Origin of the sequence: Mesorhizobium sp. M0296 (genome assembly GCF_040321675.1) — a bacterium.
In the GTDB taxonomy this organism is placed as follows: domain Bacteria; phylum Pseudomonadota; class Alphaproteobacteria; order Rhizobiales; family Rhizobiaceae; genus Mesorhizobium.
The window spans coordinates 1-56994 of sequence record NZ_JAMYRZ010000014.1; the positions used below are offsets into that span (position 1 = coordinate 1).

The following is a 56994-nucleotide window of genomic DNA, read 5'->3' on the forward strand; positions in this document are numbered from 1 at the left end:
TGGGCCCACCCCCGTCGCGCCTCCGCCGGGGGGGCAGCCCCCCCACCCCACCCCCCGGGGGTCCCCCCCCCCCGCGCGCGGGGGGAGGGGGGGCCGCCCCGCGCCCGGAGAGGGGGCTTTCGTAGAGTGCTCCCCCTCTCCGTCTCGGCTTCGCCGAGCCACCTCTCCCCCACTTTCGTGGGGGCGAGGAACCCAAGCTGGAACGAAGCCGCGAAACCTCGCCGTCCCGCTGCACCGGGTTCAACCACCCATCGCCTGCTGATAAAACTCCGGCTTGAAGCCAACCAGTATGCGATCGCCAAGTTCCAGCACCGGACGCTTGATCATCGTCGGTTTGGCCAGCATCAGCGCCTTGGCCTTGTTCTCGTCCAAGCCCAGTCTGTCCTCGTCCGACAGTTCACGGAACGTTGTGCTCGCCTTGTTGAGCAGGATTTCCCAGCCGACCTTGCCTGACCAGCCGTCCAGCCGATCCGCTTCAAGCCCGTCTGCCCTGTAGTCGTGAAAGCGATAGGCAACATCGTGGCTCGCCAGCCAGGAACGCGCCTTCTTGACCGTATCGCAATTGGTGATGCCGTACATGGTGATCGTCAAAACGCGTCCTCGGACCAGTCGAATCTGACGGCACCCTAAAACCGCGCCTCTCGGTTTTCCAGCGGCCTCGCCGGCCGTCTGCGATTTTCGCGCTTGCCAATAGTAAGGAATCTTCCTAACTATTTCCCGAGCTAATTTGAGGCAAGGAAACGACCATGACGGGCCTGCAGACCGAAAGCCCCCCGCCCATTGACGGCATTTTCCGGGCGCTCGCCGATCCGACCCGGCGACGCGTGGTCGAGCGACTGAACCGAAGCCCCGCCTCGGTCAGCGAGCTTGCCCAGCCGTTCGAGATGGCCCTGCCATCCTTCATCGAGCACCTCAGGGTTCTGGAAGGCAGCGGGCTGGTGCATTCGGAAAAGGCCGGCCGCGTCAGGACCTACCGGCTCGCGCCGGAGCCGTTGAAGCTCGCGGAAAACTGGTTGGCCGAGCAGCGTGCGCTGTGGGAGCGCCGTCTCGACCAGTTCGACGATTACGTGCTGAAACTCAAGGAGACAGACAGATGAATATGGTGCCGTTGTTCCAACCCGATCCGAAGCTCGACCTCGTGCTCGAACGGACGATCGAGGCGCCGCGAGAACTGCTGTGGATGGCCCTGACGAGACCCGAGCATGTCAGCCAATGGTTCACGCCGAAGCCGTGGATCATCACCGATTGCGAGATCGACCTGCGGCCCGGCGGCCTGTTCCGCACCCGCATGCAGTCGCCCGACGGCAAGGAGGTCAACGATAGGCGTTGCTGCTACCTCGATATCGTCCAGGACGAGCGGCTGGTGTGGACCGATGCGCTGCTGCCAGGCTACCGGCCGTCAGGCGACCCATTCATCACAGCCGTCATATCGCTGCAATCGCATGGCGAGACGACGCGCTACACCGCCACCGCCATCCACCGCGACGAAGCCACGCGCAACAGCCACGAGGAGATGGGCTTCCACGACGGCTGGGGCACGGTGGCGGATCAGTTGGCCGGCTATCTCAAGACGATCTGAGGCGACCCTGCTTCGCACTCACATTGCGGCCATGGAGCCGTCGTGGCCGTTCAACCGAACGCCGATGCCGAGGCACCAACGCTCGCAACAAACTTGACGGTTGGCGTAATGCCAATGTTGAACGCTCAGGCGCCGTAGCCGATGATGCCCTTGATCTCGAGGAAATCGTGGATGGCCCAGTCGGCATATTCGCGGCCGTTGCCGGACTGCTTGTAGCCGCCGAAGGGCGCAAACGTATCCCATTCCGGATAGTTGATCGACACCTGCCCGGCACGCAGGCGGCTGGCAATCTTGCGGGCGTGGTCGATATCCCCGGACTGGACATAGGCAGCCAGGCCATAGACGGTGTCGTTGGCGATCTTCACCGCATCATCATCGTCATCGTAGGAGATGACCGACAGGACCGGCCCGAAAATCTCCTCCTTCTCGATGGTCATGCCAGGCCTGACGTGGCCGAAAACGGTCGGTCGCACATAATAGCCACGGTTGAGGTGTTCAGGCCGGCCGGGGCCGCCGGTGACCAGCGTCGCACCCTCGGCGATACCGGCCTCGATCAACCGCTGGATCTTGTCGAACTGGACGTTGCTGACCACCGGCCCGAGCTTGGTCTCCTCCGAGCGCGGGTCGCCGACCTTGTGCCGTTCGGCGGCCTTCCTGGCGATCGTCAGCGCCTCGTCGTGACGGGCGGCCGGTACCAGCATGCGGGTCGGTGCATCGCAAGACTGGCCGCTATTGCCGAAGCAGGCGTTGACACCCTTGCGCACCGCCGTCTCGAAGTCAGCGTCGGGCAGCACGATGTTGGCCGATTTGCCGCCCAGCTCCTGCGCGACGCGCTTTACCGTCTCGGCCGCCGTCTTGGCGACGATGATGCCGGCCCGGGTCGATCCGGTGAACGAGACCATGTCGACATCGGGATGGCCAGCCATGACCTGGCCGACATCCGGACCGGTGCCATTCACCATATTGTAGACGCCCTTCGGCGTGCCGGCGGCGTCCATCACCTCGGAAAAGATGATGCCGCTGATCGGCGCGATTTCGGAAGGCTTTAAAACGACGGTGCAGCCGGCGGCGATGGCCGGCGCCACCTTGCAGACTATCTGGTTGAGCGGCCAGTTCCACGGTGTAATCAGCGCGCAGACGCCGATCGGCTCCTTGACCACCATGGTGGTGCCGCGCTTCTCGCTGAATTCGTAATCCTCCAGCGCCTTGATAGTGGCTTCCATGTGCGCCCTGCCCGCCCAGGCCTGCGCCTCGCGCGCCCACCTGATCGGCGCACCCATTTCCTGGCTGACCGCCTGGGCGATGTCCTCGTAGCGCTCATTGTAGACTTCGAGGATACGCTTCAGCAGCTTCAGGCGCTCGGCCTTGGTCGTTTGCGAAAAGGCCGGGAATGCCGCCTTGGCTGCAGCCACGGCCTTGTCGACATCGGCTTTCGAGCCGACCGAGATTTTGGTGTAGGCCTCTTCAGTGGACGGATCGATCACATCCAGCGTTGCCGGAACCACGGGGCCGACCCATTTGCCGCCGATGAAAAAATTGAGATGATTGCTCATGGGCCGTGCTCCGGTTTTCTGGAAATGAGTGAGACTAGCTAGGCAGCATAGGGCAGTTGGCACCACGGCGCAGGCTGATATGCGCCACGTCGCCGACGCTGAATTGAAAACCCTCTGTCCGGCGCGGCGCGTCGATCACCACCTGTGTCCCCTGCCCCAACTCTGCATGAAGGCGCAAGGTGCGGCCGTGAAAGACGATGCTGTTCACCCGCACCGGTGCAGTACCGGCCGCCGCCTCGGTCGTGGCCAAAAGGTCCTCCGGACGCACGCCAATGGTGCGCACCGTGCCCTCGCCAGGCAGCTCGCCTTTATCCGAAATCGCTTCCAGCGGCAGAGCGCCGGCGATGAACCGCAAGCGCTCGCCGTCACGGCCGACAAAGCGCGACTGCAGAAGGTTCATGGTGCCGATGAAGCTGGCGACGAATTTGGTGGCGGGGCGGTCGTAAAGGGTCGCCGGCGGCGCAATCTGCTCTATGCGGCCCTTGTTCATGACGACAATGCGGTCTGAGATCGACAGCGCCTCGGTCTGGTCGTGCGTGACCATGACGAAAGTGGTGCCAAGCCGCGACTGCAGCCGCTTCAGTTCGACCTGCATCTGCTCGCGCAGATGCGCGTCGAGCGCCGACAGCGGCTCGTCGAGCAGCAGCACACGCGGCTCGCAGACGATGGCGCGGGCAAGCGCGACGCGCTGGCGCTGGCCACCCGACAATTCGGACACGCGGGCGCCGAGCTTCTCGGCAAGGTCGACCATGGCGAGCGCTGCGCCGACGCGCTTTGCCTGTTCGGCACCGGAGAGCTTGCGCAGCGACAGGCCGAAGCCGACATTTTCGGCAACGTTCATGTGTGGGAACAGCGCGTAGTCCTGGAACACGGTATTGACAGGACGGTCGAAGGGCCTGAGCGCCGTGATGTCGCGGCCTTCGAGCAGGACCTTGCCGTTCGACGGGCTCTCGAATCCGGCGATGACCCGCAGGCTGGTGGTCTTGCCGCAGCCGGACGGTCCGAGCAGGGTCAGGAACTCGCCGCGCGAAATATCGAGATCGACGGCGTCGAGCCCGATGATGCCGCCGGGGAAAATCTTGGAGACCTTGTCCAGCCGGACGAGCGGATCAGGCGCCATCGCGAACCTCGGACGGTTTGGTGGTGTTGACCCACAGGATCTGGCAGCGCTCGCTGCCCGGATTGCGGAAGGCATGCAGCAACGTGCTCTTGAAGGCGAAGCTGTCGCCGGCCTTCAGCCCATATCTGGTCGAATCGACCACCAGCTCGACCTCACCGGACAGGACGAAGCCGAATTCATGGCCGGCATGAGCGTAGGCTTCGGCGGTGCCACCACCGGCTTCCACGGTCACCAGCATGCCGGTCAGCGTGGCGGCCGGCGGCGACAGCAGCGCCTTGGCGATGCCTTCCGACTTGACCGGGATCTGCCGCCGGCTGTTGGCGCGCACACAATAAAGATCGTTGCCGACATCATTGCCGTCGGCGATCAGCGCCGATGGCTCGATGTCGAGGGCGGCGGCAAGCGGCCAGATCACGCGGACCCGCAATGACGACATGCCGCGCTCGATCTGGCTTAGCGCACCTATCGAGACACCGGCTTTGGCGGCAAGTTCGGCCAGCGAGAGATTGCGTTCTAGCCTGAGCGCCCGCACGCGCCGGCCGACCCTGACGTCGGCGTCGTCCTTCGGCTTCTCAGCCGCTTCGTCCAGCATGTCCATTCGTTCGTCCTTGTTACAGTATTTTTGGCCGGCGCCGCGTGGTCTTCCCTTCTCCCCCTTGTGGGAGAAGGTGGCCGAGCGAAGCTCGGTCGGATGAGGGGTGTTCCAGAAAACACCAACGCCTCATTCCTTCCAACACCCCTCAACCGTCTTGGCGCTGCGCGCCAATCCACCTTCTCCCACAAGGGGAGAAGGAAGAGCGAACTCAGCCGCCTGCCTTGACCTTCTCGAACATCTTGGCGAGTTCGTCATTCTGTTTCATCGGCCCGGTGAAGATCGTGGTCTTCAGCATCACCTCGGGATCGGAAGGCAGCTGCAGTTTCTCCAACTCCTCCTTTGGCACGGCGGCGAAAGCCGAGCTGGTCGAGCTGCCATAGCCGTAGGCCTGGATCAGATACTTTCCGGAATCCGTTTCCAGCCGGCTGTTGATGAAATCATAAGCAAGATCGACGTTCTTGGCGTCCTTGAGCATGACGAAGCCGCAAGCCCAGGTCAGCATGCCTTCCTTCGGCTTCATGAACTCTACAGGCACGCCCTGCTTCTTCAGCGAGGTGGCCGAGGCGTTCCAGGTCATGGCCGCGACCAGCTGGCCGCTCGCCAGTGCCTGTTCGACCGAGGTCATGTCGGTGGTGTAGTTCGAGAGCAGCGGGCGCTGCTCGCGCAGTTTTTCCGCCACCTTGTCCATCTGTTCCGGTGTCATGTCGAATGGATTGACGCCGGCCAGAAGGGCCGCCACCACCGGTGTGTCGTGGACGGCATCGATGGTCGCCATGCGCCCGGCATATTGCTTGTCCCAGAGCAGGTTCCAGCTGGCTTCCGGGTTCTTCACCAGATCGGTGCGGTAGAGGATCGAGGTATTGCCCCAGTCCCACGGCACCATCCAGACCTTGCCGTCGCCGGCCTGCAGGTCGGGCAGGTTCTTGAAGACCGGGAAGATCGAATCCCAGTTCTTGATGCGCTTGGTGTCGATCGGCTGCAGCAGGCCTTCCTTGTTCCAGCGCGCCACCTTGTCATAGCAAGGGTGCGCGATATCGGGGCGGAAGCCGGCCTTGACCTTGGTGAAGGCGTCATCGTCGTCGCCAAACATCGAGGCTTCGACGCCATCAGGGTGCGCGGCGAGGAAGCTCTTGTTGAAGTCGGGCAGCTCGTAACCCGACCAGGTGAAATATTGCAGCTTGTCGCCGGCAAAGGCGACAGTCGATGCAAGCGCCAGCGCGAAGGCGGCCAATCCGGTTTTCGCTGTCTTTGTCGTTATCGATTTCAAGTCGAATGCCATTGCAGTTCTCCTCTTTCGGTTTCTTCTGGTTTTGACAGGCTGGCGGGCGCTGGCCGCCGGGTGGCGGCAAGCCCGCGATGGCGCAGGATTTCGGCGAGTGCGGCGATGACGAACGACACGGCCAGGATCGCCGTGCCGAGCGCCATGACGGTCGGCAGCGATTTCGGGGAGCGCAGCTGGCTCCAGATATAAAGCGGCAGCGTCGGCTCGGTGCCCGCGAGGAAGAAGGCGACGATGAACTCGTCGAACGAGGTCAGGAAGGCCAGCATGAACGCCGAAATAATGGCGGGCAGGCTGAGCGGCAGCATCACCCGTCTGAAGGTCGTCCAGTCCGAGGCGCCGAGGTCGAGCGCTGCCTCGCGGATGGTCTTCGGGATGGCGGCGAAGCGGCTGCGCATGACCACCACCGTCGTCGGCAGCGCCACCAATACATGGCCGAGCACAATGGCAATGCGCGACGGCCCGAAACCGGCGAGATTGACCAGGATCAACAGCGAGATGCCGACGATGACGCCGGGGATCAGGATCGGCAGCCGCGCAATGGCACTGATCGTGGCGGCCAGCGGCGAGCGGCCGTAGAGGTCCATATAGGACACGGTGATGCCGCAGAGTGTTGCGCCGGTGGCGGCAATGGCGCCGATGACGAGGCTGGTGGCAAGCGCACCGGACAGCGCCGAATTGCCGACCAGCGTGCCATACCACTCCAGCGTGAAGCCTTGCAGCGGAAATGCCGCCTGGATCGAATTGTTGAATGAAAACAGCGGGATCAGCAATATCGGCAGATACAGGAACACCAGATAGGCAAGGACGTAGGCTCCGAGCCAGCCGCCGCCTTGCTTTGCGTCCAGGCGCGCCGTGTTCATGTGCGGCTGCCGTATCGGCGGTCGGCGAAGCGCACCACCAGCACCACGGCGAGAATGACCAGCATGACGGCGACGGCGAGTGCGGCGCCGAACGGCCAGTCATTGGCCTTGCCGAACTCGGCCTGGATCAGTGTGCCGATCATTGTACTGGCAGGGCCGCCGACCAGCGCCGGCGTCACATAATCGCCGACGGTCGGCACGAAGACGACGAGAGCGGCCGCCAGCACGCCCGGCATCGAATTGGGCAGCACGATGCGGCGGAAACTGGTGAATGGTTTTGCGCCGAGATCGGAAGCGGCCTCGAGCAGCGATTTCGGGATGGTCTCCAGCGCCACATAGATGGGCAGGATGGCGAACGGCGCATAAGCGTGGGCGAGCGTGACGACGACCGCTGCCGGCGTATTAAGGAAGGCCAATGTCGGCTCCGACCAGATGCCGCTTTCGATCAGCGCCGAGTTCAGCACGCCATTATAGGCAAGCACGATCTTCCAGGCGAAGACGCGCAGCAGATAGCTGGTCCAGAACGGCAGGGTCAGCAGGAACAGCAGCAGCCCGCGCCGCCGCCCGGCATGGAAAGCCAGATAGTAGGCAACGGGATAGGCGGTGACGACGGTTGCCAGCGTCACCAGGCCGGCGATGCCCAGCGAGCGCAGCGTCACCGTCCAGTACAGCGGATCGGTGGCCACAGTGACGAAATTCGCAAGGGTGAAACCAGCCCCCAGCAGCGAGCCGTCATTGCCGCGAAAGGCGAGAAAGAACACCAGGCCAAGGGCGAAAAGGATCAGCAAGAAGGTGACCAGCCCGCCGGGCAGTAGCATGGCGAAGCGGAAGGCCGGCGAAGACCGGGTTTCCGGCAGCGACTGCGTTACGACGATGGTCGACATCGGCTGTCCATCGAAATTTGAAATCGATTAAGCATTTTTCATATTTGTGAAATTGTCAAGCTGTTTCATGCTTGGGAATGAACGTCAGCGTTCGAACGCGTCCAGCATCCGGTACCAGGCGATCGTCGCGGCGACGCCGACCTGCCGAAACGCATGAAACGGAATCGGCCGGATCGGCGAGACCGGGAACGGCAATTGCCTGGTGTCGCCGCTCGACAGGTAGGAGGCTATGCGCTCGCCAAGCGCGGTCATCAGGCCGATGCCGCGGCCCTGGCAACCGACGACCGCCAGCAGACCCTTCTCTGGCTCGTGGATATGCGGGAGATGGTCCGGCGTCATTGCCACCCGGCCGAACCAGCGCTTTTCAATGGCCACATCGGACAGCGCCGGGTAGAGCCGCAGCAGCGCGCGCTCCAGATGCGCCCAGTCGGCCGGGCCGTTCGGCAAAGCCATGCGGCCGCGCCCGCCGAGCACCAGCCGGCCGTCGGCACTCTTGCGGTAATAGACGAGGATGCGGCGCGAATCCGACACTGCCTGCCCTTCCGGCAGGATAGCCGCCGCGAGATTGGACGTTAGCGGTGCTGTCGCGATCTGGAAGGAATGCAGCGGGACGATCGTCTCGGTGAGGCCGGGAAGCAGGCCGCCGGTATAGGCGTTGGTCGCCAGGACAATCGCCTTGGCCTTGAGTTCGGCGCCGCTTTCCGTAGAAACGTGCCAAATGCCAGCATTCTTGCTGATCTGCATCACGTTCTGGCGCTCGGCGATCTTTACGCCCGCCGCTGCAGCGACGCGCGCCAGTTCCGACGTGTAGGCGAGCGGATCGATGACACCGGCGCGCCGATCGAGCCAGCCGCCGAGATAGCCTTGCGCGCCGGTCATCGTCGCGATCTCAGTCCCGCTCAGCAGCCGGACATCGGCGCCGCGGGCACGCCACTGCCGATCCCGGTTCGCCGCCGCTTTCAGCGCGGTCTCGGTATGCGCGGCCTGGATCCAGCCATTGCGGACGAACGGCACCGCCAGTCTTTCGTCGCGGATCAATTCGAAGACGGTGTCAGCGGTCGAGGCGGCAAAGTTGACGAGCGCTTCGCCGCGTTCGAGACCAAAATGCTCCAGCAGCCAATCCGGATCGTATTTCAGGCCGGGAATGACCTGACCGCCGTTCAGGCCGGATGCGCCATTGCCAATTTCGCCGGCCTCCAGCACCTGGACAGCAAGGCCGAACCGGGCAGCGTGCAAGGCTGTCGACAGCCCCATGATACCGCCGCCGACGATAACGACATCGACGCATTGGCCGGCGGGAAAAAGCGACTGGAACGCGGTGGCTGTCCGCGGCTTCTGCCAGATTGGATCGGAAAACCGTACGGGCAAGCGTCACCTGGAGATTTCAGTAGGTGAAAACCCTAGCGACGGTTTCATTATTTTGAAAGAGCGTTTTCCGTCGCCGTTGGCGCACGTCAGGCTCGATCAAGGTCCAGCGATGCGAAGACCGCTTGAAAGAATTGACAAAGCTCGCCCTGCAAGCGGGATAGACCTTTGGCGGGAATTTGTTGAAAGTGCCGCGGCCGAAGGACTAGACAACAGGAAATGTAAGCCATGACGAACGCCACACATTTGCCCGCCGAAGGCCTCTTCGTGGGCCGCGCCCGGGCGAGCGATGCTTCCCATCCGCTGGTGGTCACGGTGCGTGACGGCACGGTCTTCGACATCACGTCAAATGTGGCGCCGACCGTGCGCGACGTTTGCGAATTGCCGGATCCGGCGGGGCACGTCCGCTCGGCCAAGGGGCGGCCGATCGGCCCGCTCGATGCCATTGCCGCTAACAGTTTCGAGACAGCGCGCGATCCGGGGAAACCGTATCTGCTGTCCCCCGTCGACCTGCAGGCGATCAAGGCATCTGGCGTCACCTTTGTCGTCAGCCTGCTCGAACGGGTGATCGAGGAGCAGGCGCGCGGTTCGGCGGAAAAGGCCGACGCCATTCGCGCCGACATCGCCGGGCTGATCGGCCACGATCTGTCGAAGCTCAAGCCCGGCTCGCCGGAAGCGATGGAGATCAAGGCCAAGCTGATTGCGCGCGGCGCCTGGTCGCAATATCTGGAAGTCGGCATCGGCCCCGATGCCGAGATCTTCACCAAGTGCCAGCCGATGGCCTCGGTCGGCTTCGGCGCCGATGTCGGCCTGCATCCGGTTTCGACATGGAACAATCCGGAGCCGGAGATCGCCATGATTGCCGCCAGCAGCGGCAGGATTGTCGGGGCGACGATCGGCAACGACGTCAATCTGCGCGACGTCGAGGGGCGCTCGGCGCTGCTGCTCGGCAAAGCCAAGGACAACAACGCTTCGGCAGCACTTGGCCCCTTTATCCGGCTGTTCGATGAGACGTTTTCCATCGGCGACGTGAAGCAGGCGATCGTACGGTTGAAAGTCGAAGGCGAGGATGGGTTCTCGCTGGAGGGCGCAAGTTCGATGGCCGAGATCAGCCGCTCGCCGGAAGAGTTGGTCGCCGCCGCCATGGGGCCACATCACCAATACCCGGACGGGCTGGCGCTCTATCTCGGCACGATGTTCGTGCCGTCGAAGGATCGGGGCGAAACAGGCAAGGGCTTTACCCACAAGGTCGGCGACATCGTCACCATATCGTCGGAGAAATTCGGCGCCTTGGTCAACCGCGTGCGGCTGTCGCCCGACTGCCCACACTGGACCTACGGCGCCAGCCACCTGATGCGCGACCTCGCCAGGGCCGACCTCATCTAGTCCCCCAGCCTAACATCCGATAGATTCTAGAATTCTCTGGTTGGAAATTACCTGCTCGTCGGCATTCGGGAGAGTCCATTGATCGTCGCTCTTGAGGGCAAGACCCTTGTCGTTACCGGCGGAACGCAAGGGCTTGGCGAGACCATCGTCCGGCTGGCCTCAGCCGACGGCGGCGAAGGGATCGCCATTGTCGGCCGCAATGCCGAGCGTGGCAGACGCATCGCCGAAGAGCTTTCACGACCAAGCCGGCCCGTCGTCTTCATCCAGGCCGACCTTGGAGATCCGGCCGCGCCTGCAGCTGTCATGGCGGAAGCGATCAAAAGACTCGGCCGCATCGATTGTCTGGTGAACGCCGCGGCCCTCACCGACCGGGCCTCTCTGGAAACTGGCACAATCGACGACTGGGACAGGTTGTTTTCCGTCAATGCGCGCGCGCCGTTCTTCCTCATGCAGGGGGCCGTAGCCGACATGAAGACACGGCGGGCGGCGGGCGCCATCGTCAACATACTGTCGGTGAATGCGCATTGCGGTGCGCCGGACCTTGCCATCTATTCCGCAACCAAGGGCGCGCTTTCGACGCTGACCAGAAACATTGCCAACGCGCATCTTTCCGATCGCATCCGCGTCAACGGCATCAACATGGGCTGGGTAGCGACGCCGGCCGAACAAGAGATGCAGGCGAGCACGCTGGGCAAGGGCGAAAACTGGGCAAAGATCGCCGCCGCCGGCCTGCCGCTTGGTCGATTGCTGACCATGGACGAAGTCGCCCAGCTAACGCTGTTCCTGCTCAGCGACGCCTCCGGGCTGATGACCGGGACGCTTATCGACCTAGAGCAATCCGTGCTCGGCGCGCCGCCGCGCAGCATTGCATGACGGTCGCAAGGCCGATCGTCGGCCGCCTGGAAAATATCAGCCAAACTGATGCAATCTGATGGGATTGCTGATGGCGCGGTGCCTTGCGCCAACGTCCATTGGCAATCGAGGCTTGCCATCGATCGAAAAAGGGAATGCTCTAATGCGCCCAGGTCGACGCTGGCAAAATGCGACCACCGTTTTGGCCGCGCACGGCTTTTCGCGGTGATCGTCGTCGGAGGAGGAGTTCGGTTCAAATGGGAGGAAATCAAATGCTGACGAGGCTAAGACTGCTTGTACTTGGCTTGATGGTGGCGCTGGCCATTCCGGCCGCGGCACAGGCCAAGACGTTCTACTGGATTTCGCATGGCGGCCCGGCCGATCCGGTCTGGACATACTTCCTTGCCGGCGCCAAGCAATGGGCGGCGGACACCGGCAACACCGTCAACACGTCGTTCCACAATGGCGACGTGGCGTCGCAGCAGGAGGCTGTTCGCGCCGCAATCGCCGCCAAGGCCGACGGCATCACCACGACCAGCCCCGATCCGGGCAGCCTTGTCGAGATCGTCAAGGAAGCGCGGGCGGCGAACATCCCGATCATCAACTTCAACACGCCCGACCCAAAGGCGGACTTCAACGCCTATGTCGGCGGCGACAACGTCACCTTCGGCAAGCATTGGGCTCAGTATTTGGTCGACAAGGGCCTGGTGAAGAAGGGCGACTTCGTCTGGATGCCGGTCGAAATTCCCGGCGCCACCTATGGCGTCCAGGAAGAGGAAGGCATCAAGAGCGTGTTCGAGCCGCTCGGCATCACCTACGAAATCACCGAAGCGACGCTCGACCAGGCCGAAGTGATCAACCGCATGGTCGATTACCTCACCGCCAACAGAGCCAAGGTCAAGGCGGTTATCGGCCTCGGCGACCTTGTAACCGGTTCGATCAAGCGGGTGTTCGACCAGGTCGGCGTCAAGCCGGGCGAAATCCCAGTCGTCGGCTGGGGCAACTCGCTCGACACCACCCAGGAAGTGCTGAACGGCTACGTCAATGCCGGCCAGTGGCAGGATCCGCAGGCGACCAGCTACGTCGCGCTCTCGCTCGCCAACATGGCGGCGAGCGGTATTCCGCCCGGCTTCGACGTGATCACCGGCGCGCTCTACGAGAAGGACACCGCGGCAGTCTACGACAAGATCCTGTCCGGCAAATAAATCCGCGATCGAGTTGGTCACGGCCGCTTCGGCGGCCGTGACTGTCTCATCATTCCGCCGAAGCCGGTTGCGCTCTCGGCCAAATCCAATCCTATCGCGGGTCCAAGGTGGAAAATCGTTCTCTTATCCAACGCTCGATCGCGCGGCCCGAGTTCGGGCCGTTCGTGCTGCTCGTCGTCGAGATCGCTGTGTTCTGGGGCATCAACCACGACTTCCTGTCGCCGCAGAACATCTCGAACACGCTGGCCTTCACGGTTGAGCTCGGGCTGATCGCGCTGGCGATGACGCTGTTGATGACATCAGGCGAATTCGACCTCTCGGTCGGCTCGGTGTTCGGCTTCTCGCCGGTCCTGATGTGGACGTTATTCAACAGCGGCGTCGTCTCGCTCGAAGCCGCCTTCGTCATCGCGCTGGTGGTCGCTGCGTTTATCGGGCTGGTCAATGGCTGGTTCGTGACGCAGCTCAAGATCCCGTCCTTCCTGGTGACGCTGGGCATGCTGCTGGTGGTGCGCGGCACCGCTTTGTTCGTCACCAACGGGTTTCCGCAGCGGACCTGGAGCGCCGAGGGCAGCTGGCTGGCGGAAGCGCTGGTCGGCGATTTCTTCATCTGGCCGTTCCGGATCTATATGTCGCTGTTCTGGTTCATCGCCGCCGCAATCGCGCTCGGCTACGTGCTGACGCAGAGCCGGACCGGCAACTGGATCCAGGCGGCCGGCGGCAACCCGAGTGCTGCAAGGGCGCGCGGCGTCAACGTCAGCGGCGTCAAGATCGGCCTGTTCATCCTGTCGTCGATCCTGGCCTCGCTTGCCGGCGTCATCTCCTCGCTGCGCACCTCGGCGGCCAACCCCAACAGCGGCACCGGCTACGAACTCGAAGTCATCGCCATGGTGGTGATCGGCGGCACGGCGCTGACCGGCGGGCGCGGCACAATCATCGGCACGGTGCTCGGTATCCTGATCCTGCGCGTGATGCGCAACGGCATCGTGCTGATCGGTGTGCCGGGCCTTGCCTATAATATTTTCATCGGCGCCATCATCCTCGGCATGATGGCGCTCCATTCATGGCTGGAACGCCGGCATCAGGCAGGGACTTGAACCATGGCCGAACCGCTTGTCCGCATGGAAAATATCCGCAAGTCCTATGGCCGCGTGCAGGCGCTGGTTGATGCCAATTTCCATGTCAACGAAAGGGAGATCGTCGGCCTGCTCGGCGACAACGGCGCCGGCAAGTCGACGCTGATCAAAGTGCTGTCGGGCGCGGTCCCGCTGACCAGCGGCGACATCTTCATCCGCGGCAAGAAGGTGAATTTGCGCAGTACCAGCGACGCCATCGCGCATGGCATCGAGACGATCTACCAGGACTCGGCGCTGGTGACGCAGCTGTCGATCGCCCGCAACCTGTTTCTCGGGCGCGAGCCGATCAAGCCGCCGCGCTTCCTCAATCGGATGGACCAGGAGGCGATGAACGTGGTTGCCCGCGACCTGCTCAAGCAGGTCGGCATCTCGAAGAACATCCCGCCGACGACGCCGATCGGCTCGCTCTCAGGTGGCGAGCGGCAGGCGGTGGCGATTGCGCGCGCCATGCATTTCGACAGCGACCTCATCATCCTCGACGAGCCGACCAACAATCTCGGCGTCGCCGAAACGCAAGGCGTGCTGAGCTTCGTGCGCAGCGCCCGCGATTCCGGCCATTCGTGCATCTTCATCGCCCACAACATCCATCATGTCTTCCAGGTGGTCGACCGCATCGTCGTCATGCGCCGCGGCAAGGTGGTCGCCGACGATATCGACCCGAAGAAGACCAGCGTCGCCGAAGTCGAACGCGTCATCACCGGCATGTCGGACAAGGAGATCCATGACGCGCTGGTCGAGGGCACGCAACGGCCCGGCTGAGCAGCCGGGGGTCGGCCTGATCGTCAAGGCACTGGATCGCATCGCCACATGGTTGCGACATGAAAGCCACCGTTTCGGATATTGCCAGGAGCTGCGGCCTGTCGACCGCGACGGTCGACCGCGCGCTCAACAACCGGCCGGGGGCCAGTGCCGCCAACCGGCAGCGCGTTATGGAGGCGGCCAAGCAGCTCGGCTATCTGCCGGTCGTCGACCAGGTCGCGTTGCCGTCGCGGCCGGCGCATCTCGAATTCTTCCTGCCGATCGGCAGCAATGCCTTCATGGCCGATCTGGCCAGGCACATCGAGGATTATGCGGCGCGCCTGCCGCTGGTCGCCTCCTGCCGCATCCACAAGCTCGCCGGCATCTCGCCGAGCGCCTTGCAGGCGGCCGTCGAAAACCTCTCGCTCAAGGCGAACGGCGTCGGCGTCATCGCCATCGATCATCCGAGAACGCGCAACATCTTGCGCGAGATCGTCGAGGCCGGCATCCGCCTGGTCACGCTGGTGTCCGATGTTCCGGGTGCGCCCCGCTCGGCCTATGTCGGCATCGACAACCGGGTGGCCGGCCGCACCGCGGCGCTGCTGATGGGACGGTTCCTCGGCGGCCGCCAGGGCCATCTGGCGATGGTCGTCGGCTCACGCTCCTATCGCGGCCATGAGGAACGCGAGATGGGCTTTCGCTCCGTGCTCGGCGAGGAGTTCCCCAACCTAACCGTCACCAGCGCCGTCGAGATCAACGACGAGCCGGAGGCCAGTTATACCGCGACCATGAAGGCGCTGCACAACGAGCCGGAGCTGCTCGGCATCTACTGTATCGGCGCCGGGCGCTCGGGCGTGGCAAAAGCATTGCTCGAAGTCAGGCCGCAGACGAAGCCGGTGTTCATCTGCCATGATCTGACGCGCGAGACGCGCGGCTATCTCGTCGACGATCTGCTCGACGTCGTCATCGACCAGAATGCGCGGCTGATCGCCGAACAGTCGGTCATTCGCCTGCTCGGCTCGATCGCCTCGTCGGCGCCCTATCTGACGCGGAAATTCATCGAGCCGCGTCTGATCTTCAAGGAAAATGTCCCGGTGCAGTGATGCCACGCGAGGGCGATGGTCGCTCGGGCCTCGATCGTTAAAATTCGGTTGATACCGCAAATCTGCACATCACCTATGCAACTTTTGTGGTTGCCGAATCATTGGGCAATCGATAGTTTTGCAGGTGTCGGCCATCTACTCCTCCCAGATGCGATGCCGACGCTGAGTGCGGTACACCTCCTCCCGTGCCGTATTCGAAATCGAGCCCGCTGCCACCTCCTCCCGGCAGCGGGCTTTTTTTGTTCCGGCTCCGGGATAGCGGGCGATGCTGGGATCGTGACTGGCACCGGACACGATTGCTGATCCGCGGATCGATGAGCTTCGCTGCGACCGCCGCGGCTTGTCGGGCAGAATCCTGTCACACTTGTCACTCTCACCGGTTCGCCGGCGGCCCTATCCTGCCTCACGACCAGCAATCAACGCCGCGCCGGCCATGGTGCGGAGGATCGGCACAGGAGACGCGAGATGGCACATCGCGATGGGACGAGACATCACCCGGCGGCGCGGCCCGCAATCGAAACGCCACGTATCGTTTCGCCGCTTGTGAGACTATCTGGCCCTGAAAGACGTGATCAGGCCTTCCGCCATGCGGACGAACTGCGCGCTCGGGCCCTCGGCGCCGACGCTTTGCAGGCTGACGCGGGCGCCCTCGAGCAACAGCGACAGCGTGTCCGCAAGAAGCTCGGCCTGTCCGATGCCGGCATCGCGACACAGCGAGACCAGCCGCTCGCGCTGGGCTTCCTTGAGTTCCTTGATCACTTGCCTTGCCGGATGATCCGCCTCGCTCAGCTCGATGGCGGCGTTGGCCATGTCGCAACCGCGGCGATCCGACATCAGGCAATCGGCCGCCATCCGGACCCAGGCGTGCAGCTGCGCCAGCTTGTCGCCCGGATTCTCGGCCTCGAACTTTTCCCACATCGCGTTGGCGCTGCAGGCGGTCGCCCGCAGACATTCGATGATCAGGTCGTCCTTGGACTCGAAATGCCGGTAGAGCGTCATCTTGTTGGTGCCGGCGGCCTCAGTGATGGCGTCGATGCCGACGCCGCGAATGCCATGCTTGTGAAACATGTCCCGTGCCGTCTCCAGGATCCTGTCCCGGGGGCGAACACGCTCCACAACACCGTCTGTCATCAAAACCTCCGTGATCGCGTTTCCCGAAATTCCCTCGGTGCACCTCTTGACTAGGGTGTTACCGGTCTGTAACGTTAGAGATGTTACTTACCTGTAACACCCGCATTGCATCATGTCAAACTCGCAAGTGCCGGCCATCAGCCCCGCCCCGATCGGCAAGGGGACGAACCGCACCTTACGGCCTCGGCCGGCGAGCAAGAAAACACCCGATCCGCGGCTTACCGCGGATCACCAAAAACCAGGAGCCGCTTCGATGTCGCAGCGCAATGATCTGACGATCGATGAAGTCGTGAAGGATCCGATGATCCGCATGCTGATGAAGGCCGACCGCGTCGACCCGCGGTCCTTCGAGGCGATGCTGCGTGCGCTGGCGGACGAACAGGCCGAGCGCCGCAATGCGCCGCGCCGCCTTGAAGATTTCGGCTTTCTCGAAGATTCCGGCTCAACACGCAGCCGGCGGCTTTCCAGGGTGGCCAGGGCCTTTGGCCGGGCCAGAGCATCGGGCGAGGCGTGCATATCATGGTAAACTTCTTCATTCATCGTCCGATCTTTGCGTCGGCGATCGCCATCATCATGGTGCTCGCCGGAGGGATCTGTTATTTCCTCCTGCCCGTCTCGCAGTTTCCCGACATCACGCCGCCCCAGGTCGTGGTCAGCGCCCACTACCCGGGCGCCAGCGCGCAGGTCGTCGCCGACACGGTGACGACGCCGCTCGAACAGCAGATCAACGGCGTCCAGGGGATGACCTATATGTCGTCGTCGAGCTCCAATGACGGCTCCTCGACGATCACCATCACCTTCGACGTCGGCTACGATCTGAGCACGGCGGCCGTCGACGTCCAGAACCGCGTTTCGCAGGCGGCTTCCTCGTTGCCGGCCATCGTCAATCAGGGCGGCGTGACGATCAAGAAGCAGAACCCGAACTTCGTCCTGATCGTCGACCTCACCTCGCCGGACGGTTCCGTCAACCCGGTCGCGCTGAGCAACCTCGCCTATCTGCAGGTGGTCGATCCGCTGAAGCGCCTGCCCGGCGTCGGCGACGTGCAGATCTTCGGCGAGCGGCGCTATTCGATGCGCATCTGGCTCGACCCCGACAAGCTCGCCAATCTCGGCATTACTGCCGTCGACGTGCAGAACGCCGTCGCCGAGCAGAACGTCCAGGTGGCGGCCGGCAAGATCGGGCAGTCGCCGGCTCCGGCCGGCACCGCCTTCGAGATGCAGGTCAACGCCGTCGGCAGGCTGAGCGATCCCAAGGAGTTCGGCGACATCGTCGTGCGGGCCAATACCGCCAACGGCTCGCTGGTCAGGCTGCGCGATGTTGCGCGCATCGAGCTCGGCGCGCTGCAATATTCGTCGTCGGCCTTCTTCGGCAAGGACCCGACGGTGGTGCTCGCGGTCTACCAGATGCCGGGCTCCAACGCGCTCGATCTGCAGCAGCGCGTCAAGGACAAGATGCAGGAGCTGTCGGCCCGTTTCCCGAAGGGCGTCAGCTACGCCATGCATTACGATACGACACGTTTCGTTTCGGCCTCGATGCACGACGTGCTGATCACGCTCGGCGAGGCGCTGGTCCTGGTCGTCGCCGTGGTGTTCATCTTCCTGCAAAGCTGGCGCACCACGATCATCCCGACGATCGCAATTCCGGTGTCGCTGGTGGCGACGCTGGCCGTCATGCATATGCTTGGCTTCTCGCTGAACATGCTCAGCCTGCTCGGCATGGTGCTGGCGATCGGCCTCGTCGTCGACGACGCCATCGTCGTCGTCGAGAATGTCGAACGCCAACTTGAGGCCGGCCTCAAACCGCTGGCTGCCACGCGTACCGCGATGGCGGAGGTTACCGGCCCGATCATCGCCACGACCGCCGTGCTGATGGCTGTGTTCGTGCCGGTTGCCTTCATTCCCGGCGTGTCCGGCCGGCTCTACAACCAGTTCGCCCTGACTGTGGCGATCTCCTTCGGCATCTCGGCCTTCGTCTCGCTGACGCTTACCCCGTCGCTCAGCGCCGCCTTCCTGCGCCACCGGCCGGAAACACAGTTCGTGCTGTTCCGCTGGTTCAACATGGGCTTCGAACGGCTGGCGCATGCCTATGCGAATGGTGTGCGCATTCTCATCCGCCTGCGCTGGATCATGCTTGGCGTGTTCGCGGCCGGACTTGTCGCGACCTATTTCGTCTGGCAGCGCCTGCCCTCGACCTTCCTTCCGGTCGAGGACCAGGGCTATTTCTTCGTCGTCATCCAGCTCCCCGACGGGGCCTCGCTGGAACGCACCGACGCGGTGGCGCAAAAGGCACGCGACATCCTGCAGAACACGCCCGGCGTCGACATCGTCGGCTCGATCAGCGGCTTGAACTTCCTGACCAGTGCCGCGCAGTCGAATTCGGCGGTCGAATTCGCTATCCTGAAGCCATGGGACGAACGCGGCCCCGATCAGAGCGCGTCTAAGCTCGTCGCCGACGTGCGCAACAAGCTGCTGCAAATTCCAGAGGCTTTTGCGCTGAGCTTCGACCCGCCGTCGATCCCGGGCATTGGCACCACCGGGGGCTTCGAGTTCCAGGTCGAGGACCTGACCGGCCGCGGCAGCGTGGCGCTCAACGATGCGACGCAAGCCGTGATTGCCGAGGCGCGCAAGCAGCCGGAGCTCAACCCACAGCAATTGTTCTCGTCGTTCTCGACCTCCACGCCGCAGTTCAACTACGATCTCGATCGCGCCAAGGCGAAGCTGCTCGGGCTCAACCTGCCGGACGTGTTCAATACGCTGCAGATCTATCTCGGCTCGCTCTATGTGAACGATTTCAACCTGTTCGGCCGCACCTTCCGGGTGACCATCCAGGCCGACAAGGATTCTCGCGCCGGTCCGGCCGACATTTCGCGGCTCTATGTCCGCAATGCGTCGGGTGGCATGGTGCCGCTGAGCACGCTGGGCAAGCTTGTGCCCGTCGTCGGCCCCGAGACCGTGCCACATTACAACAACAATGCGTCGGCCCTGATCAATGGCGGCGCCGCGCCCGGCTTTTCGTCCGGCCAGGCGGTGGCGGCAATGGAACGTGCCGCTGCCACGGCATTGCCGAGAGATTTCGGCTACGAATGGACCGGCATCACCTATCAGGAGCTCAAGGCGGGATCGATCGCATCCGTCGTCTTTGGTCTCGCGATCGTCTTCGTCTTCCTGATCCTCGCCGCGCAATATGAGAGCTGGGCGATGCCGTTCATGGTGCTGCTGGCGGTGCCGCTCGCACTGTTCGGTGCATTCGTCGTGCTGTGGCTGCGCGGCATGCAGATCGACGTCTATTCGCAGATAGGCTTCGTCATGCTGATCGGACTGGCGGCCAAGAACGCGATTCTGATCGTCGAGTTTGCCCGGCGCCGGCGCGAAGAAGGCCTCAGCATCGTCGACGCCGCGATGGAAGCGGCGCGGCTTCGGCTGCGACCGATCCTGATGACCGCCTTCGCCTTCATCCTCGGCGTGCTGCCGCTGATGTTCGCTACAGGTGCAGGTGCGGCGAGCCGGCAGTCGATCGGCACCACCGTCTTTGGCGGCATGGTCGCGGCGACGATCCTGTCGCTGGTGTTCGTGCCGGTCTTCTATGCGGTGATCGAGCAGCTGCGCGAGCGCCGCAGCGAGAGCGAACCGGTTTCCGAAGCGACCGAACAACCAACTGCCGAACCCGCCTTCGAGCCATTGGCCGAAGCGGCTGAATAGGACTGGAGAATTGATCATGCGTAAATGGAAAATCGCGCTGGGAACGGCCGTCGCCCTTGGGGCCATTTCGGTGGCGAGCGTTCACCTGCTCGACATGGGCAGCCTCAGCCTCAACGCCGGCACAGCCGGGGCGGCAACCCCCAAGCCGGAAGCCTTTGTCATGCCGGTGCCGGTGGTGAGCGTCGTCAAGAAGACGATCCCGATCTATCTCGACTACGCCGCCCGGGTGGAGCCGATCCGCAGCATCACGCTGCAGGCGCGCGTGCCGGGCTATCTGCAGGAGCAGGTCGCCACCGACGGCAGCGACGTTGCGAAGGGCGACCTTCTCTACAAGATCGCGCCGGAGGATTTCCAGGCTGCCCTCGAGCAGGCGAAGGCGCTTATCCAGCGCGACACGGCAACACTCGACTATGCGCGCTCCAATCTCGGGCGCGGCAGCGAGCTCGCCAAGAGCGGCTATCTCGCCAAGGACGTGTTCGACCAGCGCACCAGCACCTTGCGTGAGGCTCAGGCCTCGCTCGCCGTGAACCAGGCCACCTTGCGGACCGCCGAGCTCAATTTGAGCTACACCGAAATCCGTGCCCCGTTTGCGGGACGTATCGGTCGCAGCCAGGCTTCCGTTGGAACGCTGGTCAGCGTTGCCGGCACGGTGCTCAATTCGCTGGTGCAGCTCGATCCGATCTACGTCACCTTCAATCCGAGCGAAACGGACCTGACACAGATCGAGGAAGCCCGCGCCGCGGGACCGATCAGTGTCGACGTCCTGCTTCCCGGTGAAACGGAACCGCGCCAGAAGGGCAATCTTACCTTCATGGACAACACGATCGATCGATCGACCGGCACGATCACGGCACGGGCGACGGTCGGCAACGGCAAGTTCACGCTGCTGCCCGGCCAATATGTCCGCGTCCGGCTGCACGTCAAAGAGCAGCCCGATGCGCTGATGGTACCGCAGACGGCACTCGGCTCAGGCCAGCTCGGCAAATACCTCTATGTCGTCGGCAAGGACAACACGGTCGACCAGCGTATCGTTTCGCTCGGACCGACCAATGGCGATCAGGTCGCCATCTTGAGCGGTGTGGCCGAAGGCGACCGGGTGATTACCGGGAATCTGCAGAAGATCGGCCCGGGAATGCCGATCTCGCCGCTGCCCGAGAAACCGGCCACCTGATAACCCCCATCAGGTCCGGTCCCGCGGCGCCCTCGGCTCCCACGCCAAGGGCGCCGTTTTTGCTGATGTTTTCGACACGGCCGATTCAAGCCGTAGTGCGAACGGCGGCTCTGGCGACGATGGCAGCATAGAGGCGCTCTCCAACTGTGAAGGCAGTTTGTGGATCAGCAAACGAGGCATTCATCCAGCCGACGGCTTGTCGCGGCTACACGTATCACTCGCGCGAACGCCCGCTTCGACCTGGATGGATGGACTGCTGGATTTAGGCGGCATAAGGCACCGTCTTCCAGGTCAAATCCTGGCGCAACGGTTTCGCCGGTCAGGCCGCCTGCAGGATCCGGATCCCGTGGCGTCCGGTAAGCTCGATCACGCGGTTAATCATGCCAGCGGTCGGCGGGCCGGAGGGCGCGTCCTTGGATGCAGCCTCTTCGAAGAATGCGATCATCTCGTCGTCGACGATCGCCATGAAAATAACCGGCACGGGACCAGCATTGCGATAGCCATGGGGCGCGTTGCCCGGAATGGTGACGACATCACCGGGTTCCACCTCATATTCTTGCGCGACCCCATCGATCATTGTCCATATCGTGAGGGTGCCCTCGAGAATGCGGAAAATTTCCGCGGAAGGATGCGTGTGGGGCGGCGTGCCGCTTCCAGGAGGTACCGTGACGTCGATCACGTTGAGTGCCGTCCCAGCGAGCTTTGCCCGGACAGCGACCTGATCGCCCATCACCCAGAAGCCTTGAACCGAATCGGCCGGATGGACCGTCGCTTTGGTCTTATGCCAAGTCACTTGCTTTTTCCTTTCGAACAGCGCCTTGCTGCGATTTTGCCGCATTGAGCAAGGCGCGAATTGCCCAGGCGGCTGCCTCTCCGGCCTCACGGCCGGTAAGACCCCAGTAGTCTTTCATCGTCTGCCAGGCAGTGGCGCTGAACAGGAGCTGGATCACGGCCTCAAGCTGGCGCGCCGCCTTCGGGTCCATTCCGTTTGCGACTTGCGAAAGGCTGCTCTGAAAGGCACGTTGCCGCTCACCATTGGCTTGCAGGCGCATCTCGCGCCCGGTAGCGCTCGCATGCGAGGCTCTGACTACGCCTTCGATTGCGTCCAACGAGGCGAAAAGGTCGGGAGGAAGATCGATCAGATCCTGCGCCCGCTCAGGCCAGAACCGCACTCCCAGCGAGGCATTGGTGCTGGCCCAAAAGGCTTCCAAAAGCGCTTCCTTCGTCGGGAAATGGCGGAAGATGGTCCGTCGGTTTACGCCCGAAACCTCGGCAACCTCATCGAAGCCAAGGAGGCTGTACGGATTTTGCTCCAGAATCGTTCGAATGGACGCGAGGATGCGCTCGCGCGTGGCCTGCGCCTGCTCTGCCCGCAGCGGGCTCTCGTATTTCTGAGTCATCGTTTGTGAATTCATGTCACTGCTAGTGACACAAACCTTCCCAGTCGTCAATGGACATTGCGAAGGCTACGCACCGGGCCGTTTCCCGCTGCGAGAAGCCAGCTGACGCTCAGCGGCCGGGACCTGGTCGGCTTGCATGGTCAGGCTGGCTGAGGCCGGAAGGGCGCCAATGTCTCCAGGATCGAGAATCCAGCTCTTGTTAGATTGTCGACAATCTGCTTGTCTTGCTTTCGGTTCCCTGGAGCAGCCGAATGGCAAAGCTGGATTTCAGTCCGATCGCGGATACGACACGCAGGGCCGAGATCGTGGGGCTGCTCCGGCGGGCGATCCTGACCGGCCGGTTGGAACCGGGGCAGAAGCTCAACGAACTCAGGATTTCCGAGCAGATGCGGGTGAGCCGCGCGCCGCTGCGCGAGGCGATGCGCGAATTGGTGCAGGAAGGCATCCTGACCAGCATCCCCTACGCCTGAACCTTCGTCATCAACGTCACCGCCAAGGACATCGATGATGCCTATTCGCTCAACAAGGTACTCGACGAATTCGCCATCGCGCGGACCTGGCCGCTTCGCGACCAGCGCTTCTTCGACGAACTCGACCGGCGCCATGCGTCGGTGAAGCAGGCGACGCGCGAACTGGACACCACGCGGCAGATCGAAACGGCGCTGCAACTGCATGGCCTGATCCACGAATGGGCCGACAATTCGGTGCTGCTTGAAACCTGGCAACGGCTGACCAGCCGGCTGCAGATGTATTTCGCCCTGCACCAGCGGGCGCGCAACGAGCCGGTGCCTGCCGAAGACGCCCACGAGACCTATGTGCGGCTGCTCAAGGGCACCGACATGCCCGCCGCCCAGCGCCATGCCAAGGAGCATATCGATTTGGATTTCGAGGAACTGCTCGCCTATGCGCGCGGGCTGGAACAGCGCGGCTCAAAGGGCGCCGGCGCCGATCGTGCCGGCCGACCTAAAGGCGGCTGAGCCCGACAAATTTGACGGACATCCCGGAACACAGACAACGGACAGAAAACGTGCAGATCAAAACCATCAAGGCCTACCATGTCGTGCAGCCCTTCGTGGACGGGCCCTACCGCATGTCGAAGGGGCGTGTCGCCGATGCGTTCGACGCGGTGATCGTCGCCGTTATCGCCGATAGCGGGCTCACCGGCTGGGGCGAGATGGCGCCGCTTGGCAATTTCTATTCGCCTGCCTTCGCCGCCGGCACGCGCGCCGGCGTCATCGAAATCGCGCCGCATCTCATCGGCCATGATCCACGCGGGCTTGCCAGTATCAACAGGCTGATGGACACGGTGTTCAAGGGCCATCCCTACATCAAGTCGGCGCTCGACATGGCATGCTCGGATCTCGCGGCGCGCGCCGCCGACGTGCCGCTGGTCACGTTGCTTGGCGGCCGCGAGAGCGAGACGGCGGAACTCTACAAGGTCGTCACCCACGGCACGGTCGACGCGATGGCCGCGCTCGCCAAGCGCATCGTCGGGGAAGGATTTCACCGGCTGCAGGTCAAGGTCGGCGGCAACGTCCATGACGACATCGAACGCGTCACAGCCGTTGCCGCCGCGGTGCCGAAGGGCACCGTCATCTTCTGCGACGCTAATGCCGGCTGGACCCCTTACCAGGCGCGCCAGTTCGTGGATGCGACGCGCACCATCGACTACACGTTCGAGCAGCCCTGCACGACCATCGACGAATGCCTGTCGGTGCGCCGCTCGCTCGACAAGCCGATGGTGCTCGACGAATCCGTCGCCTCGCTGGACGATATGCTCGACATCCACCGCAAGGGCGCCGCCGACGGGCTGACGCTGAAGATCTCGCGCCTCGGCGGCATTACCAAGACGCGCCAGATCCGCGACCTTGCCGTCGACCTCGGCTTCATGATCACGGTCGAAGACACTGGCGGCGCCGAGATCGACACATCGGCGATGGCGCATCTGTCGCTGTCGACGCCGGAGGAGCGCCGGCTGCACGCCATCGCCTTTCACGAATGGGTGACGGTGCGCACCGCATCCAACATGCCGCCGGTTTCAGGCAGCCGTATGGGCATTCCGGATGGGCCGGGCCTCGGCATCGATGTCGTTCCCGGCCTGCTTGGTGCGCCCTTCTTCGAAATCGGCAGCTGAGCTGCAACAAGGCTGCACCCAATCAAGCTGAATATGCCGCGTCCTTCTGACTGCGGAGGCACGGCCGTGTGGATTGACCGCTCATCCAATCGTCTTCGGCCGATTGCAGAGCGACAATGCCCAATTGCCGGTTGAAATATTTTTCATTTGCAAATAGAAATGTTCAAAACGTTGATTTGGACGCTGCGGCGCGTCAGGAACTGGAGGAAGCGACATGTCCCATCCGCAATTTGCAGCGGAACTTCTGCAGCGCGCTGAACAGCAGGGGCCGATCACCATCGGGCTTGCCGGCGCCGGACAGATGGGCACCGACATCGTCGTCCAGGTCGCGCTGATGCCGGGCATGCGGATCGGCGCCATTTCCGAAGTCAGGCCGCAGGCAGCGATCGACGCGGCGCTGCTCGCTGGCCATGACCGTTCCGACATCGTCCAGGCCGGCAATGCGGCCGCGATCGACCGTGCCATCGAGGCGGGCAAGATCGCGGTGACCGAAGATTTGCATGCGCTGGCGGCGGCCGGCCGGATCGACGTCATCATCGACGCGACGGGCAATCCCAATATCGGCACGCTGTTCGCGCTGGACGTGATGAAGAACGGCAAGCACGTCGTCATGCTCAATGTCGAGGCCGACATCACCATCGGCCGTTTCCTCAAGGACGAAGCGCGTAAAGCTGGCGTCGTCTATACCGGTGCGGCCGGCGACGAGCCGGCCTGCACGCTGGAGATCATCGGCTTTGCCAAGAGCCTCGGCTTCAACATCATCGCCGCCGGCAAGGGCAAGAACAATCCGCTGAAGATCGACGCCATGCCGGCGGACTACGAGAAGGAGGCGGCCGAGCGCAACATGAATGCGCGCATGCTGGTCGAATTCGTCGACGGCTCGAAGACGGCGATCGAGATGGTGGCGATCGCCAATGCGACCGGCCTAGTGCCCGATGTGCCGGGCATGCACGGCCCGACCGCGACGCTGGAGGAGTTGGCCAGCGTGCTTTGCCCGCGCGAGGATGGCGGCGTGCTGCACCGCAAGGGCGTTGTCGATTACTCGATCGGCAAGGGCGTGGCGCCCGGCGTGTTCTGCATCATCGAGACCCGGCATCCGCGTGTGCTGGAGCGCATGATCGACCTCAAGGTCGGCAAAGGCCCCTATTTCACGATCTTCCGGCCCTATCATCTGACCAGCCTGGAAGTGCCGCTGTCGGCGGCGCGCGCCGTGGTCTACAAGCGGGCCGACATGGAGCCGCTCGACCATCCTGTGGCCGAGGCGGTGGCGGTCGCCAAGAGCGATCTTGGCGTTGGCCAGTCGCTCGGCATGATCGGCGAGAACGACTATCGCGGCTTCGCCATGACCTGGGGGGATGCGCGCGCCCGCGGCGCCCTGCCGCTCGGCCTTGCCGAACGCGCCAAGGTGGTCAAGCCGCTCAAGACCGGCGACTTCCTGACCTATGAAAATTGTGTACCCGACGATTCGATGGTGATAACCCAGATCCGCCGCCGTCTCGACCAGTCGGACGGACGGTTCGTTACAAACGCAGCCTGACCCCGCCGGATCTCCGCCTGATGGACGATGTCGTAATCGGGATCGACGCCTCGACCACGGCCGTGAAGGCGATTGCCTTCGCGCGCGACGGCGAGGAGCTGTTCCAGGCGCGCGAGCCGTACCCGCTTTCAAATCCGAAGCCCGGCCATTTCGAGCAGGACGCCGAACAGTGGTGGACGGCGCTGCTTGGCGCATTGAAGCAGGTCACCGAGGCGGTCGGCGCTACGCGCGTGGCGGCGATCTGCATCGCCCATCAGCGAGAGACCTTCACGCTGGTGGACAGCGCCGGCAAAGCACTCATGCCGGCGATCCTGTGGCTCGACGAACGCGCCCGGCCGCAGGTTATCAGGCTTTCAGCCGAACTCGGCCGCGAGGCGATCCGCGACTGGAGCGGCAAGCCGCCGGATCCGACGCCGGCGCTCTACGCCATTGCCTGGCTTGCCGAGCACCAGCCGCAAGTGCTTCGCCAGGCAGCGGCACTGGTCGACGTGCACGGTTTCTTCGTCCAGCGGCTGACCGGGCGATTGGTCACCAGCACCGCAAGTGCGGATCCGCTCGGGCTGCTCGACGTCGAGAAAGGTACCTGGCATCCCCGCCTCGTTGCGGCCGCCGGACTGCAGATGGAGCAATTGCCCGAGCTGGTCGCGCCAGGCGTGGTCTGCGGCAGTCTTTCCGCAAGCATAGCGCAGCTGACCGGCCTGAGGGCCGGCACGCCGGTCGTTGCCGGCGCTGGGGACGGCCAGGCGATGGGCCTCGGCATGGGCGTCTACGGCGAGGGCAAGAGCTATCTCTCGCTCGGCTCCGGCGTGGTCAGCGGCTGCTATTCCGGCAAGGTGAAAACCTCGGACGCCTTTCGCACGCTGGTTTCGCCGACCGGCTCCGGTTTCATGCTGGAGACCGTGCTGCGCTCGGGCATGCAGCTGGTCGACTGGATCGTGCGAACCACCGGTTCGCCCTCGGCGGCAGCGCTGGAGAAAGTGGCGCTGGATGTTGCCGCGGGCAGCGAGGGCCTGCTCATCATGCCCTATTGGGCCGGCGTCATGAGCCCGTATTGGGACGGTGCCGCGCGCGGCGCCATTGTCGGCCTGTCGCTCGATCACCGGCCGGAGCATCTCTTCCGCGCTGTCCTGGAAGGCATCGCCTTCGAGCAGGCCGTCGCCACCGAGGCCATGGAAGCCCAGGCCGGCGGACCGGCGGCGATGATTGCCGCCGGCGGCGGCACCAATTGCGCGCTGCTCATGCAGATCATGGCAAGCGTGCTCGAGCGGCCGCTCTCGGTTTCGCCGGTCAACGAAGCCGCCGCACTCGGCGCTGCCATGCTGGCGGCAGCGGCTGTCGGCTGGTTTGCCTCGCCGGAAGCCGCCGCGCAGGCAATGGCTGCCGCTCCCACCAGGCATGTCGATCCGGTCGACGGGCTTGTCGCCGCCTATCGCAGCCGCAAGGAAATCTACCGCGACCTTTATCAGGCGACGCGCGACATCCACACCCGCCTCAGCGCTCTCGGCGAAATCTAGCGGTTGAGCAGGCCCTTGGCCGCGTCTTCGTCGGTGATCAGAACCGATACCTTGGTGTTGGCGAGCGCAGCCCGCATTACCGCTACCTTTTCGCTGCCTCCCGACACCAGGATGATGCTCGGGATATCCGACAGATCCTGCAGCGGATAGGCGCAGACGCGGCGGTTGACCTCGTGGTCGACCGGGCGGCCCTCGGCGTCGATGAAATGACACAGAATATCGCCGACGGCACCGGCCGCCTGCAGTTCCTCGAGTTCGCTTGGCTTGATGAAGCCGTAATTGGCGATCGGGCTGTCGTTGGAAAACGAGCCGACGCTGAGCACGGCGATGTTTGCCCGGCGTGCACGGAAGACGACGTCCTGAACGCTGCGCTGGCTCATGAAAGCGTCGCGCTGCTCCGGCCTGTCGGCATAGACCGGCACCGGCAGCAGGAAGCACTCCGCACCGATCTTTTCGGCGAAATCCCAGGCGCTTTCTGTCGGGTTAAGCGGCTGGGCATGGGTGAGGCCGCCAAGCATCGAAACTACCGTCGTCCTGGCGATGGGCCGCCGCGGCAATTCATTGATGGCGAATTTCAGTGTCCGCCCCCAGCCCAGTGCGATGACATCGCCGGCATTCACATGGTCGGCCAGGTAGGCGGCGGCGGCGTGGCCGATCATCAGCGGCGCGTTGCTTCGGTCGGCCGCCGACGGCACCACAACAGCCTGGCTGAGCCCGAACCGCTGCTTGAGGCTTTCCTCCAAAATCACGCATTCGACGACGCTGTCGCGGATGCGAAACTGGACGACACCCTCTTCGCGGGCGGCGGAGAGAATGCGATGCACCTTGATGCGGCCGACGCCGAGAATTTCGGAAATCCGCTCCTGTGTAAGACCCTCGACATAATAGTGCCAGGCGGCGCGGGCCTTGAGTTCGGCGTCGGGGAAGCGCGGGGCTCTTTCGTTCTCTACGATCGTCATCTGTTTGCCTTGCCGCAGCCGCCGGCTCTGCTCATGATATTCCAATCCGGCGACTTCGAAATGCCCAAGATTTCGGAGACCTTGCGTAAGGCAAACCGGCGGACAGCGCAAACCCGTCGTCGAATGAAGCGGCAGGCCTTGACAATTTTCCGACGAACAGTTTAGCTGAACAAAATTGCATGTTAAAGATAAATTGTTCACAGGGAGGGGCCTGGTGAACAAAGTGGCCCGGTGATGCAGCGCCGGATTGCTGTGGAGGAGACAAAGTGGCTGTGAGCAACGACGCAAGCAATTTGAAGGCAGGCGAGTTGAAGGCAGGCTCTGGTGCGCAGGCTACGGCGCGCGCAAGGTTTTCGGCTGTCTTTGCCGGAACCATGGGCCCGCTGATCGGGCTGGTTCTGCTGTGCCTGGCGCTCTCGCTAACCACCGACACCTTCCTGACTGTCCGCAACATCCTCAACGTGCTCGACCAGGTCACCGTGCTCGGCATCATGGCGATCGGCATGACGCTGGTCATCCTGATCGGCGGCATCGACCTGTCCGTCGGCTCGGTGCTGGCGCTGGCTTCCATGGTGATGGGCTTCGTCGCCCATCCGGACTATCTCAATCTCGGCCTGCCGGCCGGCATCGCCGCAGCCCTCGTCGTCGCCGGCCTTTGCGGGCTGGTTTCGGGCCTGCTGGTGACGGTCACCAGGCTGCCGCCCTTCATCGCCACGTTGGCGATGATGTCGGTGGCGCGCGGCCTCGCCAACATGATCACCGACGGCTCGCAGATCGTCGGCTTTCCCGACTGGTTCACCAGCCTGTCGATAATCCGCCATTTCGGCTTCCTCTCGGTCACCGTCGGGCTGATGATCGTGCTTGCCGTCATTTTTGCGATCTTCCTGAATTATCGCGCTACCGGCCGTAGCCTGTACGCAATCGGCGGCAGCGCCGAAGTCGCCCGGCTGTCCGGCATACCAGTCAAGTCGCTGACAAACTGGGTCTATGCGATCTGCGCCGTGCTGGCCGGTCTCGCCGGCATCGTGCTTGCCGCCCGGCTCGATTCCGTCCAGCCGAGCTCCGGCCTTGGCTACGAACTCGACACCATCGCGGCGGTGGTGATCGGCGGCGCCAGCCTGTCGGGCGGCGTCGGTTCGATCGGCGGCACAGCCATCGGCGTCCTCATCATCGGCGTGCTGCGCAACGGGCTGAACCTGCTCGGTGTCTCGCCCTTCATCCAGCAAGTGGTTATCGGCGTGGTGATCGCGCTGGCGGTGGCCACCGACACGTGGCGGCGCCGAGCACAATGAAGAATGGGCACAATGAAGAATTGGGCTCAATGAGATTCGCCCCGATATTCGGGCGAAAACGGATCGGTGATCCGAAACTGGGAGTTGTTCGGCCAAGGGGCGCCGCGATGCGCGGGCAGGACAGATTGAACATCAACGGAGGAATAAACATGCTGACCAAACGTTCATTGCTGCTTGCCGCCGCGGCCGTCATCCCGCTGCTTGGCCTGTCCGACATGGCCTCGGCCAAGGAGGCCAAAAAGCTCGGCCTCGCCGTCGCCAATCTGCAGGCCGACTTCTTCAACCAGATCAAGCAGTCCGTCGAAGCCTACGGCAAGGAAAAGGGCATCGAGGTCGTTACCGTCGACGCCAAGGGCGATTCGGCGACCCAGGTCAGCCAGGTGCAGGACCTGATCACGCAGAACATCGATGCGCTGATCTATATTCCAGCCGGCGCCACCGCCGCCACCGTGCCGACCAAGACCGCCAAGGCTGCCGGCATCCCAGTCGTCAATGTCGACCGCAACGCCGATGGCGCGCCCGGCGATACCTTCATCGCAACCAACAGCGTGGCATCGGCCAAGGCGGTTTGCGACTACATCGCCAAGCAGGCCGGCGGCAAGGGCGAGCTGATCATCATCCACGGCCAGAAGGGCACGACGCCCGAGGTCGACCGCTCGAAGGGCTGCGGCGAAGCGCTGAAAGGCTATCCCGACATTAAGGTGGTCGGCGAATTGTGGAGCGAAGGCTGGCATCAGGACGAAGGCTTCAAGCTGACGCAGGATCTGTTGCAGTCGCATCCAGATGTGTCGATCGTCATCGGCCAGGCCGATGCGCTGGCGCTCGGTGCGGCGCAGGCGGTGAGGTCGCCAATCCCGGCCATAAGGTCTGGGTTGCCGGCTTCGACGGCGATGTGGCGGCGCTCAAGGCACTGAAGGACGGCGTCTTCGACGTGACCGCGACGCAGCAAACCCAGGGCATGGGCCGGCTCGCCGTCGACGCAGCAATCAAGCTGGTGGCCGGCGAGACCATTCCCGCCGAACAGCTGCAGGATGCGACGCTGACCACCAAGGACAATGTCGAGCAGTTCATCGCCAAGCATCCCTGATTGAGACCAGTCCGGCAATCGACGAGCGCAACGATGTCCACCGATCCTCGCCACACGCACAGCTCCCATAACGGGCTCGTCGTCAGCGGCCTCTGCAAAAGCTACGGGCCGGTGCAGGTCCTGGCCGATGCGAGCTTCGAGGTGCGGCCGGGCGAGGTCGTGGCGCTGCTTGGCGAAAACGGCGCCGGCAAGTCCACCGTCTCGAACATCATCGCCGGGTCGACCAAACCCGATGCCGGCACCATCACCTGGCGGGGGAACCCTTATTCCCCCGCCAATCCTGCCGCGGCGATCGACGCCGGCATCGGCATGATCCACCAGGAGCTGAAGCTCTTGCCCGATCTGTCGGTCGCCGAAAACGTCTATGTCGGGCGCCTGCCGATGCGTGGCGGCCGCATCGACCGCGCGGCAATGAATGCACGGGCATCGGCCCAATTGAAGCGCCTCGGCCTCGATGTCTCGCCCGAGCGCAAGGTGCGCACGCTGCGTATCGCCGCCCAGCAGCAGGTCGAGATCGCCAAGGCGCTGACGCTCAATGCCGAGCTGCTGATCTTCGACGAACCAACGGCAGCCCTTGGCGGCGAGGAAACGGAGCTCCTGTTCCAGCAAATCCGCAAGCTCAAGGCGGAAGGCATGTCCTTCATCTATATCAGCCACCGGCTGGACGAGATCGCCCAGATCGCCGACCGCGTGGTGGTGATGCGCGACGGGCGCATCGTCGCCCGGCACGAGCGCGCCGACATTCCGGTGCGCACTGTCGTCGAGCAAATGGTCGGCCGCAGTGTCGAGCGGATGTTCCCTACGGTATCGGCGCCGGGCAACGAGACGCTGCTCGAGGTCGAGAACCTGTCCTCGCCGGAACGCAGCTTTCAAAATGTCAGCTTTTCAGTGCGGGCCGGCGAAATCCTCGGCATTGCCGGGCTGATCGGCGCCGGACGCACGGAGCTGGTGCGGGCGATCGCCGGTGCCGATCCGATCTCATCGGGATCGGTGCGCGTCGCCGGCAAGCCGGTGCATCTCAATGGCCCGGCGGCGGCGATCAAGGCCGGCGTCGTCCTGGTACCGGAAGACCGCAAGGCGCAGGGCGTGGTGCTCGACCAGACGATCGGCGAGAACCTGGCGATCGGCAATTTCGACCATGTCGCGCCGAATGGCTGGGTGTTCCCGAAGGCGGTGCAGAAATTCGCCGAGGCCGGCATTCGCCGGCTCGGCGTCAAGGGCCGGCCGAACCAGGCGGTCAGCAAGCTCTCCGGCGGCAACCAGCAGAAAGTGATCATCGCCAAATGGGTGTCGCGCCCGCCCAAGGTATTCATCCTGGACGAGCCGACGCGCGGCATCGACGTCGGTGCACGCGCCGCGATCTATGATGTCATCGCCGACCTTGCCCGCTCCGGCATGGCGGTGGTGGTGGTGAGCTCCGACCTCGAGGAAGTGCTCGGCCTGTCACATCGCGTGCTGGTGCTGAGCCGCGGCCGGCAACGCGGCATTCTCGACCGCAGCGAAGCAAGCAATATCGCCGTGATGGAACTCGCCACGAGCTAGGACGCCCATCGAAACAAAGCGCAGCAGGTGGTATCCTCCCGGGCACCAGACCGCGCGGGGCGCCAGCAACAGAGTTGGCGCCCCTTTATTCCGGAGGACGGCGGTTGGAGCAGAGGGACCGACGATGAAATTATTCGACCTTCATGGTGACGTGGCACTTGTGACAGGCGCCGGCAGCGGCATCGGGCAGGCAATCGCCATTGGGCTGGCCGAAGCCGGCGCCGACATAGCCTGCTTCGGCCACGCCTCGAAAGGCGGGCTGGAGGAGACCGCGCACCGGATCACGGCACTCGGCCGCAAGGCGCTGGTGCTGAACGGCACAGTGACTTCAGAGACCGATCTCGCGGCCGCGATCGAGCGTACGGAGATGGAACTCGGCGCGTTGACCATCGCCGTCAACAATGCCGGCGTCGCCGGAGCTGAGCCGGCAGAGACGCTGTCGCTGGAAAAATGGCAGAAGCTCTATGACGTCAATGTCAGCGGCGTGTTTCTGTCCTGCCAGGCCGAGGCCCGCGCCATGCTGACGCGGCGCAAGGGCTCGATCATCAACATCGCGTCGATGTCGGGCTCGATCGTCAATCGCGGCCTGACCCAGGCGCATTACAATTCGTCGAAGGCCGCGGTGATCCACATGTCGAAAAGCCTCGCCATGGAATGGGCCGATCGCGGCCTGCGCGTCAATGTCGTCAGCCCCGGCTACACGCTGACGCCGATGAACAAGCGGCCGGAGGTCGCCGACCAGGTCAGGATCTTTGAGCGCGACACGCCGATGGGCCGCATGGCGGCGCCGGAAGAGATGGTCGGCCCGACCGTGTTCCTGGCCAGCCGCGCCGCGAGTTTCGTCACCGGCATCGACCTGATCGTCGATGGCGGCTTTGTCTGCTGGTAGGAGAAAAGATGCAGAAGCGATTCCAGGGAAAAACGGCGGTCATCACCGGCGCCAGCGGCGGCATTGGTGCGGCAATAGCCAGGCGCTTCGCGGCGGAAGGTGCCGCGGTCGTCGTCAGCGCCATCGACGCGCGCGCCGAAGAGGTCGCCGCCGATCTCAAGGCTATGGGCGCCAGGGTCGCATCGCTGCGCATGGACGTGACGAAGAAGGACGAAGTCGTCGCCCTCTATGACCTGGCCGAGCAACAGTTCGGCCGCGTCGACATCTCCGTACAGAATGCCGGTGTCATCACAATCGCCAGGATAGAGGCGATGACCGAGGCCGAATGGGACAAGGTGATGGCGGTCAACACCAAGGGCGTGTTCCTGTGCTGCCAGGAGGCGATCGCGCGCATCCGCAAGCACGGCGATGGCGGCCGGCTGATCAACACCGCATCCGGCCAGGCGCGGCAGGGCTTTATCTACACGCCGCATTATGCGGCCTCGAAATTCGGCGTCGTCGGCGTCACCCAGAGCCTGGCCAAGGAAGTGGCCAAGGAGAAGATCACCGTCAACGCGATCTGCCCCGGCATCATCGACACCGATATGTGGGCCTATAACGACGCCGCATGGGGAAAGTTGATGGGCGAGTACAAGCCCGGCGAGTTGATGGCCGAATGGGTGAAGAACATCCCGATGGGCCGCGCCGGCAGCGGCGAAGATGTCTCCGGCCTGGTCAGCTTTCTGGCCAGCGACGATGCAGCCTACATCACCGGCCAGACCATCAATGTCGATGGCGGCCTGATCATGTCGTGAGCGGCGGCGCGCGGGCCAACGTACCATCCACCGGAATCTGAAAGCCGCTTCGCTGCGTTCAGACCGGTCGGCCGGCCCGTGCCAATCCATGCTCCACGAGCCGGTCGATGATTTCGGAATAGCTGACGCCGCTCACCGCCATTGCCTTGGAATACATGCTGATATCGGTGAAGCCGGGGATGGTGTTGATTTCATTGACCAGGAATTGCATGTCCGGTGTCAGGAAAAAGTCGATGCGCGCCATCCCGTCACAGCCGACGGCTCTGAAAGCCCTTGCGGCCACGTCCCGCATGGCTGCCTCGACCTCCGGCGGCAGTTCGGCCGGCACTTTAAGTGCCGCGCCGTTCTCGTCGATGTATTTGGCATCGTAGCTGTAGAAATCGTGGCTTTCGGCCGGCACGATCTCGCCTGGCCGCGAGACGAACAGGTCGCCTGCCGGGTCCTCCAACACGCTATATTCGATCTCGCGCCCACGAATGAATTCCTCGGCCAACAGCTTGCAATCGTGCCGGAAGGCTTCAGCAAGCGCTCCATCGAATTCCTGGCTGGCATGGACTTTTCCGACGCCGACAGACGATCCCTGACGCGCCGGTTTGATGAAGAACGGCAGGCCGAGTTCGCTTTCCAGTGCAGCGAGGGCGGGCGCCGCACCTTCATGGATCGTCACTGAGCGCGCGATTGGCAGCCCCGCCGCTTCCAGGAGCCGTTTGGCGATGTCCTTGTCCAGCGCGGTTGCCGAACCCAGGATGCCGCAGCCGGCGAGCGGCACCCGAGCCACCTCGGCCACCCCCTGTACCGAGCCGTCTTCGCCATGAGGGCCGTGCAGGACGGGAAACAGGATGTCGATCTTCGGCAGATCATAGGGCGTGCCGTCGGCCGGGATCGCCATCATCCGTCCGCGCCCACCCGGAACCAGGCAAACTTCCAAACCGCCCGCAGGCTTTGCGAGCGTACCATCCTGGAAGCTGCTCAGCAGCCACTGTCCTTCGCTCGTGACGAAGATTGGGAGGGCATCGTATTTGGCGGACAGCAGCGCACGCATGACATTGGTTGCTGAAAGCACCGAAACGTCATGTTCGGCGGAACGTCCGCCAAAGAGCACGGCAATTCGCAGTCTGTTCAAGGAAGAGGTCATGAAAGCCTCGGATACGATCTGGTGTTGAAAGGTCACAAGCCGAAGGCGATCCCGCGTTTGGCGAAGAAGTAAGGCATTTTGGTCTGCTGCATTGTATCGGTACCCTGTCCTTGCGGCTTGCACACGGGATGACCGGCAATCTTGGCTTTTTTCAAACTCATCTACGGGTCCCGCAGAAAGACGGGCCGTGAAATTGGCACCGGCGTTAATCGTTGCGCGACGTGAACGTTGGTATATATAATTTCATCCCATGAAAGTGGCTCTGGGCGAGTTGCCGAGCCGACAGCCGAGATCATGGGACTTTGATGGTTTGCCCCTCAAGACCGGCGATCGATCCGTGGATGACTGCTTCGGCAGCAATCCTTCGGCAGTCATGACGCGGCCGGTCCCGCCACATCTTCACCAATTTGGGCACCATCCCCGTTTTGCGCCGGCATCCGCTTCGGCAGCATTGTGGCGCCTACGGCCTTGCGCAACGACAAGCTTTTCCAACACAATCAAAAAAGACGCAAGAAGGGAACGAACGATAACGTCCACCAGAGCTTGACAGGAGAACAAGCATGTCACTTCGGAGCATGATTTCGAATTTCTCAATGGGAGCCTTAACACTTGCCGCAGCCGCACTGACATCTTCGGCCTATGCGGCAGCGCCGGAATCCAACGACCCGATCAAGATCGCACTGTTCGATTGGACCAGCGTCAATCTGAACGCCAAGATCCTCGGCGGCATCCTCGAAAAGCTCGGCTATACCGTCGAGTATCCGACCGCCGACTATCTCTCCAGCCTGACCACCGGCCTGACCAATGGCGACATCGATGTCGGCCTGGAATTCTGGGACACGACGGCCGGCGAGGCGATGAAGGCCTCGGACGCGACGGGCCAGACCGAACGCCTCGGCAAGCTCGGACCCAAGGCCAAGGAAGAATGGTGGTTTCCCGAATATATGAAAGAGAAATGCCCCGGCCTGCCGAACTGGGAAGCGCTGAAAGACCCGAAATGCGCCGAGGCCTTCTCGACGGCCGAAACCGCGCCGAAGGGGCGTTATCTCGGCGGACCCGTGACATGGGAAGGCTTTGACGACGAACGCGTCGAGGCGCTGAAACTGCCCTTCACCGTCATCCATGCCGGTACCGATGCGGCGATGTTCGCCGAACTGGACTCGGCCTATCAGCGCAAGGCGCCGATCATGCTGTGGATCTATTCGCCGCATTGGGCGCCGGCCAAATACAAGGGCGAATGGGTCGAATTCCCCGATTATACGACAGAGTGCTACACCGACCCGAAATGGGGCGTGAACCCCGACGCGAAATATGACTGCGGCAAGCCGCATGGCGAGATCTGGAAATATTCCTGGGCCGGCATGAAGGACAAATGGCCGGTCGCCTACAAGGTCGCGAAAAACTACACGGTCGATACCGACGAGCTCAACAAGATGAGCGGCGAGATCGATCTCGAAGGCAAGACGCCGGAAGACGTCGCCGCCGCCTGGATCGCCGCCCACGAAGCCGACTGGAAAGCCTGGGCCGAGTGACCGTCTGACTGGAAATCCGACGACCCGGCCATCCGTGGCCGGGTCTCGATCCCGTGTTCCAGAAGGACGATCGCATGACCGATACGATTGAACAGGCGGCGAAAGCGGGCAACGATGCCCGCCCGACAAAGCTTGCCTGTCGCAATGTCTGGAAGCTGTTCGGGGCGGACGCGGCCGATTTCATCCGCCGGCGCGACGGCAAGGCCAGCCTGGCGGACATCGCCGCTGCCGGACTGGTTGGCGCGGTGCGCGCCGTCGATCTCGAAATCCGCCAGGGCGAGATCTTCATCATCATGGGACTTTCGGGGTCCGGCAAGTCGACGCTGGTGCGCTGCATGTCGCGGCTGATCGAGCCGACCCACGGCAAGGTCGAGTTTGAAGGCAAGGACCTGCTCAAGATTTCCGATGCCGCGCTGATCGAGCTGCGACGCCATCGCATGGGCATGGTGTTCCAGAATTTTGCCTTGCTGCCGCATCTCAACGTACTGGAGAACATCGCCTTTCCCTTGGGCATCCAGGGGCAGGACCGGCCGACGCGCGAGAAGCGGGCCCGTGAAGTCATCGAGCTGGTCGGCTTGCGCGGTCGCGAGCATTTCTATCCGCGCGAGCTTTCCGGCGGCCAGCAGCAGCGTGTCGGCATCGCCCGCAGCCTCGCCACGAAGCCGGAAATCTGGTTCCTCGACGAGCCGTTCTCGGCCCTCGATCCGCTGATCCGCCGTGAGATGCAGGACGAGCTGATGCGGCTGCAGACCATGCTGCACAAGACCATCGTCTTCATCACCCATGATTTCGACGAGGCCATCCGGCTGGCCGACCGGATCGCCATCATGAAGGACGGCGAGGTTATCCAGATCGGCACGCCGGAAGAACTGGTGGTCAATCCGGCGACCGACTATGTCGCCGAATTCACCCGCGATGTCGATCGCGCCAAGGTGATATCGGCGCGCAGCCTGATGCGCGCCTGCGACGGCGCCGAGTACGGCGGCACGGTCGCGCCGGATGCCAAGATATCAAGTTTTTCGGCTGATATCGTCTCTGCCGGTAAGCCTTTCGCGGTGGTCAACGGCACCGGCAAGCCGATCGGCTTAGTCACGCCGCAGGCGGTGATCGATCTTCTCGCCGGCATAGAACGTCGTGGGGCCGGCGCATGACGGTCACGGCAAGCGCCAGCGCAGCGAGGCCCCGGCCGGTTCAGACCTGGCTGGCGATCTGGGCCTGCGCGCTCGCCGCCGTGCTTATTGTCTTCCTGCTGCAGGAAAGCCTGCCCTGGGCGGTCAATTACCCGGCCGGCGCGATCGTTCCTGTCGCAGACTGGGTCGGTGCGCTGATGAACTGGGTGAAGTCGAACTTCTCCTGGTTGACCCGCTCGATCACCGCGGTGCTCGGCGTGCCGCTCGATTTCGCGCTCGGTCTTCTGGCCAAGAATTTCAAGATCGGCCATGGCGCGGATATGATCGTCTTGCCGCGCCTGTCCTGGGTCGGCGTCTGCGCTGCCGCCTACCTTGCCGGACGCGCCGCCGGCGGCTGGAAGCTGGGTGCGCTGGCCGGCGGCTGTTTTCTCTACATCGCGCTGTTCGGGCAGTGGACCAGCGCCATGCTGACGCTGGGCTTGATCTCGATCGCCGTGCCGTTTTGCATTGTCACCGGGCTGTTCGCCGGCATCTGGGCATGGCGCAAGCCTTGGGCGGAGAGGTTGATGATCTCCCCTGCCCTCGATCTGATGCAGACGATCCCGACCTTCGCCTATCTGATCCCGATGCTGCTTCTGTTCGGCAACAGCCCGGTCTCGGCAATGATCGCGACGGCAATTTTCGCGACGCCGCCAATGGTGCGGGCGACGATGCTCGGCCTGTCGCGGGTGCCGTCGGAGATCGACGATTTCAGCGAGATGGCCGGCTGCACGGCACGGCAGAAACTGTGGCGGGTGCTGTTGCCGTCGGCGCGGCCGACATTGATGGTTGGCGTCAACCAAGTCATCATGCTGGCGCTCAATATGGTGATCATCGCCTCGATGATCGGTGCCGGTGGGCTCGGCTATGACGTGCTTTTGGCGTTGCGCGCGCTCAAGGTCGGCGAGGCGATGGAAGCTGGCCTGGCCATCGTCGCACTGGCAATTGCACTCGACCGGCTGAGCCAGGCGATCGCGCACAATCACGCCAAGGGCAATGTCCGCCACCAGGCCAGCACCAGTTTCTGGCGGCGCTATCCCAATCTGGCGCTGGCTGTTGCCATCCTCGCCGTCGCCACGCTGCTCGGCCTGTTCGTGCCGGCGTTCGCCGCGGTGCCGAAAGCGATCACCTTCACCACCGCGCCTTTGTGGAAGGCGGCGGTGAACTGGATCACCATCAACTTCTTCGACACTATCGAAGCGTTCCGCGTGGCGCTTATCCTCAACGTGCTGAACCCGGTGCGCGCCTTCTGCGAGGGTTTTCCGTGGCTGGGCGCGGTGTGTCTCCTCGGCCTTGCCGGCTACCAGCTCGGCGGCTTGCGCCTCGCCGCCCTGGTCGCGGCTTTGACAGCGTTCTGCGCCGTCACCGGACTTTGGGAAAAGACCATGGCGACGGTCTATTTGTGCGGCATCTCGGCCTTTATCGCCTGCCTGATCGGCATCCCGATCGGGCTGATGGCATCGCGCAGCGACCGCTTCGAAAAGACCGTCACTCCGGTCATCGACACGCTGCAGGTGCTGCCGTCGTTCTGCTTCATCATTCCGGTGGTGATGCTGTTCAGGGTCGGCGACGTCACCGCGATGATCGCCACCGTCGCCTTCGCCGTGGTGCCGGCGATCCGCTACACCAATCACGGCATTCGACAGGTGCCGCCGGCGCTGATCGAAGCGGCGAAGGTTTCGGGCTGCACCAGGCGCCAGACCTTCTTTCGCGTGCAGCTGCCGCTGGCGTTGCCCGAGATCATGCTCGGCGTCAACCAGACCATCCTGATGGCGCTGGCGATGATCATCATCTGCGCCATGGTCGGCACGCGCGATCTCGGCCAGGAGGTGTTCATCGCCCTGTCCAAGGCCGATTCCGGTCGCGGCATCGTCGCCGGCCTGGCCATCGCCTTCATCGGCATCGTCGCAGACCGGCTGTTCAACGCCTGGACGGCGAAGGCTCGGGCAAGGCTGGGATAGTCCGGAATAGGACGGCCTCGGGAAACTGCCGCCAAGCGCGCCGTTAACGAGGCACCGATCCCTACGCCTAAAGACATAGCCATTCGGGATTATTGCTCGTTTTTGCCTCACATCGTACGGCTGTGATGGGACGGGTAGGCTCAACAGGAGAGCGGATAATGTCTAAACGCGTTCCCTTTACTACCGGTGATCTAGCAGATCATCAGCGGGGTATCGATGACGCCCTCACAGGCGATCCGAATACGAATATCTTGACCGGCGACGCTGGCGGCAGCCTGCTCGATTTCTCAAGAGGCGGCAACGACACCTTTACGGAAACCGCACCGTCGACCTACACCTTCTACGGTGACGCGGCTCGGAGCTTGTTCAATTTTGCTCGGGGCGGTGACGATACCTTCACCACGGGGCTGTCATCCTCCACCACCACTGCCTTTGGTGACGCGGGCGACGATATGTCGGACCATAGCAGGGGCGGCAACGATACCTTCAACAGTGGAGTGGCAAGGCAGGTAGTCGATACCTTCTATGGTGACGCCGGCGGCAAGATGTTCGGCTATGCCCGGGGCGGGGATGACACTTTCCTGACCCAAACCAAACAAGGAACTGCCCACACCTTCTACGGTGATGCGGGCGGCGAAATGTCGGACCACAGCAAGGGCGGCAACGACACCTTCCAGGGTTCCCAACAGGCCACCAACACTTTCTTCGGTGACGCCGCCACCAACATGTCCGGCAATGCCCAAGGCGGCGACGACAGCTTTACGAGCCGGACCGACTCCGTCAATATTTTCTACGGTGATGCCGGCGGCGATATGTCAGGCCACAGCAAGGGTGGCAACGACACCTTCACGAGCAGCTTCTTTTCCACCAACACTTTCTTCGGCGATGCCGGCGGCAACATGTATGACCACGCTCAGGGCGGCGACGACCATTACACGGACACGGGTGGGGCGCTTCTGAGCAAAACTCTCTATGGCGATGCGGGCGGTGATCTTTCCGGTTTCGCCGAGGGCGGCAACGACAACTTCACGAGCGCTGGTGGGTCCCAGATAAGTTTCTACGGTGACGCGGGCGCCAACATGTCCGACCACTCTCGCGGTGGCGACGACACGGCCGTGCTGCAAGGCACTCATAATTTAGGGTATGGCGATGCGGTCACGATGCTCGGCAGCGCTGTGGGCGGCAATGATTCCCTGACTGGTGGCGACAGGAACTCCGGTCCGGATGTTCTAAGCGAGTTGTACGGCGACGCCCTCGCTATGTCCGGTTCCGCCAGGGGCGGCAACGACATTCTTACCGGGGGCCACAACAGCGAAAGCGGCCAGGTCCGCAACTTCCTGTGCGGCGACGCTCTACAAATGTCCGGTTCGGCTCTGGGCGGAAACGATACCCTGTATGCCGGGAGCGCAGCACCCGGCTGCACCGTCATCAACGACATGTGGGGTGACGGGCAACTGAGCGAACTGGCTCAGGGCGGCAGAGATCAATTCATATTCAAGGACGATGGTTCAATGACGGTCGGAACCCAAAACGCCATCTACGACTTCAGCCAGACCCAAGGCGACACCATTGTATTTAGTGGCGTGGAGGGCGTGCAATCGTTCGATGATCTCACAATTGCGCAAAGTGGAACCGACACCATCATTACCGCAGGAGTCGATCAAGTTACTCTCGCAAACTTTACAAGCCCGCTGACGACGAGTGACTTTTTGTTTGTCTGAAAGCGAAGCTCTTATCGCATTCGAAGAGGGGGAATGGGTGAGAATTCGTTGAGCATCGTCGCGCGGCCGGTCGCCCCAATAATGCTCGACCGGCCGATCGACAATCCCAGCCGCAAGTATGGATCAGGCGGCCAGGAATCTCTCGGTCAAACGAGCCCAGAGCGCTGCGCCGACGGTCAGATTGCCGTCGTTGAAATCATATTTCGAGCTGTGCAGGATGGCTGAATCCTCGCCGTTTCCAAGGCGCAGGAAGCAACCGGGTTTGTGTTCGAGGAAATAAGAAAAATCTTCGCTGCCGGGGATCAACGGGCAGACGGACACCTTGTCCTGACCGACGAGTTCGACAGCGATGTCTGTCGCAAAGGACGTCTCGCGCTCGGAATTGACCACCACCGGGTAGCCGCGCTGGTAATCGATCTCGACCGTTGCGCCATGCGCCTGCGCCACAAGTGCTGCGATATTGCGAATACGCTGCTCGAGCGTGTCGCGGATCTCGGCCGAGAAGGAGCGGACGCTCAGCGTGATTTCGGCGTGTTCCGGGATGACGTTGGAGACCGTGCCTCCGTGAATCGTGCCGACGGTGACGACAGCCGTCTCGATCGGGTTGACGTTGCGCGACACAACCGTCTGCAGGGTCATGACGATGTTGGCGGCAGCGACGATCGGGTCGACCGTCAGGTGCGGACGCGAGGCGTGGCCGCCACGCCCGGCGATCCTGATGGTGACGGTATCGCTCGCCGCCATCAGCGGCCCGGCGCGCATCAGGAACGAACCCGTCGGCGCGCCCGGGTGGTTGTGCAGCCCGAATATCGCATCGCAGGGAAAGCGCTCGAACAGGCCGTCGGCGATCATCGCCTGCGCCCCGCTTCCCTTGCCGGCTTCCTCGGCCGGCTGGAAGATAAGGTTCACCGTGCCGTTGAAATGCCGTGTGCGCGCCAGGTATTCGGCGGCACCGAGCAGCATCGTGGTGTGGCCGTCATGACCGCAGGCGTGCATCTTGCCGCTGGCCTGGCTGGCATAAGGGAGATTGGTAGCTTCGGTGATCGGCAGGGCGTCCATGTCGGCACGGATGGCGATGCTGCGGCCGCTGCCCTGGCGCAGGCGACCGACGACGCCGAGCCCGCCGACATTGCGCGTCACCTCATAGCCCCAGCTTTCGAGCCGTTCGGCAACGTATGCAGCCGTTTCGTGCTCCTGGAATGAAAGCTCGGGATGCGCGTGCAGGTGCTGGCGGGCCGCTGCAAGCTCGGCGGCCTTGTCGGCGAAGTCGGAAATATCGGCGAACTGGTTGGAGGTCTTTGGCATGGGAGGTCCTTTGCCGGCCGAGCAGGTGCCGCGCCGGCTTTGCTTTTAGATGAAACGGCTCAAGAAAGCCCGCGTGCGCGGGTGCCTGGGTTTGGCGAGAACCTCGTCCGGAGGCCCGGCCTCGATCACATTACCGTCGTCCATGAACACCACCCGATCCGCCGCTTCGCGGGCGAAGCCGATCTCATGCGTGACCACGATCATGGTCAAGCCCTGCCTGGCGAGATCGCGCATGGTGGCGAGCACCTCGCCGACCAGCTCCGGATCGAGCGCCGAGGTCGGCTCGTCGAAGAGCATCAATTTCGGGCGGATGGCGAGCGCACGGGCGATGGCGACGCGCTGCTGCTGGCCGCCTGAAAGCTGGCGCGGATAGGCGTCGATCTTGTCGGCAAGACCGACACGGGTCAGCAGTTCGCGGGCGTAGCCGATCGCCTCCTTGCGGTTCTCCCGGTGAACGCCGACCGGAGCCTCGATGACGTTCTGCAGGGTCGTCATGTGCGGATAGAGATTGAACTGCTGGAACACCATGCCGATCTTGCGCCGCTGCGCGGCGATCGCCCGGTCGGAAAGCTTGTCGAGGCGGCCGTCGTGCAACCGGTAACCGATCTGCTCGCCGTCCACCTCGATCGACCCCTGGTCGATCGCCTCGAGATGATTGATGCATCGCAGGAAGGTCGACTTTCCGGAGCCGGACGGTCCGAGAATGACCACCACCTCGCCAGGCGCGACGTCCAGATCAATGCCCTTCAGCACCTCGAGCGGGCCGAAGGCCTTGTGAACGTTGCGCGCCCGGACCAGGGGCATGTCATGCGCGCTCATTGGCGGCCTCGAGGGTGGCGGTCGCGGTCTTCTCGCGCGCGCCGCGGTCGCCGCGGCTGTAGTGGCGTTCGATCGCGCCTTGCGCGACATTGAGGACCGAGGTGATCAGCAGGTACCACAGCACTGCAACCATCAGCAGCGGAATGATTTCGAAGGTGCGGTTGTAGATCGACTGCACCGAGTAGAGCAGGTCGGCCATGGCGATGACGCTGACAAGCGACGTCGCCTTGATCATGCTGATCAGCTGATTGCCGGTCGGCGGCACGATCGACCGCATCGCCTGCGGGATGATGATGCGCCGCAAGGCCCGCGCGCGGGTCATGCCGAAGGCTTCAGCCGTTTCGGCCTGTCCCTTGTCCACCGACAGCAGCCCGCCACGGATGATCTCGGCCATGTAGGCGGCCTCGTTCAGCGCCAGACCAAGAACGGCGGCCGTCAAAGGCGTGATCAGGTCGTTGGTGTTCCAACTGGCGAAGCCGATGGAAATGCGCGGAAACAGCGTCGAAAGGTTGTACCACAGGATCAGTTGCACCAGCAGCGGCGTTCCCCGGAAGAACCAGATGAACAGGCCGGAGAGAAGGGATGCCAGCCTGTCGTTCGACATGCGCGCGATGGCGAGCAGCAGGCCGAGCACGATACCCAGGATCATCGCCACCACCGTCAGGCCGAGCGTTACGGAAAGCCCCTGCATGACCGTCGGATCGAAGAAATACTGGGCGACGACCGGCCAGCCGAAATTCGGGTTGACCGCGACGATATAGGCGAAGCCGGCTGCCACGGCGACGGTGAACGCCCAGAGCGCCAGCCGGACGAGCGGAAACGGCCGGTGGGCTCGTTTGACGTCGCGCAGCGCGTCGTCGGGACGTCGCGGCAGCCCGGCCGCGTAGGCAGCGGTGGCGTCGGTCATGGCAGCCTCTACTGGCCCTGGTTGATGCCTGGCGCGTCGATCATGTTCTTCTCGAGGCCCCACTTCTTCATGACCGCGGCGTAGGTGCCGTTCTTCATCAGGATATTGAAGGCGTCGAGCAGCACGCCGCCCAGCGGCGAGCCCTTCTTGACGACGGCGCCTTGATAGATGTCCTTGAAGCCGTTGGCCTGGCCGACCCCGGCGAGTTCCAGCTGGCCCTTCGCCTGCTCGACGAAATAGGTCAGCGGCGCCTGCGAGGAGAAGAATGCGTCGGAGCGTTTCGACCGGACGGCCAGTATCGAGCTCGGCTGGTCGGTGAAGGATTGCACCTCGACGGCCGGCTTGCCGCCCTCGGTGCATTTCTGCGCCTGCTGCTTGATGACCTTTTCGGCCGAGCCACCCGACATGACGGCGATGCGCTTGCCGCACGCGGTGTCGAGCGAGGTGATGCCTTCCGGGTTGCCCTTCTCGACGGCGAAGACGACGTATTCGCGCACCCAATCGATGAAGTCGTTGGATTTCTGCCGGTCGGGATAGTCGCCGACAGGCCCCATCGCGAACTGATAACGGCCGGCATTGATGCCGCTCAGCAAAGCCGGCAGGCCGGCGACCGAGGCATGATCGATCTCGACACCGAGCAGCAGGCCGATGGCGTCGGAAATGTCCTTGGTCGCCCCCGACAGTTCGGTGCCGGTGACGATCTCATAGGGCGGGAACGAGCCGTTGTTGACGGCTGTGATCTTTCCCGCCGCGCGGATCTCTTCCGGCAGCCGGGCCCGCAAATCCTCGTTCACCGATTGCTTCTGGATATCCTGGGCAAAGCTGGCCTGCGCCAGCATGGTGACGAGCGAGGCGAATATGAAGCTGATTGTCCTCATGGCATTCTCCTTCGTGTTCTTCGTTGTGCGTTCTCAGGCTGCTGTGGCCCGCGATCTGGCCTCGAAAGGAAACAAGGCTTCGGCGGAAATCGGTTCCGCCAGAATGCCCTGGGCATGGAGCTCGGTGACGAAATCCTCGATCATGCGCCGGTTGGCCGGCAGGCCGCTGGCGTTCCAGGAGGCAGGCAGGTCGCGCCCCGCATGAAGCAGCTCCTCGAGGATCCAGGGCGAGGTATCGGCATATTTTCGGCGCTTTGCCGTCCAGACGCGCTGGCTTTCGTTGATCAGCCTGGCGAGTTCCTGCGGCAGCCAGGGGTGCTCCCTGACCAGGGCGGCCTTGACGGCGACCAGATGCATGCCCGGGACATAACCGACATCGGCGAAATAGGCGCGTTCGGCCGCGCGAAAATCGCGCAGCACTTGCCGGAAGCCGGAAGCCGGGCCGAAAAAGCCGTCCGGCATGAAGGGCGTGAAAACGGCGTCGAGCTCGCCTTGCGACAGCAGCTCCATCATCGGGCGCTCGCCTGGTGCTGCTTCGATGCGCCCCGGCCTGCCGAATCCGTCGAGGCGGTCGGCGATCGGGTGCCCCGATGTCAGCCTGCCGGCGAACCAATAGGCATCCTCGACGCCGACGCCTTCCCGGCGAAGCGCCGCGCGCGTCCATGTGTTACCGGAATCGCGCCAGCCGGTCACGCCGATGCGTTTGCCGGCAAGATCGGAAAGCCGTTCCAGCGGGCTGGTCTCGACCGTTATGATGCAGCGATGGCGAAAGCCGCGCATGATGAAGCACGGTAATCCAACCACCGTATCGACGCCCGAAGCCATGGCCGACACATAACGGCTGAACGAGACCTCTGCCGCATCGTAGTTTGGATCGGTGCCGAGATCCGGAATGAGCGTAGCGACACGATCAGCCTTCACCGACAAGCGGCTCGAAGTAACGTCACCCAGCACCAAAGGGGTGAGATAGTCCCAATCGCGGGTGGCTACAGTGATGGAAACGGGCATCGGCATGAACTTCAACGCTATGTTTGACCGGCGATTGGTAAATGTTTATTTTTGGCCGATCAAATGTTATTATGTTATTGAACATTAGCTTTAATGGTCGCGGGTGCCGATGGATTTCGATGCAGGATGGTTCGCTGATCGCCTTGGCGACCGCACGATGCGCGGCATCGCGCGCGAGACCAGTGCGCTGATCAGAAGCGGCGCACTGCCTGTCGGCGCAAAGCTTCCGCCGGTGCGCGATCTGGCCTATGTGCTTGGCGTCAGCCCGGCGACGGTCTCGCAGGCGTGGAGCGAGTTGCGGCGCTACAAGATCATCGGCGGCCGCGGACGCAACGGCACCTGGATCATGGGCAACCGCTTTGCCGCCCGGCCCGAGCGCCACATGAGCGGTGGCAATTACGGACAGGATGTTCTGAACCTGGCGATCGCGGAGCCCGATGTGAGGCTCTTGCCGCCGCTCGACATCGCGCTGGCGCATGGTGCGCGCGCCGAAAAGCTCAACAGCTACGAGCGGGTGCGCATCCTGCCCGAGCTGGAGGCGGCAGTGCGCCCGTCATGGCCGTACGATCCCGGCGCGTTCCTGGCCACCAATGGCGGTTACAACGCCATCTACACCTTGCTGCATGCGCTGGTCCCGCCGGGAGCGCCGGTGGCCATCGAGAACCCGACGGCGCTTCGCCTGCTCGACATCCTCGAGGATCTCGATGTGCCGATCATCCCGGTAGACTGCGACAGCTACGGTCCCTTGCCGGATGCACTTGCCAACGCTCTGCGGCAGCGGCCCGTCGCGTTCCTGTTCCAGCCGCGCGTCCATTCGGTTACCGGCGCCTGCATGTCGTCGGCGCGGCTGGAAGTCATCGGCGACCTGCTCGCCGGCACCGACGTGCTGATTGTCGAAGATGACGGCGTCGGCGATATTGCCTCGGCGCCGCGCATTTCGCTTGGCCGGCGTTTTCCCGATCGCGTCGTCCATATCCTGTCCTATTCCAAGACCCACGGCCCGGATCTGCGGCTCGCCGTGCTGTCCGGATCGGCGACGATCGTCGAGCAGATCCAGTCCTACCGCAGCTTCAGCTCGGGATGGACCAGCCGCATCCTGCAGGCAGCCACCGCCTGGCTGCTGCAAGACCCGGCCACGGCCGCCCTGGTGGAGCAGGCGAAGGAGGCATACCGCGGCCGTCGCGAACGGCTCGCCGGCGAACTGGCCAAACGCAATGTCGATATCGACGCCGGACACGGTCTCAGCGTCCTCATTCCGGTTGCTTCGGAACCTTACGCGATGGTCACGCTGGCCGCCCACGGCATCGCGGTCCATGCCGGGGCGAAGTTTTCGACCGGAAAAACGAACGCTGTCCGCGTCGCGACCAGCATTCTGGACGAGGAGCACCTCGAGCACGTCGCAAATTCCCTGGCGCTGGCAGCCGACCCGGCGCGGGAAGTTGTCTGAGGCAAGGCAATCGTCGTTCGGACTGCCTACTCCGCCGCGACGCCCTTCACCTCGAGATAGCTCTCCATCGAATCGTCCATCGCCTGCAGCCACGGCGTATGGTGCAGCGGCGCCATCGTGCCGGTCATCAGCGAGCGGTAGGCGTGGTCGCGGAAGCCCATAATGTCTTGCGCCTTGTGGTGCTCCCACTCCATGAAGGTCTGATTGACAGCCTCGACATCGAAGCCGGGATAGTCGGTCTGCTCCATCAGCTCCCTGGTGTAGTCGCCCTGGAACCAGATCATCTGCTCGGCGTCTTCAAGCGTTTCCTCGCGTGCCCGCCATTTCCGGCCGTGCTCGGCCATCGCTTCGGCCGAGGGCAGCTTGATGCGGCCCATGATGACGTCGCGGGCGAACCAGGCCTGCGCGTCGAACATGTTGAAGGTGTAGAACTGGTCCTGCATGCCGATATAGGACAGCTTCGGGTTTTTCTCCCAGACGACGCCCTCGTAGAGCCCGTCCGGCCACATACGGTTGGCGGTCTTCAGCTTCAAATCCTCGGTGAGGAACGGGAAGGAATGGAGGTAGCCGGTGCACAGGATGATGGCGTCGACGTCTTTGGTGCTGCCGTCCTTGAAATGCGCCGTCTTGCCGACGACCTTCTGCAGAAGCGGCACTTCCTTCCAGTTCTCCGGCCATTTGAAGCCCATCGGCTTCGAGCGGTAGCTGGAGGTGATCGATCTGGCGCCGTATTTGTAGCATTGCGAGCCGATGTCCTCGGCTGAATAGGAGCGGCCGATGATCAATATGTCCTTGCCCTTGAATTCCATGGCGTCGCGGAAATCGTGGCTGTGCAGGATTCGGCCGTTGAAGGTCGAGAAGCCCTCGAAATAGGGAACGTTGGGCACGGAGAAATGCCCCGAAGCGACGACGACATTGTCGAACTCTTCCGAATAGGTGACGTCGTTGGTGCGGTCATGCGCCGTGACGGTGAATTTATTTGTTGTTTCAGAAAAGGTCACCATGCGCACCGGGCTGTTGAAGCGCACCCATTGGCGCACGCCGGATTTTTCGACGCGGCCCTTGATGTAGTCCCACAGCACGGCGCGCGGCGGATAGGAGCCGATCGGCCGGCCGAAATGCTCCTCGAAGGTGTAGTCGGCGAATTCGAGGCATTCCTTCGGCCCGTTCGACCAGAGATAGCGGTACATCGAGCCGTGCACCGGATCGCCGTGCTCGTCGAGGCCGGTGCGCCAGGTGTAGTTCCACAGGCCGCCCCAGTCGGACTGCTTTTCGAAGCAGACGATCTCGGGAATATCGGCGCCCTTGTCGGCGGCCGACTTGAAGGCCCTGAGCTGGGCCATGCCGGACGGCCCGGCTCCGATGACGGCAACACGATCTTTCATTGCGGGCCTCCCGATCTCATTTCCCTAACGAAACAAATTTCACTGACAGGACAGTAATTGCCCCTTCGATGCTGTCAACAGCGCTTGTCGCGAAACCGCGTTTCGCCCAGCTGGATTTCCAAGCGAGGCAGTAGCTCGGGCGAAATCCGGACATTGCGCAATTCGACACGGGTGGCTTGCCGTGGCAGTTGCGCTTCTGTATCGGCACCGAATATGTTCACCGTGAGTGAAATGAATCGGCAAGGTCCGGGGTGGCAACATGGCGAAAAAAGCATCCAGTCTAAAGCCCGCTGCGGCCGTCGTCGCCGCCAAAGCCAAGCCGTCGGTCGCTGCAATCGATCCGCGCAAGATACGCGCGCCGCTCACCCAGAACCCGCACGCCATTCGCGACACCCGCGAAAAGGTCCTGGAGGTCGCCATCGGCCGCGAGGTGCGGGCCTTCCGCAAGAAGCTCGGCATTACCGTCGCCGATCTGGCTGCCGCCACCGACATTTCGCTTGGCATGCTGTCGAAGATCGAGAACGGCATCACCTCGCCGTCGCTGACCACGTTGCAGGCGCTGTCACGGGCGCTCGGCGTTCCCGTCACCGCCTTCTTCCGCCGCTTCGAGGAAGAGCGCAGCGCCGTCTTCGTCAAGGCCGGCGAAGGCCTCGACGTCGAGCGCCGCGGCACGCGCGCCGGCCACCAGTACAATCTGCTCGGCCATATCGGCTCCAACACCAGCGGCGTCGTCGTCGAACCCTATCTAATCACGCTGACCGAGGATTCCGACGTGTTTCCGACCTTCCAGCACGAAGGCATGGAATTCCTCTACATGCTCGAAGGCGAAGTGGTTTACCGGCACGGCAGCAATCTCTACCCGATGAAGCCCGGCGACAGCCTGTTCTTCGACGCCGATGCGCCGCACGGACCGGAAGTGCTGAGCGTTCTGCCGATGCGCTATCTGTCGATCATATGCTACCCGCAGAGCGCGGGGTGAGAGCTCGATCTCCCCCTTTCGTGGGGGAGATCGACAGCTTCGCCGACGACGCCTCTCTTGCAGCGTTGGCGATTGGCGAAAGCCGAAGTAAATCCAATCTCCCCCCTTGAGGGGGAGATGTCCGGCAGGACAGAGGGGGGCGAACCGCGATGACGCATAATCCAGTACCCGCCAACAATCGCCGCAATGCGCGCAGGATGCGCAAGGTGATGACCGATGCCGAACTGAAGCTCTGGAACGAGATCAGGGCGCACAGGCTGATGGGACTGGGGTTTCGACGCCAGATGCCTATCGCCGGCTATATCGTCGATTTTGCATGCCCGGACAAAAAGCTGATCGTCGAACTTGATGGTTCCCAGCATGCCCAGGCCGAAGCGTCGGAATTGGATGCTGCAAGAACCGCAAAGCTCGAAGCGCTGGGCTGGACCAGCCTTCGCTTCTGGAATGATGACGTTATCCGCGATATCAACAATGTCTGTCAGCATATCGTGATTGTGGCTGGTCAGGCTGGCGCACCGTGATCTTCGCCGAAGGGATGGGCTGACATAACGGCAAGGCCGGCGCTCTACGGCGCCCCCCTCTGCCCTGCCGGGCATCTCCCCCTCTTGGGGGGAGATTGGCAGCTTGACGGGCAGCGCGAACCTCGCAAACAGAACCTCAATCCGGCCCGAACCCCGGCGACGTCGCACTGCCGTCATCCAGTTTCGACAGCCACTCGACCAATGTCGCGCGATAGCGCGTCAGGCCTTTGTAGTTGGCGAGTTCGTCGGGAAGGTCGCGGATGACGCGGTGCAGGCGCCGTGCCCATTTCGGCTGCGTCACCAGCTCGTCCATCTTGATCAGGTAGCAGCGGATCGGGAAGACGATCGAATTCGAGCGCGGCAGCCGCCAGAAGCTCTGCAGCTCGACGCGCAGATGAACCTTGTCGCCGACGTTTTCCGGCGTCACCGTGGCGCGGTCCGGACCCCATTTGTGGTAGTTTTCCGGGCTGGTGTCGAGGCGCGGATTGATTGTCATCGTCCAGTTCAGCCGGCGTGCCGGCTTGCCCTGCTGGATGTTGGTGAGGAATTTTAGCGCCCGGACGAATATGCCCTTCTCATGCGCCAGCGGCACCGGCGCGTGCCATTCGAAGAAGTTCATGCCGATGTCGAAATCGAGCGACCAGTCGGCCTGGGTGGTGACCATGCCGGCATCCATCCACAGATTGCCGTCGCGCTGATCGAGGATGCAGAAATCGCCCTGGCTCTGGCGGGTGATATACTCCATCGGCCCATAGGGCAGCGTCGAGACGTCGCCGAAGGTGAAGCTGTCGTCGATGCCGAGCGGCCGGTTGATCCAGCGCCAGCGGTCACTGTTGCGGATCAGCGTGAAATGCTCGGGATAGCCTGAAGCCTGCTGCTCCATCAAAAGCTCGAGCAGATCCCAGCCGGCCAGCGTCATGTGCGGCAGCGACTGGCAGCGCAGCGGATCTTCGGCCAGCACCAAAGCGCGGTCCTGCATCTCGGCGACATAGTGCTCGTCGACGTCGATCAAATTCTCCGGCACGCTGCCCTTCGGCCCGACGACATGCGGCTCGATGTTGACGGCATACATGTAGCTGTCTTCATGGAACGGGAACGGGAACCGCCTGATTTGCTCGGGGCTGTTCCTGAACGTGAAGTCGTCGCGGAACGTTTCCTTGCGAAAGGTGATGCCCAAGCTCGCCTCCTATCTTTCCAGCACCAGCGACCTGCCCTCGAAGCGCGAGACGCAGGGCATGATCTTGCAGCCCGAACGGTGGTCTTCCTCGCTCAGCCAGTGGTCGTTGTGGATGAATTTGCCGTCATGCGAAATGACGTTGGTCTCGCACTGGCCGCAGACGCCGCCGCGGCAGAGATAGGGCGGATCGACGCCGGCCGCCTCGATCGCCTCGAGCAGGCTCTGCTGCTCGTCGACACGGATGGTCTTGCCGCTGAGCGCCAGCGTCACGTCGAAGGGGGCGCCGGGCTGCGGCGCCGCGAAATGCTCGAAATGCACGGTCTCCGGAGGCCAGCCGAGGGCGGCGGCACGCTCGCGCACCCAGCCAATCATGCCCGACGGGCCGCAGACATAGAGATGCGTGCCAAGCGGCTGCGACGACAGCAGCCGGTCGAGATCGACGCGCTCGTCGCGGTCGTCGTGATAGAGCCTGACCCGGCGGTCGTAGCGCTCCCTGAGCAGGTCGGCATAGGTGCCTAGCGAGGCGGTGCGGCAGGTGTAATGCAATTCGAAATTGCCGCCTTCCGCCGCCAGTTGCGCGGTCTGCGCCATGAACGGCGTGATGCCGATGCCGCCGGCCAGCATCAGATGCTTCCTGGCGCGCAGATCGAGCGAGAACAGGTTGACGGGGTAGCTCACCACCATCTCCGTGCCCGGCCTGACCTGCCTGTGCATGAACAGCGAGCCGCCGCGGCCGGCGTCGTCGCGGCGCACCGAGATGGTGTATTCGCGGGTGTCGAGCGGCGAGCCCATCAGCGAATAGGGATTGAGCCTGGTGCGTTCGCCATCGCGCATCTCGACGACGACATGGGCGCCGCCGGAAAAGGTCGGCAAAAGCTCGCCGTCGCGCCTGCGGAAATGAAAGCGCGTCACCAGCTCGTTGACCGGGACGACATCACTGACGACGACATCGAGCTTGGTGGTGCCGGTGCTCATCGAAAGACCTCCTCGATCGGAGGAATTTCGCTGCGGTCCTCGGCGTTGATGCAGACGCCCTGGAAGGCGGCGAGGCGCCGCGAATAGTGGTCGCGCACCAGAAGCAAGAGGCCGCAATGCGAACAGGCTGCCGGCTGCGTCGTCACGTTCTCGGTGATGCCCTTGCAGTGGACGCATTGCATGCGGCGCGCCAGCGAGCCGCGATGCTCGGTCTGGATCGAGGTGTGGTCGATGCCGGCTTCGAGCGCCGCCTGCATGGCCTGGCCGATCAGCCCCTCGGTGCCGGCAAGGTAGAGCCTGAGGCCCATATGGGCGTTGGCCAGCGTCTGCTTCAGCCGCGGCAGGGCGCTGGCAAAGGAATGGCCGAGGTAGAACTGTGCCGGCTTCAGGGCTTCGAGCGCATCGGCATATTTACCATCGCGGCCGGGAATGAAGATGATGTGGGCGCCACCGAAGAAATCCGCCGGTGCCTTAGCGGCCAGATCGGCAATCGCCAGCGCTCCCTCTGCATCCGCTATGAAAAGATGATGCTTGCCGGGCTGCGGAGACAGGGTCCCATAGACCGGGCGACTGATGATGCTTTTCGCTGCCATACCCGCAGTATGCCTCAGCCTTTCGCCGTGCGCTTGGTCTTCTTCGGATCATCGAAAGGAAGCGGCTCGGCGGTTGCGCTGATGGCGCCGCTCTTGTTGCGGATCTCGAGCCTGGTGCCCTGCACCGCGCAGTCGACGTCGAGCCGGGCGATGCCCATCGATTTTTTGACCAGCGGCGAATACATGGCGCAGGTCACCACGCCGACCTTTTTGCCGTCGCGATAGACCGGTGCGCCCTCGTCGGCCGGCTCTCTGCCTTCGAGCAGCACGCCGAAGATCTTGAAGCGCTCCTTGCCCTTGAGGCGATAATGCTCCTCGGCGCCGCGAAAGCCCGTCTTGCCGGGGCTGACGGTGAAGTCGAGACCAAGCTCCCACAGCGTGTCGCCGGGGCCTTCGTTCTCGAACGGGTATTTCTGCGAATTGTCGTAGGGGTAAAACAGCAGGTAGCTCTCGACGCGCAGCATGTCGAGCGTGGTGAAGCGGCACGGGATGATGCCGGCGCTCTTGCCTTCGTCGAGGATCTTGTCCCAGATCGTTCCGGCGTCCTGGCCACGGCAGAAGATCTCGTAGCCGCGCTCGCCGGTGTAGCCGGTGCGCGAGATCATCACCGGGAAGCCGAACAACTGCGTCTGCATGTGATGGAAATAGTTGAGGTCGCGAATGCCGGGCACATGCTTTGCCAGATAATCCACGGCTAGCGGCCCCTGCAGCGAAAGGTCGTGCAGATTGTCGTCGAAGCGCAGCGACACGTCGCGACCGACCGAAGCGCGCTGCAGCTCTTCATGGCCGGTGCCCGAGCCATGCACGACCATCCAGGAATTCGGGCCTGTGCGGTAGAGGATGCAGTCGTCGGTGAACTTGCCGGCCTCGTTGAGCATGCAGGCATAGGCCGACTTGCCGGGATAGATCTTTTCGACGTCGCGCGTCGTCGCCAGATCGATCAGGTGCGAGGCGTGCGGCCCGGTGATGTGGACCTTCTTCAAGCCGGACACGTCCATCAGGCCGGCCTTGGTGCGGATGGCGATATACTCTTCGTCGGCGTCCTTGTCGTAGGTCCAGGCGGTGCCCATGCCGCTCCAGTCCTCGAGCTTCGAGCCGAGCGCGCGATGGCGGTCCGCAAGCGTCGAAAATCTCCAGGATGCCGTCATCCGCTGGTCCTCCGTTCGAAAGAAACTTTTTTGCTTTCCCCTGCTCCCTGCACACAGGCGGGAGCGTTGCCTTGAATATTGATCGCAAACGCCGGGAGCCTGCAATACCCGTAAGCAAACAATTTCATTGTCAGGCAAATCCGGCGAGCCCCAACAAACGGTTAACGTCGCGTAAAATCGTCTTGACAATTCCAGAATTCGGCCGGATTTTATGAAAAAAATTTCACTCTCTTGAAAGAGGGCAATGACCGGCCAATCCGGACCGGCGTTGAAAAAGGGGAAAGCCGATGTCCGACCTGCAACGGCGCGTGGAAGCGCTGTACCGTTCCGACGTGCGTGGATCCATGCTCCTGATCGTCTGCCTGTGGGCGACGATCCTCTTTGTCCTGTTCATGACGTGGCCATACGTCCCCGACGCCGGCATCAAGCTCGTCGTCGCGGTCGCCGCCGCCGCCGTGCTGATCTTCAACACGGCCGCGATCCTGGCGATGGTCAACCACTACAAGGAAGACAAGGACTTCATCTACGGCCTCGACATCAAGAACGCCGACGCCTACCGCAACCGCAAGTCCTGAGGGGGAGACGCATGGCCCGCTATACACCGCCCGAGCAGAGCAAGACCGGACAGGTTTTCGATATCGCCGTCGTCGTGGTCGCGATTTTCGTCGCGCTGTGGCTGCCGCTGAAACTAGGGCTGGCAGGGGCGGCAAAATCCATCGACGCGCTCGACGCCAAGACGTGGGAAGCGCTCGGCCAAAACCCGACCATGGCCTCGATCTGGGAAAAGCTCGGCTACACGCCGGAAACCGCGCACGACATCATCCAGAACCGGTTCCACTACATCATCGACTGGCCGACGCTGATCATCATGGCGGCAGTGCTGATCGGCTATTTCATCTTTCTGTTCCGCGCATCGGACCGCGAATACCGCGACGTCATCGACGAAAAGTTCGGCGACAAATAGATAGGAAGCATCGTCATGTGGGTGGCACTCTCTTACGCATGCTGGGGCATCTCGATCGTGCTCGCGCTGTGGATGCTCTACGACTGGTTCAAGATCGACACGACCTATTCCGAAGAGATGCTGACCTCGTCCAGGGAAGGCGAACTTGAAGCCGTGTCCGAAAAACACCGGATCTGAGTGGGGGATTGAACGATGACGATCACGGCTGAACCAGCGGTGCAAGTGCAAGGCGACAGGGTTTCACTGCTCAGGGTGCTCGGCCCCGCCCATGTCTGGGCGCTCGGCGTCGGCATCGTTCTGGTCGGCGAATTCACCGGCTGGAATTTCGCGGCGGACAAGGGCGGCGCGCTGGCGGCGCTGATCGTCTGCTGGATCGTCGGGCTGCTCTACACCTCGGTCGCGATGATCGATTCCGAAGTTACCTCGACGGTTGCCGCCGCCGGCGGCCAATATGCGCAGGCCAAGCACATCGTCGGGCCGCTGATGGCCTTCAACGTCGCGCTGTTCCTGGTCTTTGCCTACACCATGCTCGAAGTGTCGGACGCGATCCTGCTCGGCGACACCAT

53 protein-coding genes and 2 pseudogenes (1 of these 55 only partly in view) are annotated in these 56994 nt (G+C 63.1%); 31 read left to right on the plus strand and 24 right to left on the minus strand.

From position 1 onward, the window contains the following. Positions 1-240: 240 nt before the first annotated feature. On the minus strand, positions 241-591 hold the full coding sequence (locus NKI97_RS15545; RefSeq protein ID WP_352452565.1) for an ArsC family reductase: 351 nt from the start codon (positions 589-591) through the stop codon (positions 241-243). Between the two features lie 155 nt (positions 592-746). Here NKI97_RS15545 and NKI97_RS15550 point away from each other — a divergent pair, with 155 nt between their 5' ends. After that, positions 747-1097: an ArsR/SmtB family transcription factor gene (locus NKI97_RS15550; RefSeq protein WP_352452564.1), complete on the plus strand. Its 351-nt coding sequence runs from the start codon at positions 747-749 to the stop codon at positions 1095-1097. Next, on the plus strand, positions 1094-1579 hold the full coding sequence (locus tag NKI97_RS15555) for an SRPBCC family protein (RefSeq protein ID WP_502895022.1): 486 nt from the start codon (positions 1094-1096) through the stop codon (positions 1577-1579). Before NKI97_RS15550 ends, NKI97_RS15555 begins: the two co-directional genes overlap by 4 nt. A 125-nt stretch (positions 1580-1704) precedes the next feature. Here the strand turns inward: NKI97_RS15555 and NKI97_RS15560 are convergent, their stop codons facing one another. The 7 genes from NKI97_RS15560 to NKI97_RS15590 all read right to left on the minus strand — a co-directional run bounded on the left by NKI97_RS15560 (position 1705) and on the right by NKI97_RS15590 (position 9241). Further along, positions 1705-3132, minus strand: a complete 1428-nt coding sequence (locus NKI97_RS15560) for an aldehyde dehydrogenase family protein (protein WP_352743431.1) — start codon at positions 3130-3132, stop codon at positions 1705-1707. 34 nt (positions 3133-3166) lie between these two features. Further along, positions 3167-4252 carry an ABC transporter ATP-binding protein gene (locus NKI97_RS15565; protein WP_352452562.1) on the minus strand — a complete coding sequence of 362 codons (1086 nt, stop codon included), beginning with the start codon at positions 4250-4252 and terminating at the stop codon, positions 3167-3169. After that, positions 4242-4850, minus strand: a complete 609-nt coding sequence (locus NKI97_RS15570; protein ID WP_023674050.1) for a cupin domain-containing protein — start codon at positions 4848-4850, stop codon at positions 4242-4244. The genes NKI97_RS15565 and NKI97_RS15570 overlap by 11 nt, the downstream gene beginning before the upstream one ends. A 205-nt stretch (positions 4851-5055) precedes the next feature. Beyond that, a complete protein-coding gene (locus NKI97_RS15575) occupies positions 5056-6126 on the minus strand; it encodes an ABC transporter substrate-binding protein (protein WP_352835142.1) in 1071 nt (356 codons plus the stop codon). Further along, on the minus strand, positions 6111-6989 hold the full coding sequence (locus tag NKI97_RS15580; protein WP_352835144.1) for an ABC transporter permease: 879 nt from the start codon (positions 6987-6989) through the stop codon (positions 6111-6113). The genes NKI97_RS15575 and NKI97_RS15580 overlap by 16 nt, the downstream gene beginning before the upstream one ends. Beyond that, complete coding sequence (locus tag NKI97_RS15585) at positions 6986-7873, minus strand: ABC transporter permease (protein ID WP_352452559.1); 888 nt, start codon at positions 7871-7873, stop codon at positions 6986-6988. Before NKI97_RS15585 ends, NKI97_RS15580 begins: the two co-directional genes overlap by 4 nt. Positions 7874-7957: 84 nt before the next feature. Then, a complete protein-coding gene (locus tag NKI97_RS15590) occupies positions 7958-9241 on the minus strand; it encodes an NAD(P)/FAD-dependent oxidoreductase (protein WP_352746242.1) in 1284 nt (427 codons plus the stop codon). 225 nt (positions 9242-9466) lie between these two features. Here NKI97_RS15590 and NKI97_RS15595 point away from each other — a divergent pair, with 225 nt between their 5' ends. From NKI97_RS15595 to NKI97_RS15620, 6 genes are all read left to right on the plus strand, one after another. Further along, entirely contained in the window at positions 9467-10624 is a 1158-nt protein-coding gene (locus NKI97_RS15595; protein ID WP_352452558.1) for a fumarylacetoacetate hydrolase family protein, read from the plus strand. Between the two features lie 78 nt (positions 10625-10702). Next, complete coding sequence (locus NKI97_RS15600; protein ID WP_352452557.1) at positions 10703-11497, plus strand: SDR family oxidoreductase; 795 nt, start codon at positions 10703-10705, stop codon at positions 11495-11497. 251 nt (positions 11498-11748) lie between these two features. Beyond that, positions 11749-12681 (plus strand): substrate-binding domain-containing protein, encoded by a 933-nt coding sequence (locus tag NKI97_RS15605; protein WP_352452556.1) that lies wholly within the window; start codon positions 11749-11751, stop codon positions 12679-12681. 107 nt (positions 12682-12788) lie between these two features. Then, complete coding sequence (locus NKI97_RS15610) at positions 12789-13775, plus strand: ABC transporter permease (RefSeq protein ID WP_352835148.1); 987 nt, start codon at positions 12789-12791, stop codon at positions 13773-13775. A 3-nt stretch (positions 13776-13778) separates the two neighbouring features. Then, positions 13779-14573: an ATP-binding cassette domain-containing protein gene (locus NKI97_RS15615; RefSeq protein WP_023674040.1), complete on the plus strand. Its 795-nt coding sequence runs from the start codon at positions 13779-13781 to the stop codon at positions 14571-14573. Positions 14574-14632: 59 nt separating this feature from the next. Beyond that, on the plus strand, positions 14633-15655 hold the full coding sequence (locus NKI97_RS15620; protein WP_352452555.1) for a LacI family DNA-binding transcriptional regulator: 1023 nt from the start codon (positions 14633-14635) through the stop codon (positions 15653-15655). 549 nt (positions 15656-16204) lie between these two features. On the opposite strand, the gene NKI97_RS15625 is transcribed toward NKI97_RS15620, so the two are convergent. After that, positions 16205-16786: a TetR/AcrR family transcriptional regulator gene (locus NKI97_RS15625; protein WP_031211029.1), complete on the minus strand. Its 582-nt coding sequence runs from the start codon at positions 16784-16786 to the stop codon at positions 16205-16207. Positions 16787-17039: 253 nt separating this feature from the next. On the opposite strand from NKI97_RS15625, the gene NKI97_RS15630 reads away from it, so the two are divergent. From NKI97_RS15630 to NKI97_RS15640, 3 genes are read left to right on the plus strand one after another with little or no spacing between them, the layout of a single operon-like run. Further along, a complete protein-coding gene (locus NKI97_RS15630) occupies positions 17040-17312 on the plus strand; it encodes a hypothetical protein (protein ID WP_352452554.1) in 273 nt (90 codons plus the stop codon). Continuing rightward, positions 17306-20485: an efflux RND transporter permease subunit gene (locus tag NKI97_RS15635; RefSeq protein WP_352452553.1), complete on the plus strand. Its 3180-nt coding sequence runs from the start codon at positions 17306-17308 to the stop codon at positions 20483-20485. The genes NKI97_RS15630 and NKI97_RS15635 overlap by 7 nt, the downstream gene beginning before the upstream one ends. A gap of 16 nt (positions 20486-20501) precedes the next feature. Beyond that, complete coding sequence (locus NKI97_RS15640) at positions 20502-21656, plus strand: efflux RND transporter periplasmic adaptor subunit (protein ID WP_352835151.1); 1155 nt, start codon at positions 20502-20504, stop codon at positions 21654-21656. 319 nt (positions 21657-21975) lie between these two features. On the opposite strand, the gene NKI97_RS15645 is transcribed toward NKI97_RS15640, so the two are convergent. Next, positions 21976-22449, minus strand: a complete 474-nt coding sequence (locus NKI97_RS15645) for a cupin domain-containing protein (protein WP_352590118.1) — start codon at positions 22447-22449, stop codon at positions 21976-21978. Next, a complete protein-coding gene (locus NKI97_RS15650; protein WP_352835154.1) occupies positions 22436-23071 on the minus strand; it encodes a TetR/AcrR family transcriptional regulator in 636 nt (211 codons plus the stop codon). Before NKI97_RS15650 ends, NKI97_RS15645 begins: the two co-directional genes overlap by 14 nt. 236 nt (positions 23072-23307) lie before the next feature. Between NKI97_RS15650 and NKI97_RS15655 the strand changes: the two are divergent. The 4 genes and pseudogenes from NKI97_RS15655 (at position 23308) to NKI97_RS15670 (ending at position 28241) form a co-directional block, all read left to right on the plus strand. Further along, a pseudogene (locus NKI97_RS15655) lies at positions 23308-24033 on the plus strand (GntR family transcriptional regulator). 50 nt (positions 24034-24083) lie between these two features. Further along, positions 24084-25190, plus strand: coding sequence for a mandelate racemase/muconate lactonizing enzyme family protein (locus NKI97_RS15660; RefSeq protein WP_352835157.1), 1107 nt, complete (start codon positions 24084-24086; stop codon positions 25188-25190). 214 nt (positions 25191-25404) lie between these two features. Further along, complete coding sequence (locus NKI97_RS15665; protein ID WP_352835160.1) at positions 25405-26727, plus strand: NAD(P)H-dependent oxidoreductase; 1323 nt, start codon at positions 25405-25407, stop codon at positions 26725-26727. 20 nt (positions 26728-26747) lie between these two features. Next, positions 26748-28241 carry a xylulokinase gene (locus tag NKI97_RS15670; protein ID WP_352835163.1) on the plus strand — a complete coding sequence of 498 codons (1494 nt, stop codon included), beginning with the start codon at positions 26748-26750 and terminating at the stop codon, positions 28239-28241. Here NKI97_RS15670 and NKI97_RS15675 read toward each other — a convergent pair. Beyond that, positions 28238-29200 carry a sugar-binding transcriptional regulator gene (locus tag NKI97_RS15675; protein WP_352473400.1) on the minus strand — a complete coding sequence of 321 codons (963 nt, stop codon included), beginning with the start codon at positions 29198-29200 and terminating at the stop codon, positions 28238-28240. The two genes, NKI97_RS15670 and NKI97_RS15675, sit on opposite strands and share 4 nt — an antisense overlap. A gap of 308 nt (positions 29201-29508) precedes the next feature. On the opposite strand from NKI97_RS15675, the gene NKI97_RS15680 reads away from it, so the two are divergent. The 5 genes and pseudogenes from NKI97_RS15680 (at position 29509) to NKI97_RS15700 (ending at position 34804) form a co-directional block, all read left to right on the plus strand. Then, on the plus strand, positions 29509-30492 hold the full coding sequence (locus NKI97_RS15680; RefSeq protein ID WP_502907106.1) for an ABC transporter permease: 984 nt from the start codon (positions 29509-29511) through the stop codon (positions 30490-30492). 149 nt (positions 30493-30641) lie between these two features. Beyond that, a pseudogene (locus NKI97_RS15685) lies at positions 30642-31579 on the plus strand (sugar ABC transporter substrate-binding protein). A 33-nt stretch (positions 31580-31612) separates the two neighbouring features. Further along, on the plus strand, positions 31613-33121 hold the full coding sequence (locus NKI97_RS15690; protein WP_352821846.1) for a sugar ABC transporter ATP-binding protein: 1509 nt from the start codon (positions 31613-31615) through the stop codon (positions 33119-33121). Between the two features lie 124 nt (positions 33122-33245). After that, positions 33246-34010 carry an SDR family oxidoreductase gene (locus NKI97_RS15695; protein ID WP_352835169.1) on the plus strand — a complete coding sequence of 255 codons (765 nt, stop codon included), beginning with the start codon at positions 33246-33248 and terminating at the stop codon, positions 34008-34010. 8 nt (positions 34011-34018) lie between these two features. Continuing rightward, positions 34019-34804 carry a glucose 1-dehydrogenase gene (locus NKI97_RS15700; RefSeq protein WP_352835171.1) on the plus strand — a complete coding sequence of 262 codons (786 nt, stop codon included), beginning with the start codon at positions 34019-34021 and terminating at the stop codon, positions 34802-34804. Positions 34805-34862: 58 nt separating this feature from the next. On the opposite strand, the gene NKI97_RS15705 is transcribed toward NKI97_RS15700, so the two are convergent. Both NKI97_RS15705 and NKI97_RS15710 read right to left on the minus strand, forming a co-directional pair. Beyond that, positions 34863-35939 carry a D-alanine--D-alanine ligase family protein gene (locus NKI97_RS15705; RefSeq protein WP_352743558.1) on the minus strand — a complete coding sequence of 359 codons (1077 nt, stop codon included), beginning with the start codon at positions 35937-35939 and terminating at the stop codon, positions 34863-34865. 32 nt (positions 35940-35971) lie between these two features. Continuing rightward, positions 35972-36100 (minus strand): hypothetical protein, encoded by a 129-nt coding sequence (locus tag NKI97_RS15710; protein ID WP_352835173.1) that lies wholly within the window; start codon positions 36098-36100, stop codon positions 35972-35974. Positions 36101-36499: 399 nt separating this feature from the next. Here NKI97_RS15710 and NKI97_RS15715 point away from each other — a divergent pair, with 399 nt between their 5' ends. From NKI97_RS15715 to NKI97_RS15730, 4 genes are all read left to right on the plus strand, one after another. Next, complete coding sequence (locus NKI97_RS15715; protein ID WP_352473408.1) at positions 36500-37471, plus strand: ABC transporter substrate-binding protein; 972 nt, start codon at positions 36500-36502, stop codon at positions 37469-37471. Between the two features lie 74 nt (positions 37472-37545). Then, positions 37546-38622, plus strand: a complete 1077-nt coding sequence (locus NKI97_RS15720; protein ID WP_352743458.1) for a quaternary amine ABC transporter ATP-binding protein — start codon at positions 37546-37548, stop codon at positions 38620-38622. After that, positions 38619-40601: an ABC transporter permease gene (locus NKI97_RS15725; RefSeq protein WP_352835176.1), complete on the plus strand. Its 1983-nt coding sequence runs from the start codon at positions 38619-38621 to the stop codon at positions 40599-40601. Before NKI97_RS15720 ends, NKI97_RS15725 begins: the two co-directional genes overlap by 4 nt. A 158-nt stretch (positions 40602-40759) precedes the next feature. After that, entirely contained in the window at positions 40760-42322 is a 1563-nt protein-coding gene (locus tag NKI97_RS15730) for a hypothetical protein (protein WP_352835179.1), read from the plus strand. A 123-nt stretch (positions 42323-42445) separates the two neighbouring features. Here NKI97_RS15730 and NKI97_RS15735 read toward each other — a convergent pair whose 3' ends face one another. The 5 genes from NKI97_RS15735 to NKI97_RS15755 all read right to left on the minus strand — a co-directional run bounded on the left by NKI97_RS15735 (position 42446) and on the right by NKI97_RS15755 (position 47239). Continuing rightward, positions 42446-43627 (minus strand): M20 aminoacylase family protein, encoded by a 1182-nt coding sequence (locus tag NKI97_RS15735; RefSeq protein ID WP_352835181.1) that lies wholly within the window; start codon positions 43625-43627, stop codon positions 42446-42448. Positions 43628-43672: 45 nt separating this feature from the next. Then, a complete protein-coding gene (locus NKI97_RS15740) occupies positions 43673-44446 on the minus strand; it encodes an amino acid ABC transporter ATP-binding protein (RefSeq protein ID WP_352835183.1) in 774 nt (257 codons plus the stop codon). After that, positions 44433-45353 carry an amino acid ABC transporter permease gene (locus tag NKI97_RS15745; RefSeq protein ID WP_352455187.1) on the minus strand — a complete coding sequence of 307 codons (921 nt, stop codon included), beginning with the start codon at positions 45351-45353 and terminating at the stop codon, positions 44433-44435. The genes NKI97_RS15740 and NKI97_RS15745 overlap by 14 nt, the downstream gene beginning before the upstream one ends. 8 nt (positions 45354-45361) lie before the next feature. Continuing rightward, a complete protein-coding gene (locus NKI97_RS15750) occupies positions 45362-46192 on the minus strand; it encodes an ABC transporter substrate-binding protein (RefSeq protein WP_502907107.1) in 831 nt (276 codons plus the stop codon). Between the two features lie 72 nt (positions 46193-46264). Continuing rightward, on the minus strand, positions 46265-47239 hold the full coding sequence (locus NKI97_RS15755; RefSeq protein WP_352835188.1) for a substrate-binding domain-containing protein: 975 nt from the start codon (positions 47237-47239) through the stop codon (positions 46265-46267). Positions 47240-47348: 109 nt separating this feature from the next. On the opposite strand from NKI97_RS15755, the gene NKI97_RS15760 reads away from it, so the two are divergent. Next, complete coding sequence (locus NKI97_RS15760; protein ID WP_352835190.1) at positions 47349-48686, plus strand: aminotransferase-like domain-containing protein; 1338 nt, start codon at positions 47349-47351, stop codon at positions 48684-48686. A 26-nt stretch (positions 48687-48712) separates the two neighbouring features. On the opposite strand, the gene NKI97_RS15765 is transcribed toward NKI97_RS15760, so the two are convergent. Next, positions 48713-50071: a trimethylamine monooxygenase gene (locus NKI97_RS15765; protein WP_352835192.1), complete on the minus strand. Its 1359-nt coding sequence runs from the start codon at positions 50069-50071 to the stop codon at positions 48713-48715. A gap of 259 nt (positions 50072-50330) precedes the next feature. Between NKI97_RS15765 and NKI97_RS15770 the strand changes: the two genes are divergently transcribed. Together NKI97_RS15770 and NKI97_RS15775 are read left to right on the plus strand one after the other, a co-directional pair. Next, a complete protein-coding gene (locus NKI97_RS15770; RefSeq protein WP_352452528.1) occupies positions 50331-51050 on the plus strand; it encodes a helix-turn-helix domain-containing protein in 720 nt (239 codons plus the stop codon). 149 nt (positions 51051-51199) lie between these two features. Next, positions 51200-51571 (plus strand): endonuclease domain-containing protein, encoded by a 372-nt coding sequence (locus tag NKI97_RS15775; RefSeq protein WP_352746190.1) that lies wholly within the window; start codon positions 51200-51202, stop codon positions 51569-51571. A 136-nt stretch (positions 51572-51707) separates the two neighbouring features. On the opposite strand, the gene NKI97_RS15780 is transcribed toward NKI97_RS15775, so the two are convergent. The 4 genes from NKI97_RS15780 to NKI97_RS15795 are packed head-to-tail and all read right to left on the minus strand — an operon-like array spanning position 51708 to position 55464. Further along, the gene (locus NKI97_RS15780) at positions 51708-52748 is read right to left on the minus strand and encodes a heme-dependent oxidative N-demethylase family protein (protein WP_352835195.1); all 1041 of its coding nucleotides are present in this window, start codon (positions 52746-52748) and stop codon (positions 51708-51710) included. 9 nt (positions 52749-52757) lie between these two features. Beyond that, positions 52758-53723 carry a PDR/VanB family oxidoreductase gene (locus tag NKI97_RS15785; RefSeq protein ID WP_352835197.1) on the minus strand — a complete coding sequence of 322 codons (966 nt, stop codon included), beginning with the start codon at positions 53721-53723 and terminating at the stop codon, positions 52758-52760. Continuing rightward, entirely contained in the window at positions 53720-54316 is a 597-nt protein-coding gene (locus NKI97_RS15790) for a dimethylamine monooxygenase subunit DmmA family protein (protein WP_352835200.1), read from the minus strand. Before NKI97_RS15790 ends, NKI97_RS15785 begins: the two co-directional genes overlap by 4 nt. 14 nt (positions 54317-54330) lie before the next feature. Beyond that, on the minus strand, positions 54331-55464 hold the full coding sequence (locus NKI97_RS15795) for an aminomethyl transferase family protein (RefSeq protein ID WP_352835203.1): 1134 nt from the start codon (positions 55462-55464) through the stop codon (positions 54331-54333). A 287-nt stretch (positions 55465-55751) separates the two neighbouring features. On the opposite strand from NKI97_RS15795, the gene NKI97_RS15800 reads away from it, so the two are divergent. The 4 genes in view from NKI97_RS15800 to NKI97_RS15815 are tightly spaced (at most 15 nt apart) and all read left to right on the plus strand, a layout consistent with a single transcriptional unit that may run on beyond the window. Next, a complete protein-coding gene (locus tag NKI97_RS15800; protein ID WP_352835206.1) occupies positions 55752-56039 on the plus strand; it encodes a hypothetical protein in 288 nt (95 codons plus the stop codon). Between the two features lie 11 nt (positions 56040-56050). Next, positions 56051-56428, plus strand: a complete 378-nt coding sequence (locus NKI97_RS15805; RefSeq protein WP_352835209.1) for a hypothetical protein — start codon at positions 56051-56053, stop codon at positions 56426-56428. A gap of 15 nt (positions 56429-56443) precedes the next feature. Then, entirely contained in the window at positions 56444-56605 is a 162-nt protein-coding gene (locus tag NKI97_RS15810; RefSeq protein ID WP_023673991.1) for a hypothetical protein, read from the plus strand. Between the two features lie 15 nt (positions 56606-56620). Next, a protein-coding gene (locus NKI97_RS15815; protein WP_352612301.1) for an APC family permease crosses the window boundary here: on the plus strand, positions 56621-56994 show its 5' portion. The gene runs 1027 nt beyond the window's last position; only the first 374 of its 1401 coding nucleotides appear in the window; its start codon is at positions 56621-56623; its stop codon lies beyond the right edge, outside the window.

Coding starts and splice junctions, on each gene's coding strand:
- NKI97_RS15725 (WP_352835176.1), top strand. CDS start 38,619: ATGACGGTCACGGCAAGCGCCAGCGCAGCGAGGCCCCGGCCGGTTCAG.
- NKI97_RS15650 (WP_352835154.1), bottom strand. CDS start 23,071: ATGAATTCACAAACGATGACTCAGAAATACGAGAGCCCGCTGCGGGCA.
- NKI97_RS15710 (WP_352835173.1), bottom strand. CDS start 36,100: ATGAGTTTGAAAAAAGCCAAGATTGCCGGTCATCCCGTGTGCAAGCCG.
- NKI97_RS15720 (WP_352743458.1), top strand. CDS start 37,546: ATGACCGATACGATTGAACAGGCGGCGAAAGCGGGCAACGATGCCCGC.
- NKI97_RS15730 (WP_352835179.1), top strand. CDS start 40,760: ATGTCTAAACGCGTTCCCTTTACTACCGGTGATCTAGCAGATCATCAG.
- NKI97_RS15565 (WP_352452562.1), bottom strand. CDS start 4,252: ATGGCGCCTGATCCGCTCGTCCGGCTGGACAAGGTCTCCAAGATTTTC.
- NKI97_RS15575 (WP_352835142.1), bottom strand. CDS start 6,126: ATGGCATTCGACTTGAAATCGATAACGACAAAGACAGCGAAAACCGGA.
- NKI97_RS15795 (WP_352835203.1), bottom strand. CDS start 55,464: ATGACGGCATCCTGGAGATTTTCGACGCTTGCGGACCGCCATCGCGCG.
- NKI97_RS15605 (WP_352452556.1), top strand. CDS start 11,749: ATGCTGACGAGGCTAAGACTGCTTGTACTTGGCTTGATGGTGGCGCTG.
- NKI97_RS15735 (WP_352835181.1), bottom strand. CDS start 43,627: ATGCCAAAGACCTCCAACCAGTTCGCCGATATTTCCGACTTCGCCGAC.
- NKI97_RS15595 (WP_352452558.1), top strand. CDS start 9,467: ATGACGAACGCCACACATTTGCCCGCCGAAGGCCTCTTCGTGGGCCGC.
- NKI97_RS15630 (WP_352452554.1), top strand. CDS start 17,040: ATGTCGCAGCGCAATGATCTGACGATCGATGAAGTCGTGAAGGATCCG.
- NKI97_RS15580 (WP_352835144.1), bottom strand. CDS start 6,989: ATGAACACGGCGCGCCTGGACGCAAAGCAAGGCGGCGGCTGGCTCGGA.
- NKI97_RS15805 (WP_352835209.1), top strand. CDS start 56,051: ATGGCCCGCTATACACCGCCCGAGCAGAGCAAGACCGGACAGGTTTTC.
- NKI97_RS15615 (WP_023674040.1), top strand. CDS start 13,779: ATGGCCGAACCGCTTGTCCGCATGGAAAATATCCGCAAGTCCTATGGC.
- NKI97_RS15670 (WP_352835163.1), top strand. CDS start 26,748: ATGGACGATGTCGTAATCGGGATCGACGCCTCGACCACGGCCGTGAAG.
- NKI97_RS15705 (WP_352743558.1), bottom strand. CDS start 35,939: ATGACCTCTTCCTTGAACAGACTGCGAATTGCCGTGCTCTTTGGCGGA.
- NKI97_RS15675 (WP_352473400.1), bottom strand. CDS start 29,200: ATGACGATCGTAGAGAACGAAAGAGCCCCGCGCTTCCCCGACGCCGAA.
- NKI97_RS15755 (WP_352835188.1), bottom strand. CDS start 47,239: ATGCCCGTTTCCATCACTGTAGCCACCCGCGATTGGGACTATCTCACC.
- NKI97_RS15750 (WP_502907107.1), bottom strand. CDS start 46,192: ATGCTGGCGCAGGCCAGCTTTGCCCAGGATATCCAGAAGCAATCGGTG.
- NKI97_RS15785 (WP_352835197.1), bottom strand. CDS start 53,723: ATGAGCACCGGCACCACCAAGCTCGATGTCGTCGTCAGTGATGTCGTC.
- NKI97_RS15745 (WP_352455187.1), bottom strand. CDS start 45,353: ATGACCGACGCCACCGCTGCCTACGCGGCCGGGCTGCCGCGACGTCCC.
- NKI97_RS15695 (WP_352835169.1), top strand. CDS start 33,246: ATGAAATTATTCGACCTTCATGGTGACGTGGCACTTGTGACAGGCGCC.
- NKI97_RS15810 (WP_023673991.1), top strand. CDS start 56,444: ATGTGGGTGGCACTCTCTTACGCATGCTGGGGCATCTCGATCGTGCTC.
- NKI97_RS15585 (WP_352452559.1), bottom strand. CDS start 7,873: ATGTCGACCATCGTCGTAACGCAGTCGCTGCCGGAAACCCGGTCTTCG.
- NKI97_RS15740 (WP_352835183.1), bottom strand. CDS start 44,446: ATGAGCGCGCATGACATGCCCCTGGTCCGGGCGCGCAACGTTCACAAG.
- NKI97_RS15690 (WP_352821846.1), top strand. CDS start 31,613: ATGTCCACCGATCCTCGCCACACGCACAGCTCCCATAACGGGCTCGTC.
- NKI97_RS15715 (WP_352473408.1), top strand. CDS start 36,500: ATGTCACTTCGGAGCATGATTTCGAATTTCTCAATGGGAGCCTTAACA.
- NKI97_RS15625 (WP_031211029.1), bottom strand. CDS start 16,786: ATGACAGACGGTGTTGTGGAGCGTGTTCGCCCCCGGGACAGGATCCTG.
- NKI97_RS15790 (WP_352835200.1), bottom strand. CDS start 54,316: ATGGCAGCGAAAAGCATCATCAGTCGCCCGGTCTATGGGACCCTGTCT.
- NKI97_RS15570 (WP_023674050.1), bottom strand. CDS start 4,850: ATGGACATGCTGGACGAAGCGGCTGAGAAGCCGAAGGACGACGCCGAC.
- NKI97_RS15620 (WP_352452555.1), top strand. CDS start 14,633: ATGAAAGCCACCGTTTCGGATATTGCCAGGAGCTGCGGCCTGTCGACC.
- NKI97_RS15775 (WP_352746190.1), top strand. CDS start 51,200: ATGACGCATAATCCAGTACCCGCCAACAATCGCCGCAATGCGCGCAGG.
- NKI97_RS15765 (WP_352835192.1), bottom strand. CDS start 50,071: ATGAAAGATCGTGTTGCCGTCATCGGAGCCGGGCCGTCCGGCATGGCC.
- NKI97_RS15635 (WP_352452553.1), top strand. CDS start 17,306: ATGGTAAACTTCTTCATTCATCGTCCGATCTTTGCGTCGGCGATCGCC.
- NKI97_RS15640 (WP_352835151.1), top strand. CDS start 20,502: ATGCGTAAATGGAAAATCGCGCTGGGAACGGCCGTCGCCCTTGGGGCC.
- NKI97_RS15800 (WP_352835206.1), top strand. CDS start 55,752: ATGTCCGACCTGCAACGGCGCGTGGAAGCGCTGTACCGTTCCGACGTG.
- NKI97_RS15555 (WP_502895022.1), top strand. CDS start 1,094: ATGAATATGGTGCCGTTGTTCCAACCCGATCCGAAGCTCGACCTCGTG.
- NKI97_RS15770 (WP_352452528.1), top strand. CDS start 50,331: ATGGCGAAAAAAGCATCCAGTCTAAAGCCCGCTGCGGCCGTCGTCGCC.
- NKI97_RS15550 (WP_352452564.1), top strand. CDS start 747: ATGACGGGCCTGCAGACCGAAAGCCCCCCGCCCATTGACGGCATTTTC.
- NKI97_RS15700 (WP_352835171.1), top strand. CDS start 34,019: ATGCAGAAGCGATTCCAGGGAAAAACGGCGGTCATCACCGGCGCCAGC.
- NKI97_RS15560 (WP_352743431.1), bottom strand. CDS start 3,132: ATGAGCAATCATCTCAATTTTTTCATCGGCGGCAAATGGGTCGGCCCC.
- NKI97_RS15760 (WP_352835190.1), top strand. CDS start 47,349: ATGGATTTCGATGCAGGATGGTTCGCTGATCGCCTTGGCGACCGCACG.
- NKI97_RS15665 (WP_352835160.1), top strand. CDS start 25,405: ATGTCCCATCCGCAATTTGCAGCGGAACTTCTGCAGCGCGCTGAACAG.